Origin of the sequence: Gelidibacter mesophilus DSM 14095, assembly GCF_000423005.1 — a bacterium.
GTDB classification, from domain to species: domain Bacteria; phylum Bacteroidota; class Bacteroidia; order Flavobacteriales; family Flavobacteriaceae; genus Gelidibacter; species Gelidibacter mesophilus.
Window position 1 is genome coordinate 288358 of the sequence record NZ_AUHD01000005.1, and the last position, 57671, is coordinate 346028.

A 57671-nucleotide genomic window follows, 5' to 3' on the forward strand; every position below is an offset into this window, starting at 1 on the left:
TTCCATACTTATTGGATCTCTATGACTTACAAATGTCAGCAAAAACGCAATAAAAATCCCTATTTAGGAGTAGAATTATGTGTCGTGTAGAAATTGCATGCGTTTTTTTATAACTTTATTGTTGGTATCTTAAACTTGGAAGATGAGCTTTTATCCATGTCGAAACCTCGAGGTTATGTGTGATTGAAGTACAATTTTTTTGTGGATTTTTTATTGAGCAATCAAACCTTAAATTCTGCCCACAACGGATAATGATCAGAAATGAGCCAAGACAGACTTTGTTTGGTGAGCTTTCGATTGGCAAGCGCATAAGGTACAAAGTCATAATTGCCACCATCCAAAAACTCCATTGATAATCTTGGTCCGCTGCCTTGGCTATTAAACCAAGCAATTTGATCGTAGAATTTTGTCGATTTAAAGATGGAACGTGTAACGTCTTCACTCTGAAGTTGGGGCGGAATATATAGGCCTTCTGAAAGGAAAGTTTCTTCTAGCAAATCACCACGAGCATCGATATTAAAATCGCCCAAAGCGATAAAATCTTGATGGTATGCATTAATACTTCCTGCCCAACTTTTAAGCCATTTAGCAATACCCCGTAATTCTTCTATTCGATTATCTGCACTTTTGCCGTAAAGTATGTGTAGGGTGACCAGGATAAACGTGTGCTGGTTTGATTGAAAGCTCACGGCGTACGGAGATCTTACAAATTGTTTAGATAAGGCATGTTCTCCAATCTGATCTTCCCATTCCTCGGGTACCACCAATTCACCTGCCAAGCCTGATAAATGCACACGTCTGGTATCGAATAAATAAGCCATTCGTTCGCCATTGCCCACTTTACCTTTGTTGACATCGGTGAGAATGAAAGACCAGTTCTTACCCAATACCTTTAAAGTGTCCCTTAGGGCTCTAATATTATCCTTCACTTCTTGAATGGCAATAACGTCAAAACGACTTATAATTTGAGCAATGCATAAAATAGAATGTAAATCACGTTTGGGAGAATCACCATCAACAGAGTCCCACTTACGTGTTAAGTTTCCAAAAGCACGAATATTCCAAGTCGCAATTAACAGGTTTTTATCCAATTTTTTAGATGGGATTTTAGCGTCTAAATCTGCTTTTAACAAATTCAAATTGTTTTGCACCTCAGAAGGCGGTATGTCAGTAATGGAAATCATATTTTAAATATAGTGAATTATAGCTTTATAATTTTGAAAGCATCCATATAATGAGAGGTTTACGGGTTTGTATGAGCTTTGCAAAGTGTACTCACTTAAAAATGATTAGAGTCTGAGAAAGTTAAATAAAAGAACTTAAAAACCGCCTGAGATATTGGTATTGTTGTAAAACTCATTATCTTAGTTCACTTGTTTAAAAGTATAGAATCTTACCGCTTTAAAAGAAAAAAATAACTGTTTATGATTGGAATTGTTGGAGGCATAGGTCCCTATGCCGGGATTGATCTTTTAAAGACTATTTATGATAACACCTTGGCGAAGAAAGATCAAGACCATCTTGATACCTTGCTATTTTCTTTGCCTTCCAAAATCATGGATAGAACCGAATATCTCTTGGGCATGATAGATGAAAATCCAGGATATTCAATTGCAAAAATTATTTTGGATTTAGAAAAATCTGGCGCTACAGTTATTGGAATACCTTGTAATACAGCACATTCCTCTGAGATATTTGCTGTAGTTACAGAAGCATTATATAAGCAGGGAAGTCAAATAAAAGTGCTTCATATGATCAATGAAACGGTCGATTTCATAAAAATTAAGTTTCCTCATTTTTCGAGAATTGGGGTACTATCCACTACTGGCACCTACAAGCATAAAATTTATTCAAATGTCTTAAAAAGCAATGGTTTTACAGTAATTCAACCAACTTTGCAGATGCAAGAAGAATTTGTGCATCCTGCAATTTATCACTCAGATTATGGTATAAAATCGAATTCTAATCCATTTCATCCACAAGCAAAGGAAAACTTAGATCACGCAATGGCTTATTTGAAGGAAAAAGGTGCAGAAGCTGTTATTTTAGGTTGTACTGAAATACCATTGGTAGTTACCACTGAACAAGTTCATGGGATGATGGTCATAAATCCTACCAATGTTTTGGCTAGAAAATTAATTCAACATATAGATCCGGCGAAACTAAAACCCTAAGAACGCATGACAAAAATTATAATGGTAGTATTGCTTTTAATTGGCATTCCGTTTCACAATAGTGCTCAAGAGAGACAGAGAGCTCGAGAATTGGGTATTAAGCCTGGGATTTTGACACCTGGTAAATACAACGCTATAACTGATGTTGCAGGTGTGTCTGTGGGCCAAAAAACCTTGAACATTGGAGATTCCATTCGAACGGGAGTCACTGTTATTTTACCACATCAAGGTAATTTGTTCAGAGAGAAAGTGCCAGCGGGTATTTTTGTAGGCAATGGTTTTGGAAAGTCGATTGGAACCACCCAAATTGTGGAATTAGGAAATATTGAATCGCCGATAGCCTTAACGAACACATTAAATGCTTTCTTGGTGGCAAATTCACTGATTGACTACACCTTAAGTATTCCTGAAAATTCAAGTATAAGATCCGTCAATCCAATAGTTGGAGAAACGAATGATGGCTGGTTAAACGATATTAGAGGACGTCATGTCACCACTTCTGATGTTTTGGAGGCCATCAATACGGCTTCAACCAAAGAAGTTTTGGAAGGAAATGAGGGCGCTGGTACTGGCACGAATACACTTGGTTTTAAAGGCGGCATTGGAACATCATCACGGGTACTCCCCAAAGAAAAAGGAGGCTATACTGTAGGCGTATTGGTTCAGACAAATTTTGGAGGCATATTGAGAATCAACGGCGCTCCCGTTGGAAAAGAATTGAACAATTATTATATGGCCAATGACGTCCCGTATATTGTGGATGGCTCCTGTATGATTATTATTGCAACGGACGCTCCACTTTCCAGTAGAAACTTAGAGCGCTTGGCACGACGCTCTTTTTTAGCATTTGGTGCAGTAGGTTCGTTCTCGTCAAATGGAAGCGGGGATTACAGTATTGCCTTTAGCACCCATAAAGATACCAGAATACCCCATGATGCGAAGACCATTGAAATAAATACGCCCGAAGTTTTAAATGACTTTATGTCGCCCTTGTTCTTGGCAGCATTGGAAGCCACTGAAGAAGCCATTTACAATTCAATGTTTATGGCTGAAGATATCGTAGGACAAAAAGGAAGGGAAATGAAGGCATTACCAATAAAGGAAACATTAAAAATATTGGACAAATACAAGGCCCGGAATAAATAGTGCTGACAATCGTAAAGCACAATTGTTTTCATGACGTTGGCCAAAAGAGTAAAAGCAAGTTTAATACCCAGTAAAATGGATCTGTCACATAATGACAAGAGCACTTAAGTAATTATAGATAAATGACCAGATTAAAATTGAAAATGACAACCATTGCATCTTTCATCTTGATGACGATGGTAACTTTTGCACAAGATAATAGCCAACTGGAACTTTGGTATAAAACACCCGCTACCAATTGGATGACCCAAGCCCTGCCCATTGGGAATGGGTACGTGGGCGCCATGTTTTTTGGTGGCATTCAAGAAGAACAAATTCAATTTTCGGAAGGGACACTTTGGTCTGGTGGGCCTGATTCTAATCCCGATTACAATTTTGGAATCCGGGAAAACGCCAATCAATATTTACCGGAGGTAAGAACGTTGCTGAAAGACGGCAAAAAAGCCGAGGCACATAAAATAGCACAAGCTCAATTTACAGGGATTATTGACACGGGTAAACAGTACAATGCTGATTTTGGCGATTATGGTGCCCAACAAACCATGGGCGTTATCTTCATCAAAGTAGGACATTCAGAAGACGTGACCAATTACAAACGCAGCCTGAATATTACTAATGCTTTGGGTAAAGTGGCGTACACTATTGGCAAGGACAACTATAGCCGTAACTATTTTGGAAATTATCCGAGCAATACAATGGTGTACCGTTTTGAAAGTTCTAAAAAAACGGATTATGAAATTCGCTTTGAAAGCCCTCACGTACAAGTTTCTCAAGATTTTGATGACGGCGTTTTTACGTTCGATGGTAAAGTTGCAGATAACGGAATGCCATTTGAAACCTTACTATCGCTGAAATTATCAGACGGAGTAATTACCTACAAGAATGGCGTTATTTATATAAAAGGTGCCAAAGATATGGTTATCTTAAATACGTCTGCTACGGGCTACACACTAGAATCTCCAACCTATAAAGGGAATGATTATAAGGCAGCTACCAACGCTATTTTGAAAAAGTGGACGAATACTAGCTTCGATCAATTAAGGAAAGAACATATTTCAGATTATTCAAATTTATTTGATCGAGTCAGTTTGAGTTTGGGAGAACGTCCTACTTTAGATATCCCAACCAACGAACGCTTGAAAGCCTATGCCAATGGCTCTGATGATAACGCTTTAGAAAGTCTCTACTTTCAGTATGCCCGCTATTTAATGATTTCGGCAAGCCGACCAAATACGATGTCTATGCACTTGCAGGGCAAGTGGAATAATTCTACCAACCCGCCATGGGCGGCTGATTATCATAGCAATATTAATTTGGAAATGATCTATTGGCCCGCTGAAATGACCAATCTCTCGGAATGTCACGTTCCATTTTTAGATTATATTGAAAGCTTGGTAGCCCCTGGCAAATTGGCTGCAAAAGAATATTTTGATACCCGTGGTTGGATGGTCAACACCATGACCAATGCTTTTGGTTACACGTCGCCGGGTTGGGGGGTTGATTGGGGGTTCTTTCCTACGGGCGCCGCTTGGTTCTCACAACACTTATGGGACCATTACGACTTTACACAGGATAAAACGTATCTAAAAGAAAAGGCCTATCCAATTATGAAGGAATCGGCGCTATTTTGGATTGATTATTTGACGAAGGATGAAAATGGTAAATTAGTGTCAACGCCATCCTATTCTCCAGAACATGGGGGGATCTCAGAAGGGGCTTCCATGGACCATCAAATTGCTTGGGATATATTAAATAACTGCATTAAAGCAGCTGCCATTTTAGGGATATATGATGAATTTACAACAACAGCCAAAGCAACAAGGGATAACATTTTATTACCAAAAATTGGCTCTTGGGGACAGTTGCAAGAATGGACAGAAGATGTGGATGACCCAAAGAGCGACCATCGTCATGTCTCCCATCTATTCGCTTTGCATCCAGGAAATCAAATCTCAACAGCGCAAACTCCAAAATTGGCAGAAGCTGCGAGAGTTACCTTAAATGCCCGTGGCGATAGCGGAACAGGTTGGTCTAGAGCATGGAAGATGAATTTTTGGGCACGTTTGAACGATGGCAATCGCACTCATAAAATGTTAAAAAGTTTATTAAAACCAGTATCTGATACGAGCGTTGAGATGTCCACCGCGGGTGGCACGTATTCCAATTTGTTGTGTGCACATCCACCATTTCAATTGGATGGGAATATGGGAGGCGCCTCCGGAATGGTGGAAATGTTGCTCCAATCACAATCAGGAATGATCGAATTATTACCTGCTTTACCCGATGCATGGCAATCAGGAGAAGTAAAAGGATTAAAAGCTCGTGGAGGTTTTGAATTGGATATCCGTTGGAAAAATGCTCGTGTTGAAGCGGCTAACATCATGGGAAAACCTGATCAATCTGGTCAAATGACAGTCAATGAGGAGGTGATTGCATTTCAGTTGGATGCAAATGGCAATTATGAGTATTCAGCTAAAAATTAAATGTACAAGCTTAACGAAAATTTTTTATCAGATTTGTTCATTAACTAATGAATAGCAATTATAAGATCAAAATTCTAAAAGTTCAATAGCCATATTTTTTACCACAATGGTCGGAAAGGATTACGTCAAGGGGCAATGCATTCCAAGTATGTATTCTTGAGTTTTTATTCCTCAAAATTGTTTTTTAATAGTTGTGCCTTTCCTCTTTCGTAAAATGTTTTCCGTTGGAGTTCAGGAACGAGAAGACCACCCGTTGCCCATGCCACATGTGTCGCATTTTTCATGCTGAGATGATGTATTTTGGCATATCCTATTTTTGAACACGTTGAGGTCCTATCAATCCTGCGGTTGCTGAAGGTTCTAGAAAGATATTTTCGGAATCTTTCAATTGTGCCAAAAGTTGAAACAATTGTTCATCTTCAATAGTGAAAACACCACTGACCAAATGTTGGCTAATTTTTGTTGCGAAATGGGAAGGTCGTCCAACGGCCAAACCGTCTGCGTCCGTGATATTGTCAAGTCCAATATCCTGTACGCTAATATGGCTCATTTCACCAGTAACCAGTCCGGTCAACACTGCGGGACAATGCGTCGGTTCAATAAAAAAGCAGTGCACATGATCTCCATCAATTTGTTTTAGACCAAAGGCGGTACCTCCTGGAGATCCTCCCACACCACAAGGGGAATAGACAAATAACGGATGGTCTGCGTCCACCTTAATGTTTTGCGCTTTTAATTGTTGCGCTATGCGAAGTGCGCCAACGGTATAGCCCAAAAATAAGTCTTCGGAATCTTCATCATCTACAAAATACGCATTGGGATCTGTCTTGGTTTGTTCGCGTCCAATTAAAATAGCCTCACTAAAATCGCCATCAAACTCGATGACTGTTACGCCTTTTTCGCGCAATAAGTCTTTTTTCCACGCTTTGGCATCGGCCGACATATAGACAGTTACTTGAAAACCAAGTTTGGCACTTATTATTCCTATGCTCAGGCCCAGATTTCCGGTGGATGCAACGCCAATCTTATACGTACTGAAAAATTTTTGGAATTTAGGAGAGGTCAATCTACTATAATCGTCGTCTTGCTTTAGTAGACCTGATTGAAGGGCTAATTTTTCTGCATAGCTCATAATTTCAAAAAATCCACCACGAGCTTTAATTGAGCCGGCAATTGGAAGTTCATTATCACATTTTAAGAAGAGTCGCCCTTCAATTTCTCCATTATTTGTTTCTAAAAGAGATTTCATATTGGCAATTTCGCGGAGTGGCGATTCTAAAACACCGTGGCTTTCTTCGGTTTGTGGAAAAGCTTTTATGAAAAATGGTGCGTACCGAGCCCATAATTGCTCTGCCGCTCTCATATCGCCGATGTTTATGGGGAATTTAGGAGCATTCTGCATAGATTGAATCTCAGGATTTAACCAAGAAATAGGCTTTGCATTCATGATTTCATGAAGAATAGGATTGGTTTTTACGAAGGCATTGATTTTGTTTTGTGAGTACATGAGGAAGTTATTTACATTAGGAAATAATCACTATTTAGAATGAGTAAAAATAAGAATATATTTACGATGTTTTCAAATAGAACGATATGTTTTTCCAGTATTTTATTCTCTAATAACTAATCCAAACCATGTAATCTCAGCCTGTCCTGATCTTTTCGGGTAATACTCAAATTATTGGATATTTTTCTTCGTTTTTATCCGATATTTCGCGATGTAGACTTAATATTTGTCAATATAAAATTATGGGTTTTTAATACATAGAGGTTTATTTTAGCTGTTTGATCTTGATGTCTTTAAATTCAACACCTTGACCTTCCGCCTGTAGACCAATGTAACCATTGGTTAACCGTTTGCCATCGATTTTAATTTCTGGATTATAGCCATTAGCGACACCACCTCCAATTTCCGGTTTGGTATATTCCAAGACTTTCTTCCCGTTTACTTTATGGATCACCAAAGAATCGCCATAAACGATTAATTCTGAACTGACCCATTCATCCCAGTCGGAAGTATCAGAAGAAGAGTCTATACAATGCCTGGGATCCATTTCTCCTTGAAAATACACCTCGGTTCCTGGAGAGCACATATTTCCTGTCGGCCTAGGGACACCATCTTTTTCACGGGCCAGCATCTGATACTCAATAGAAATAGGCCAGTCCTGTTCTTTTAATATTGTTGCAGGATCCTGAGAATGGAACATCACTCCGCTGTTTCTATAAGTGTAGCCTGGTGCATCCGTCATCCATTGATATGTAAATTTGTACTTAAATTTTAAATGGTAGGATGAAAAAGGCTCCTTATAAAATAAATGGCCATAACGCTGGTCAAATTTGTCATACCCATCGTAATTGACCTGGATCACCCCATCTTTAACTCGGAAGGTATTGGCATAATTGTCACCCACTTCATGATGGTGTATTTTCACGATCCAGTCTTTTAGATCTGTTCCGTTAAAGAGGGGCTGCCATTCTTCGAGGTTATTTAAAGAGGCGATATCATTTTGTACGGGATTGTGTTTTGTGCCTTTACAGGAAGTCAATATTATCATCGATATGAGTACGGAAATAATAATTATCACCATCTTGATCAATGGTTGAAATAAATTGGTTTTTGAGGTCATGATTTTTGTAAAATATGTATGTAAGAATACTGAAAAAGATATGATTTGAAGTGTCTACATCACTTGGGTTTTTCCTGGTGTAGGGATAGGGTAAGCGCCATCTTTTCCTGGAATGGTTGCTGGCGTAGAATCCCAAGTAACGTCTTTAGGCATCAAAATCTTCTCTGAAGTCATGGCGTCATCCAAATTGATCATCTGTCCAGAATAGGTCGCCATTCTTCCCATGATGGCCGTCATGGTGCTTTTTGCCGCATTTTCACCATCACTGATCACTTCATTATTTCTGATAGAAGCAAAGAGTTTGTCATGTTCTACTTGGTAAGGATTGGGATCTCTTTTGTTTCTATAGTTGTAAATAAGGTTTCCTTGGAGATCGATAATACTGGCGGCACCGGCATCGTTCATTTCAATAGTTCCTTTGCTTCCTTGAAAATTTTCTCCCACTTTAGACCAGGTTCCGGGTTGATGACGGCACTGGCTAGAAATCACCGCACCACTCGGGTATTTAAACTCCACAAAATGATGATCAAAGATTTCGCCGTGCTCAGGACCTGTTCGCACCAAACGGCCACCCATCCCTTGTGCAGAGATTGGGTACTCGCCAATAAACCAATTTGCTACATCAATATTATGGATGTGTTGTTCCAGAATGTGGTCGCCACAAAGCCAATTGAAATAATACCAATTTCGCATTTGATATTCCATTTCACTTTGATCAGGCGTTCGAGGGTGTACCCAAACTCCGGAACTGTTCCAGTATACTTGGCCAGAAGTTATAATACCGGCTTTTCCTTCGTCTATCTTTTGTTTCATATCGAGGTAATTATTTTGGTACCGACGTTGCAGACCTACCACCACGTTCAATTTATTTGCTTTGGCAATTTTGGCCATTTCCAGCACTTTCCGAATTCCAGGAACGTCAGTAGCCACGGGTTTTTCCATGAACACGTGTTTTCCTGCATTGATGGCATACTCAAAATGATAGGGACGAAATCCTGGAGGTGTGGTAAGAATGACCACATCTGCCTGATCGATGGCTTTTTTATAGGCATCAAATCCGACATAGCAGTGCTTTGCTTGAACATTAATTTTTTTGCTTCCTTCAAATTCTTTTTGAAGACTCTGAAGGCTTCCATTTAATCGATCGTCAAAAGCGTCGGCCATAGCTACCAATTGTACATTCTCATCTGCCTTTAAGGCTTGAACCACAGCGCCAGTTCCTCGACCGCCACAGCCTACAACGGCAAGTTTTAAGGTTTTATCATTAAAAACGTTAGCCATCGCAGATAGTTCCATCGAGGGTAACATCATTCCTGCGGTAAAAATAGCGGTTGTTTTTACAAAATTTCTACGAGACGAATCCGACATAGGCTTCTGATTTTTTTTAAAATAAGTCATAATTTTCGTTTAGAAAGTTAAGGGGTTTTTGGCCCCCAATAGTTTTTATAATCGGTTGCTTTCGGTGGGTTTGGGACTCTTACAATTCTAAAGCCTACAAAAGGCGCATCTGTATGCCACCATTTACTTTTGGGGAACTGTGGATCACGCATTTTCCAATTGGCATTAGACCCTAACCGGGCTGCACTTCTAAGATATTCGGCGTCGTCATCATATGAACCGCCTCTTATTGATCGAGGGTATTCCTTAATAGGAAATTCTATTGGATTATCGGTCAATTCGGCTCTCGTACTATAGGCTTCAAGGAGATATTGATCCAAGGTCCATTCGGCCACATTGCCATACATATCATAAAGTCCCCAGGGATTTGGTTTTTTTTGACCCACTTTATGATAGGTGTTCTCACTGTTCTCATAATACCAAGCATAGTCTTTCAACAATTTTGAATCATCACCAAAATGAAAGGTTGTTGTGGTTGCTGCACGAGCTGCATATTCCCATTCCCCTTCGGTAGGTAATCGGTAAAAATAACCTGTTTTGGCGGATAGCCATTCGCAGAATTTTGAAGCTGCGTGATGCGTTACATTGCCCACTGGTAAATCTTCGCTACTTCCCATGCCCAAACTCATGTCAACATAAGGAGTGGTTGCTCCTGAAACAGCATCTACATCCATCTCAACATCAGAACCTTTTGTTGGGCTTTTTATAGCGTCGATAGCTCGGTTCACGAATAGATTATACAAGTCCCACGTAATTTCATATTTCGACATAAAAAAAGCATCAATGGCCACTTCATGTTGAGGTGCTTCATCTTTATAATGGTGGTTTTCGTTTTCTGGACTTCCCATAACAAAGGTTCCTTTTGGAATGGCCACCATGTCAATGACCAAATCAGAACCAGCGATGTCTTGGGTGTAATTTTTAAGCTCTTTTTCCTGAGTAAAAGCTGAGGTCGTTTTGAAAAGAAAGAGTGATAGAAATAAATAGTGGGTGATCTTCATTTTTTAATATTATAACGTATAGTTAATTTTTAAACGCAGAGAAAATGCCTTTCGGAGAAACGATGAAAAAGTTTGATTTCAAGACACTGTCATTGTTTGTAGAGCAATTTATAAAGGATTATAAATGGGTGAGGTCTAATTTTCTAAATTCTACTTCGGAACCTTCTGCTTGAAGAGCGATTTGACCTTTGTTTGTTGTTAAATTAAAGCCTTCGTTTACGAGGTCGCCGTTGACCCATACCTTTAAGGTGTCACCCAGGCATTCAATGACCATCGTGTTCCATTTTCCAAGAGGCGCTTCAGAGCTCTCGGTCAAGTTTTTGATTCTTCGTTCTTTACCTTCCGTGCCGCCCCAATTTTCTTTAGGACCCCGTCGGGATTCCATATTAGGCACCTCAATATCCTCTACGATGCACCAAAAATCGCCTGCATTTTCGTGCTCCATTTGGACTTCAATTGATTTTGGGAACATGCCATATAAAGCTCTTGGGGTGGAAGCGTGTACAAGAACTCCACAATTGCCCGGTTGCCCCGGAAATCTGTATTCTATTTCTAGTTTATAATTCTGATAAATACTGTCAGTAATGAGATGTCCGCGGGGATCTCCCAGACTTACGAGCATTTTATTGCGAACGATAAATGGGTTTTTGGCTTGTAAGTTTTTGTCCATCTCGGGCACATCAACATGCCATCCCGCGAGGTCTTTTCCATTGAACAGGCTATAGGTGTTTTTCTCTTTTTTATTACAGGGAACTTGCCAAGAGAGGAACAAAAAGGCAACAACAAAAAGTAGGATAAATGTCCGCATTGCGAGTTGTTTTTCAATTAACCTACAATATAAGATTAATATCTATAATCTCTATTTTGAATTCCTTTAAAAGTGAATAGAAATTGATTAAGAATTACGATTACGATTCGATTCTGTTATGAGATAGAAAATGGAAAATTTAAACCTTTAGTTAAAGTCGACAAACTTCAATTAAAACCTAAATTTGCTTTGTCCATTCCTAGAAATGAAAAGTTTTTTCGAAAGACAATGTGTTTTATAGCTATTCGTGATAAGCTGTCCATCCTATCTTTAAATAGTGCCTTCTGATTCTTTCTTCTTCTGCTTGAATAAGATCAGTTTTATGGCCGTCTTTTGTCTGAAATTCAGAACATGACTTTCGACCTTGGGTATCGGTTACTTATATTTCAATCATTTGGATCCATCCACAAGGAGAAAGAATGTTTTAAAATCATTAATGATGGGAGCGTCAATGGCGTTCTGATTATCATGACCTTAAATAATGAATGCATAATAGAAAAGCTTGAAGTTGAAAATATGGTACCTACCGTTTTGTGGAAATTAAGCCGATCAACATTTGAGGATGGTCTAATCTTGGATGAAGTCAAAATGTATTTTAACCAATTACTCGGTAAGATTTTTTAGAGTGCTTCTTTTGTTCAAAAGATTAACATTTACGCTAAGACGGTAAGATAGGAGTTGATATTCAACTGTTTGGACTTGATAAGTCTACATCGCTTTTAATTGATAGGAAAGCTCTTTATCCCATTCAATTTTTCATAAAGTACTTGAATGCCAAAAAAAGAATTGGGAGGAATTTAAATAATCTCTCACATTGTTCCATTTTCTAAATCAGGTTCTCAATTATTTTTAGAAGCAGCTCTATTTTTCTCACGTCACATGGATTTTGCTGTAAAGTTTCAGAACCTCATAAGTTTTAATCCATGGAATTTATATATTCTCACTCCAAAAATTAAACTTTCTTGATACAAAATTTTATAATCGACTTATTTCTTTTTAAATGGAGATTTTTTAATGTTATCCTCATCATCACCGTATCCTGCGGGATCGTTAGATTCTGGAACCTTATCGGGATCTTCTTTTTTAGGTTCTTTAGATTGATCCGGTCCAGATTTAGGTTCTCGTTGTTTATCCTTATCCTCTATTTTTTGCTCCTTTTTGGTTTTTGGGTCGAGCATAGGTGTCTTTTTAGCCATAATTTAAGTTTTAATGAGCATGCGCGTTTTGTTAGAAGATGAAAGTGACTTTTATCAAATAACAATCTCAATCTATGAGGTTTATGCTTGTTGCTCTTCGTTTTTTGTGTTTATTTCAACTTTTCCTGTAGTTTGCTCCTTTGGGTTCAAGTGTTCAACTCGAGCAATTCCTTTAGCCTGCGGGAGTATATTTTAACATAATTTATCTTCGAGTATGAGTGCTTAATTCTGTTTTATTTTTAATTATTCATATGCTTTTTAAGCATTTCGGTACAAGCTACTAAAACTTTGGGAATTCTTGATTTTCGCTAACAGTATTTAACAGGTGATTTATGATATGAGTTAAAAATACTTCTTAATCAGCTTAATCTGTATCGAGCGCACAAGACTTTTAATAGATAAGGAGCTTAAGCGAGCATTAGGACATACCACTTATAATCTAGCCTTCTTGTTCCAACCATTCAATCTTTAAATCTTCGCAACAAATACGTCCTATAACTCTAAATCTTCTATAGAAATTACACCCCAACCTTGCGTATAAATAAGCACCCAGATAACATCTTTTTTAATATTAAAATGGCTGATATTAAAATCTTCTATATTCCCCATAATTGAAATATTCTTTGTGGCTTTGATCTGTGATGCCAACTTGGCATTGATGCCATCAATTTTTTCCTTTAATATTGGCATTAAATCAACGCTCAAAATGTTGATGAGTTTATTATAAACAAAGGTGTTTAAAACTGATTTTAGGACGGTATTTGTAATCCAGCTTTCGCCGCTACTGTTAATTTTATAGGCTTTGACATATAGTTTTTGGGTACCGACGTCTAATCTTAAATCTGCTAGAACGGACACTTCAATATCTTTCTTGTGGAATAGAAGAGTCAAGGTTTGTAATTTGATTGTTAGCGCTAAATTATACGGTACAGATTGACTTTCAGAAAGATAAATTTCTAGAATATTAAAATAGTTAGATGCCTTTCCCTTAGCGTCGTTTTTACTGATGGTGGTACCATTGAATTTTTTTCTCACAAGTTTTTCAATAGCTGTAAAGTCTATTCTTACTGGCAATGTTATTGAAATACTTTGATCAGCTGTTGTTGGATTGGAATTCATATAAAGTAAATTGTTGGCAAACATGAAATTTAAGGTAAATTTTAAAAGGAACGTACCTCATAGCGATTTTTAACGTGCTGTATAAAGCTAATTGATATTTAATTAATGGGAATTTCGGAGGTGTTTTCTATGGTTTTTTCAGCGAGAGGTCACAAAATTCAGATAATGTTCATCAAGCCAGCAAGACAACATTTGGAAATGACCTATAAAAAATCAAACCATTGACTTCAACCCTGATTGTATAACTTCTTAAAGTTCGGAATTAAGGGGTTTAAAAGTGGATTCAGAGAGATTCGTTTCTTGCTCTGTAAGAGTTCTCATTACGTCAATGTAACTTCCTGTCCTTGCAGTCCAGACGCTTTAAAACAACAAAGTGCAATCAAGTAAACTTGTTGCACTTCTTATGTTTTAAATCACAATATGGTTGTGATTTATTGTGGAGTCGGAGACAACGACCATAATTTTAACTCCTAAGTGTTTATAAGCCCTCCCAAGTGGTCTCTTTTTGCAGGTCACCGTATTGGTCTCGATTTAACAAATTTTAACGTTTGGATTTCATTAAAGATTACAAAATAGAGCAAAAAGTAGCATATTTTAATTTTTGACTTGGAATATGACTAAAGAAATGAGTTGTTAAGAGTTTTTTAATTCTATTTTTTCAAAAGATAAAGTCCCAACTATTTTGGCCGGCGATTTAAATGCCCTACCAGAAAGTGAAACTATGCAGGTTTTTTATAGGGACTGGAAAGAATCATTTTCTGAAAATGCACCTACTTATCCGGCAAAAGAGCCTAACGTAAAAATTGATTATATTTTATTTAAACCGGCAAACAGATGGCGTGTTTTGGAATCTAAGGTTATTGAGGAAAAAACAGCTTCAGACCACAGACCGATTTTAAGTGTTTTCGAATTATTAAAGCCAAATTAGTCAGGAGAATTTATAAAAATAGAACGTACGAATTTTATATATTAATAGGCTAAGAAAAAAACGCAATAATGAAGTTGTCTTACTATAACAATCAAAAACGCCAAAAACTTCAAATTAACTTGAAATGAAAAAAAATAAAACAAAACTTAGAGGTATCATTTTTTTACTCATCGTCATGACTTGGGGCGTTTCGAAATCTCAAGAAACATATCAGCCTACTTGGGAATCATTAGATTCACGCCCAATTCCAGAATGGTTTCAAGATGCGAAGTTTGGTATATTTATCCATTGGGGACCCTATTCAGTTCCGGCGTGGTCGCCTAAAGGCACGTATTCAGAATGGTATCAATATTGGTTGCAGAGCAGGACTTTATTTGGAAACGGTGATTTCAAAGGGGATGAAGTTGCTGTTTTTCATGAGAAAACCTACGGAAAGGATTTTACCTATTACGATTTTGGCAAACAGTTTACGGCCGATTTTTTTGATGCTGAGGAGTGGGCAGGTTTAATAGAACAATCTGGAGCAAAATATACCGTGTTAACTTCAAAACATCATGATGGTTTTGCTTTATGGCCAAGTAAGGAGGCCAACGATAGGGGCTTTGCATGGAACAGTATGGATGTTGGCGCTAAGCGGGATTTGGTGGGAGAATTTTCAAACGCGATTAAAAATACCGATGTAAAATTGGGGTTTTATTATTCGTTATATGAATGGTATCATCCCTTATGGAAAAACGATAAAAAGCAATTTGTTGATGAGCATTTTTTACCACATGTCAAGGATTTGGTCACACAATACAATCCGGATGTATTGTGGGGAGATGGCGAATGGGACTTGACGGATGAAGAATGGAAATCGAAAGAATTTTTAGCATGGTTATATAATGAATCGGTAGTTAAAGATAAAATTGTGATAAATGACCGATGGGGAAAAGATATACGAAAAAATCATGGCGGTTATTTCACCACCGAATACGAGATTGAAGCACCGGAGTTTGGCCGTCCGTGGGAAGAATGCAGAGGGATGGGCTTTTCTTTTGGATACAATCAAAATGAAGATGCGGCAGATTATAATTCGCCAAAAGCATTGGTGTTGACATTGGTGAATATCGTAAGTACGGGCGGTAATTTATTACTGGACATTGGACCGGATGCCCGAGGAAATATCCCCGTAATTATGCAAGAACGTTTATTACAAATTGGGAGTTGGTTAAAAACAAATGGACAAGCTATTTACGGAACACGACCTTGGAATAATTCGTTTCAATGGTCTTTGGAAGGTGAAAAAAATTACATACCCAAACAACATTATTTAGGTGGCGATGTCATTCTGAAACAAACCATAGACCCAGAACCAGGTTATGCCGTAAAAGAATTGTTTTTTACACAAAATGATAAAGCTTATTTTGCAATTATGCCACAATGGAATTCAGAGATTGTCATAAGAGATTTCAAACCTTCAAAAGTTGCAACGATTACTTTACTGGCCACTGGTGAAATTTTAAAAGGTCAACAAAAGGGAAAAAATTTTGTTATTACAATGCCGCCATACCAACCGAATAAAATGATCGCCTGCGAAAGTTATGCATATGCCGTAAAAATCAATAAAAAATAAGGGTCATAATAATGATAAAAATAGTTCTTTATGCTGTTTTAGTATGAGCAATTGCAACATGGTCTAATTAAGAAAAGACATTGGATGTTTTAAACTTACAAATGTTATAAACGTTCTAACCTCAAAAACGTGCTCTTTTCATGAAGTGATGGGGTAAGTTTTGTTAGAATGAAATCTAAAACCATTGCTTGATGTAAAAACAAGCAAGAATAGTAGAAATTGATTTTCTTGAATGAATTGTTTTAGCTAATCAAATGTAAAAAAAGAAATCCATGAATAAATGTATCTTAATTTTGTTTTCTGTTTTGATGATAGTTAGCTGTAAAAGCTCAGACCCAAAAATTTTCGATGGGTATATGTATGTCCAGAACAATAACCTTCAAAAAAAGGATTGGAAATTAGTGTGGGAAGATAATTTTGATGGTTCTACTCTAGACACAACGAAATGGACTAAAATTCCACCCAATAAAGCCGATTGGGGAAATTATATGACAAGTGATCCAAGATGCTATGCTTTTTCCGATAGCAATTTAATTTTAAAAGGAATCGTCAATCAAGATACCATTAAGGATGCTCGCCCTTTTTTAACAGGAGGAATATATTCCAAAGGTAAGTTTGCATTTCAGTACGGAAAAATCGAAATACGCGTGAAATTGGAAAGTGCACAAGGGGCTTGGCCAGCAATTTGGATGCTTTCTGAACAAGGTAAATATGGTGAATATCCTAGAAACGGAGAAATTGATATTATGGAACACCTCAATTATGATAACCTTATTTATCAGACTACCCATTCTTACTATACATTAGAATTGAAGCAAAAGGATAATCCTCCGTATTATAAGACGTCAAAGGTAGATACGAAAAAATATAATGTATATGGATTGGAATGGTATCCTGACAGATTGGTTTATACCTTAAATGGAAAGGAAACCTTTACCTATCCAAGAATCAAAGACGTGGATGCGTCCCAATGGCCTTTCGGCCAAACTTTTTATTTGTTAATAGATCAACAATTGGAAGGGGATTGGGTTGGTAAAGCCAATCCTGACGATCTTCCTGCTCGTATGATAGTGGACTGGGTTAAAGTATATCAATAAAAAAATTATTGCCCACATTAAAATGAGCGGTTATTAGCAGCGGGTTATTACTATTTACTTTTATTAATTATTAAAAAGGAGATACTAAAATTTAGTATATGCCGACAAATATAGTATCAAGTGAAGTCATTTTAATTCAAAAGTTAATTAGTGGTGTAGCCGATTAAATGCGTTTACAGGTTTACTTCTTTTTAATGTTGTTTATTTGTTTTTTGACACTTCATAGTCGCTTGGTGATACTCCGAATTCATTTTTAAAACATCTGGAAAAGTAAGAGGCATTATTGAATCCTGACATAAAAACGACTTCACCTATGGTGTATTTTTTTTGTGCTAGCAAATCTGCAGCAAATTTCAGTCTTATCAATCTAATAAAGTGATTGGTTGATAGACCAGTAAGCGCTTTGATTTTTCTGTAAAGCTGGTCGGTGGTTATATGATGTTTTTCAGCCAAACTATGGATGGAAAAATCGGGTTCGGATATTTTATCGTGAATATAGGTCACTATATTTTCAATAAAGAGATCATCAACGCTTTTGGAAGCGGTTTCGTCGCGAACAGAAGTGGAGATTAAAAACTTTTTCTTAAGTGTTTCTCTATGCTGAATTAACTTTTTCACCATCGTTAATAAAAGTTTGCTATTAAAAGGTTTTTCCAAATAAAGGTCGGCACCTTTTTCATAACCTTCAATTTTCGATTCGGTTGAGTTTTTTGCAGTCAATAAAATCACTGGGATATGGGACGTATTTATGTTAGTTTTTATATTCTCACAGAGTTCTATCCCATTCATCCCTTCCATCATGATATCGCTGATAACAATATTCGGTGTTTTTTTATTAACAATTGCTTGACCGTCATTACCATTAGTGGCGCTCAAAACGCGATAATCGGTCTCTAAGATTTCTTTTAAATATTCTAAAATGTCAGGGTTGTCGTCAACAATTAGCACACTCAATTTTTTCTGAACTATTTCGGCGGTATCTATTGCGATCGGATTTATGATCTCAAGATTTAAAGAGGGTTCAAAAGCTTCAAAATCAACTGATTTCTGATGTATTGGAAACTGGATTGTAAATACAGATCCTATGTTTTCTGTACTTTTAACTGTAATGGTGCCTTGATGCAGCTCTACATATTTTTTTACTAATGCCATTCCTATTCCTGTGCCTTGTATACCAGTGCTGCTTTTAGATTGATAAAAACGTGTAAAAATGCTGTCCAGTTCACTTTGTTGTATTCCAATACCGCTATCTTCCACTTGTATCGTAATGAATTCGTCAGTTGCCGCAACGAGAATCATGACATGTCGGTACCTTGGCGTGAATTTTAAAGCATTTGATAATAAGTTAAATAAGATTGATTCTAATTTATAAGGATCTGCAATAAGAATAATATCTTCTTCTGGAATTGATATGTCGAAGTCAATTTCTTTATTATTTGCTGATTCTTTAAATTGATAGTAAATATTTTGAATAAACGAATTAAGTTGTATTTGCTTGATTTTCATATCAATATGACCTGTTTCTGCCTTTCTGAAGTCCAAAATCTGGTTGACTAAATTTAATAACATCCGCGCATTTTTTAACATGCGCTGAAGTTTAACTTCTACTTCTTTTTCTACAGCATGATTACTCAATATTTCCTCAATGGGTCCTAAAATTAGTGTTAACGGCGTCCTGATATCATGAGAAATATTGGTAAAAAATGAGATTTTTTGTTGGTAAAGGTCGTAATCTCGTTCATGTTTGATTTTTTCTAATTTCAGTTCCTGCTTTGTCTTATAGCGGTCCTTCACCTCTTTTGCTACCCAATAGAATACACATAATAAAGACAAGGTGTAGATGGCGTAGGCTAGATTAGTAAACCACCACGCTTTTTTCTTTATAATGGTCAAATTTCGAATGTTTTGACTCCATTCATTACTGGTATTTAAGGTTTGCACCTCCAAATCATAAGTTCCAGGCGGCACATTGGTATAAGATACTACAGTAGCAAGATTATTAGAAAGATTCCAAGAATTTTCAAAGTTTTTAAGACGGTAACGAAACGGTTCCTTAGCATTTTCCCCAAAATATATGGCGTTTATCCCTAAGGAAAAGGTTTGCGCAAAATGAGGTAATACGATGGTGTCAGAATAATTCAGCTTCTTTTTTAATACAATATGATCCTCGATTGATTCATGCGGAGAAATTTTGCGATCCATTATTTTTAAATCGGAGAATATTAGCTTTGGAAGTGTTTTTTCTTTTTCTTCGATATGGGTGGGCGACAGTAATAATCCGTGGTTAGAAGCGAGTAGGAGCATGTTTTTCTCAGGATTATAGAGCACACTTGAATAGGTGTCATTTTGAATCAGGGAAGTGATTTCTTGAGTGTCTCGCTTTAAAAGTGAGATACCTTTGTAGGTACTTATCCAAAAATTTTTAGCGCTGTCTTCGGCCATTCCAGTTATTACGATATCTTTTAAAATAGGCGACTTTTGTGGTCCGTCAGTTTTATCGAAATGCCCCATGCCATCTCTACAAAGAATCCATAATTTGTGGTCGGAATCCATAAAAAGATTCTGGACACTAATTTTTTCATTAGAATTTGAAAAAGTAGAAAAATGATCAATTTTAGGTGCAGCGTTGTTTTTGAAAAATTGTATTCGAAAAAGACCGTGGTTTATTGAGCCAACCCAAAGTTGATTTTTCTCATAATCCATAAGTAAACTGCGTATGTCCAATGTGCTCGAAAAAGTATCATCCGTTAGAGAGAACCTCTCAAGTTCATTCCTGTTTTTAGAGTATTTGAACAGCCCTTCGGAGAAACTTCCGAACCACAAGTTGTCATCATTTCCTCTAACTATGGAGTATATACGGCTTTCATCTAAAAATTGAAGATCGAATTTGTTATTAACAAGTTTTTGTTTTATAGGATCGTATATTTTAACGCCTTGACCCCAAGTGCCTAAATAAAGAAGTTGCGTTTGTTTATCATAGTATAAGGAAGAAATGGATTTTAAATCCTTATCAGTTGATATAGATTTAAAATTTTTATCGGGAAGGGAATAGCTGCATAAGCCTTTGCCATGAGTCCCTAAGTAGTAGTCGTTATTGGGGCCTTCAGTAATAGTCCAAATAATATTTGAAAATAAATTAACTTCACTCTCAGAGTCGTAGACTGACTGAATGCTTTTTTTATGCAGCGATAATAGATTAATTCCGCCATACCAAGTTCCTACCCATAAATTCTCGTTACTATCTATTAATGTGCAAAGTGCGTAATTAGAGTTTAAAGCATTGCGTTTATTATCAGAATAAAAATAATGTTCTAATTCTTCCCCAAACTCCGAGAATTTAAACAGTCCATCGCCTTCAGTGCCAATCCATAGGTCCTTATTATGTACGGATAAGCTTCTGACAATCGTGTTTGATAATCGCCAAGGCATCTTTAAAGAAAGGTTCTGTTGGAGGTTTTGTAAATGATCCACCTTATAAAGTCCTTTATCAGTTCCAATAAACAAGGCCTTATTAATCACTTTCATATCGTAAACTTGGTGGCAATTAATTAAATCCAGCGGCTGGTCGATAATATAGTTTTTGGAGTCTTTTTTTATTCTAGTAATTCGTGAGCCATTTCCAGCAGAGAAAATAAAGCCATCCAATTCTGCAAATGATTTTATCGTATTTGCAGTATTGGTAACTTCAATACTATTTATGTCGGAAATAGTATTGTCCTGCGTTATATCCGAACGATTAAAGGTTATGATGCTACCATTTCCTAAGCCAAGCCAAACCATGTGTTTACTGTCCATAAACATACTTGTGATTGAGGTGGAGCTTGTCGAACTTGAGGAAGATAACTTTAAAGGTAGGATACGTTGGTTGTACTTATCCATAAGAAAAAGACCTCTGTCCATCGTGCCTATCAGTACAAAGCCTTGTTTTATAGGGAGCGTACACGATATTTTAAGGCTAAATCCTTCGGTATTATTCGGATTGTAAATTTTAAAATCTGTTCCATTAAAAACATTCAGTCCATCAAATGTTGCAACGTAAATTAAACCTTCATCATCTTCGCTGATATGCTCTACATTGTTGAATGACAGGCCATCCTTGGAAGTGTAATTGGTAAATTGTGGATAAGCTTTAGTGCCTAACAGAAGAAAGGTCAAAGCCATTACAATTAGCAAATTTGAGGTTTTCATTCTTTCCTTATAATGTTAAGAGTAAATCTAAGGTTTTGAAATGTATAATTTGCGCTAAACCCGAAAATGTGTTACAGATTTCCGGATCAGTATTAATATTCCGAAAATGTGATAGAATATGAGGAGTATGTTCTAAGAAAATGAATTTAATTAAGATACTATTGTGACTTGATAACGAAAATTTAATCAAGTATGGAAAAAATATGTTTATTGTTCTTTAGTGTTTTCTTCGGTGCAACTGCCTTTGTTAATGCGCAAAATATTACAGTGACAGGAACAGTCACTTATGACGGATCTGAACCCATTTTAGGGGTCAATATTATTGAGAAAAACACCTCTAATGGTGTAGTGTCTGATTTTGATGGCAAATTTACGATTTCAGTGAACAATCCCAATGCAACTTTAGTGTTTTCTTTTGTAGGATTAAAATCTAAAGAATTAACACTTGAAGGACAAACTCAGGTTGATGTCATTTTGGAAGAAGATGCTTCCCGACTTGATGAAATTGTTGTCATAGGATATGGGACTTCTACGAGGAGAGATCTTACAGGTTCTGTGGGAAGTATCAATATAGAAAACAGTCCCATTGCCAATATAGCAAATGTCAACGCTTTAGATGCAATGAAGGGCAAAGTGGCGGGCTTGAACATTGGAAATGTTACTTCTGCGGGAGGACAGCCCAGTATTCAAATAAGAGGTCAAAATTCACTTTCTGCTGGTAATTCTCCTTTGCTCGTTGTAGATGGACTTATTTATGATGGCGGTTTTTCTACTATCAATCCCAATGATATTTCCACCATTGATGTCTTAAAGGACGCTAGTGCTGCTGCGGTTTATGGGTCAAGATCGGCAAATGGCGTGGTCATTATAACTACTAAAAGAGGAAAGTCTGGTAAGCCTCAAATCAATGTAAGTACTTATAGTGGGATTCAAAATTGGACGAACAAACCAGATATGATGAATGCTGAGCAGGCATTGCAGTTTAGGCAGGATGTTTACAGGTCTGGAGGCACTACAGGCAGTGATTTGGACTTTTCGAGAATCTTGGGACAAAAGGAATATCAGGCCTATCAAGAAGGCCATTCTGTAGACTGGTTTGACGAGGTCACAAGAGCAGCGTCTATACAGAGCTTACAATTAAGTGTATCGGGCGCAGGAGATAATGTGAACTATTATGTTTCTGGAAACCTTCTCGATCAAACAGGTATTGTAAAGGGAGATGATTTTAGCAAAAGATCGGTATTGATGAAATTGGATACAGATGTTTCTAAGTGGTTAAAAATAGGAACCTCTCTAAATGCTGATATTCGGGATTATTCTGGAAACTCTGCAGATCTTTATACCGCTACCTATATGAGTCCATTTGGCTATAAAAATGTTCAGGAACTTGGATTTGAGAATTGGATGGAAAAATATCCAGGAGGTATTACAACTTGGAGCAATCCATTGTCGGCAACACAAAATTATAATTTGGATAAGCGCTATACCTACAGAGGTACTGTTTTTGCAGAAGTGAAAATTCCTTGGATAGATGGCCTGAAATATCGTTTTAATTACTCTGCCAACCGCTACCATGGGGAGTCCGAAGGATTTACGGACGAAAAATATTATGTTAACACCCTTAAAATAGAAGAATTAAATAATCCTGGTAAATATTTAAAAAACGCAAATGGTTATAAGAATAATTCAACTGAGGACAGTTATTTATTCAATAATATTCTATCCTATAACAAAACTTTATTTAATGATCACAACATAAATGCTACTTTAATGTCTGAAAGACAAGAACGAGTTAGCAAATATTCCAACCTTTCAGCTTCTGATTTTGAGGAAGTAGGAAGTACGGCTTTGGGTGTCAATTCACTTGAATTGGGAAATAGTGAAAAAAGGAATGTTAATACTGGTTATTCTAAATTAACCCAACTGGCTTATCTCTTTAGATTAAATTACAATTATAAAAACAAATACTACGGAACGTTCAGTTATAGAAGAGATGGATATTCTGGTTTTGCCCCAGGAAATAAATTTGGAGATTTTAAGGCTTTTGGTCTGGCTTGGACGTTAAGTGAAGAATCATTTATAAAAGATAACATTAAGTTTATAGATAATTTAAAATTGAGATTGTCTTATGGTGAAAATGGTAATCCGTCAATTGGGAGCTACGGTACCTTGCCAAATGTGGGCAACTCTTCCTACGTTTTTGGGGATCAGACGGTTAACACGGCTTATCAATCAAACTTGTCCAATCAAAATTTAAAATGGGAGCAGACCAATGCTACAAATCTTGGACTGGACTTCTCAATATTGAAAGATCGAATTTCGGGATCTGTTGAAGTATATGACTCTAAAACTACAAACCTATTAATGACTCGCAGATTGCCTATCATGACTGGATATGGCAGTATTTTGGCCAACATTGGAGAAATTAACAATAAAGGACTGGAGATAAGCCTTACAACAGTTAATATTAAAAATCAGGATTTTACTTGGGAAACAAACTTCACCTACTGGAAAAATAAAAACAAAATAGTTAGTCTTTATGGTATCGATGCCGATGGTGATGGTGTGGAAGATGATGATTTAAGTAATGGATGGTTTATAGGAAAGTCCTTGGGAGCCATCTATGATTATACATTCGATGGTATTGTTCAAACCGAAGATACAGAATATCAACAGACTTATAGTGCACGACCAGGAGATGTGAAATTTAAGGACATCAGCGGTCCAGATGGGGTTCCTGACGGAAGGATAACTTCAGATGATAGATCGATCATCGGGTATTCTAAACCTAATTTCTCGCTTAACATGGCAAACACCTTTACTTACAAAAATCTGAATCTCTATTTTAATTTTAATTATGTGGATGGGGGAAATAATCATTATTTGGCAGGAAACACCAAAGGATTAATGGGCGCACTGGTTCCAAACGCCTCAAAATGGTTAAATCTACCTTATTGGACTCCAGAACGTCAGGGAAATACGTATCCGAGACCTGATTACAGCAATACTTATGGTTACGGATTCTATCAGTCCCACTCTTTTTTAAGACTTCAAGATGTCACACTAGGATATACATTCGATAAAGATTGGATTGAAAAATCCAATATAGGAAATTTAAAGGTTTATATCAGTGGAAAAAACCTGCTTACGATCTCAGATTGGATAGGATGGGATCCAGAAAGCGCTACACAAATTGGTGAATATTCTTTACCTGGTCTTAGTTCTTTAACCCTTGGAATTGATCTTACTTTTTAACTTTATAAATTTATAAATAATGAAAATATTAAAAATAATACTAGGAATTCTTCTAATCGCTTCGTTTAATGTGAGCTGTAGTGATGAGGCCTTTTTAGAAGAGGATCTGAGAGACCGCTTCACAACTGAAAATGCATTTTTAAACGTAGCCCAGTTTCAAACGGGACTCAATCAAATGTATAGACAAACAAGAGCTTACTTTAATAGTGCCGATGGTGCGCGAGATTTTATAAAAAATGGCTACGGTGTGGATGTCATGGCGAGTAATACCAGACTGGAAAAATCAGAGAGTTTTTGGAATAATCTTGGCTCACACAGTCAATTTCCCAATGATTGGTATAGCAGAAATTATCAAATGATTAAAAACTGTAACGAGCTTTTATTACAGACTGAAAATACGAACATTGAATGGAAAAATGAAAATCAAAAGTTGGAGATCCAGGCAGAGATTAGGTTTTTTAGAGGCTTTTCATACCGTAATCTGGCCACATTATTTGGTGGTGTGCCAATTGTGCTTGAACCAGTAACTGCGCCTAAATTGGATTTTGAACGGGCTACCCGAATAGAGACTTATCAAGTAGCGTTGGAAGATTTGATTTTTGCAAGTCAATATATGCCAAAAACAACGGACCAACCGGGCAGAGCTGTTCGCGCTGCAGCCGATCATTTTCTGAGCGAAGTGTATATCAGTCTTGGCGACGAGACAGGTGATAAAACGCTGTACCAAAATGCCATTGACGCTGCATCACGAGTTATAGAGGGTTCAGATGGTGATTATTCGTTGATGCAAAATAGGTTTGGTACTCGTAGTAATGAATCTGGAAAAGATGCCTATTGGGATTTGTTCAGAATGGGTAATCAAAACTATCACGATGGGAATAAGGAGTCGATTTGGACCATACAATTCGAAAAAAATGTTGCAGGTGGTACGAATATTTATGATAGGCCTTTATTTGAGAGAACGTTTTGGCCTCTCTATTATCGCGCAAATAAATTTGGTTTCACATCAGGGCCGGCTAAAGATTGGGAGGGTAAAGGAAATGCTTGGATAAAGCCAAATAATTACTATAAATATGATGTTTGGAAAAACTCCGAAACCGATACACGTAATGCGGAATACAATATTCTACGGAACTATAGAGCCCCAAAAGTTGCTGTAAATGGACAGCAAACAGATCGGGATACAACTTATGTCACTAAAGTAACGCTGGCCAATGGTAGTGAGATTACAGTGAATTTGAAACCAGGGGATATTATCAAAAAAGAATGGTTGACTACTAGAGATGATACCTTAAGTTACTTCTTTCCACGAATGTTTAAAATGGGTACCGATAAGCATATCGATGCTATTCCTGACAATGGTTATGTACGTGATGCCTATGTGATTCGATTACCAGAAACTTACTTATTGAGAGCTGAGGCTTATATGAAAAGTGAAAATCGTGCGGCAGCAGCGGAAGATATTAATACAGTGAGAAAGCGCTCAAGTGCATCTCCAATAACAGCGGGAGAAGTTAATATTAACTATATTCTTGACGAAAGAGCGAGAGAGCTTTGGGGTGAGGAATGGCGCATATTCACTTTGGCGAGACTTGGTTTGATTTATGAGCGCACCAAGGAGTTTGGATGGCCATCAGATAAAGAGGCCGTAGAAATGCATCATAATTTATTTCCTATTCCACAAAGTGCTATTGATGCGAACTTAGAAGGCACGATAGAACAAAACCCTGGATATTAAAAAATTTGAGTTAGTCTAGTTTTTAGGTGCCATTGTCTGAGGGCAGTGGTACTTTTTTTATACTGAAATTAAAATAATTATGATGGTCAAAAAACATAAAATATTTATCGCAGTTTGTATTTCAATCTTTGGTGTTTTGTCAAGTTTAGAAAAACTTAACGCCCAAAATACAGATTTTTTCGCGGAAATTGGGAACAAAAGCCAAAATGAGCGCATGGATCTTTTGGAAGAGAAATTACCACCAAAACTTCCAGAAATAACAATCCCACTTCATAAAGGAAAAAAGGATGCTTTTAAAGAGGTTAGGGAAATCAGCACGAAAAAAGAACTTTATAAAGAGCTAGAGGTTTTAAAGAAACAATTTCTTCCTTTTATGGAAAATAAAGCGCCGGAAATTAAAAATACCAGAGAGCGCATTTATTTGAAAGAATTTCAATGGCGATTAGAAACATCCGATGATAAAACCGATTTTATTGCCACCATGAAAGGGAAGGGCGATTGGAAAAACGTTCAGGTACCACATTTTGACGCTCCTTATGGAAGAGCCACAACGTACTATTTCAAGAAAATAGCTGTGTCTCCGGAAATGCTGAATGACCGGGCTCTTTTTATTCATTTTAAGGCTGTTGATTATAAGGCACATGTCTTTTTAAATGGATCATACATAGGGTCACATGAAGGTTTTTTTGCCCCCTTCGAATTCAATATTAGCAAATTTGCCAAAGAAGGAGAAAACGAGTTATTGGTAAAAGTGGAGAATGATTACACTACAACAGGGTTTGTGGCAGCTGGTAAGGAACGATTTTTTGGTGATAAAATTTATGGAGTTACCGGTCTTGGCTATGATAATTTTCACGATGGTGGGCATCAAGGAGCCGCAGGAATGGGAATATATCAAGATTGTTATTTGGAATCAAGAGATCCCATTCATATCAACGATATTTTTGTAAGACCAATGTACGATGCGGGAATGGCTGAAGTAAGAATAGAAGTGAACAACTATAATGAAGACCGCAGACCTATTAGTTTTGATCTTTCAATATTTGGACAAAATTTTGAAGCTGTAGTTGTTAAAGATTCTGTGATAGTACCCTCAGCATTGCATGTACCCGGAATTGGGGATTTACAAAAACCAACAGATTGGAAGCAGACTAAAACTACGTTAGGCTATGGTCCAAATTATTTTACTTATCATGTGAAAATCCCTGATTTTCGTTCATGGAGCAATGATACGCCATGGTTATATCAGGCGCAAATTAAAGTTTTGAATGACGATAATTCCGTTGTGGATGTTCAAAAACAGACTTTTGGCATGCGTTCTTTTACCATGGATACGGTATCGATTCCTAAAGGACGCCTGTATTTCAACAATAAGAAGATCAGATTGAGAGGCGCTAACACCATGGGTTTTTTGCAACAAGATGTATTCAAAAAAGATTGGGATCAATTAATAGATGACATTTTATTAGCTAAACTTACCAATATGAATTTTTTAAGGATGACCCAACGTCCCGTACAACCAGAGATCTATGAATACGCTGACATGTTAGGGCTGATGCTTCAAACGGATTTTCCGACCTTTGGTGGGATTCGTTATAACCAATGGGAGGAAGCCGTAAGGCAGGTTGCTGAAATGGAGCGTTTAATTCGCAATCACCCAAGTAATGTCATTGTAACCTATATCAATGAGCGTTTCCCAAACGGAGAAGGACACCCCCATCGAAATATGGCAAGTCCAGAACAGTATTTCTCACTGTTCAGAGCTATGGATGAAGCCGTGCTTAAAGAAAATCCAGACCGCGTTATTAAAAAATCCGATGGTGATTATGATCCACCTACCCCAGGTTTACCAGATAACCATTGCTACAATACTTGGTATAACGGACAAGGATTAGGAATTGGTAAGTTGTATAAAGGCTATTGGCAATGGGTAAAACCCGATTGGTATTATGGCTGTGGGGAATTTGGCGCAGAGGCCTTAGACCCTGTTGAGCTCATGGAAAAATACTATCCTAAAGAATGGTTGCCTGCTAATAAGGGAGACGAAAAAAACTGGACAGCCAATCGCATTTATGCAGCACAAACTCAAAAGTTCCACTACATGTGGTACAATACCCAAAATTCTTTACAAGGTTGGGTAGATGCGAGTCAGAATCATCAAGATTGGGCCTTGGAAACGGTTACTGAAGCATTTAGAAGAGATTCTAGTATGGTGACTTTTGCTGCGCATTTATTTATAGATGCATGGCCTGCAGGTTGGATGAAAACTATTATGGACGTGGATAGAAATCCAAAGAAAGGATATTTTGCGTATAGAAATGCCTTAAAACCTACCATAGTAAGTATTCGTAGTGACAGAAAACACTTTTACGAAGGCGAAGATATCGCTGTGGAATCCTGGATTGCCCATGACCCCAACAGCAGTCCTGAAGATTATTATATCCAATACCAATTGGAGCAGAATGGTAAAATTGTCTATTCAGGAAAAAATGCAGCAGAAGTGCCACATAACAGTTCTAAATTTCAAGGTTTCATAGCGTTTAAAGCGCCAACGGTAAAGCAGCGTACGGCCTTTGTTTTAAGGGCAGGAGTGTTTGATGGTCAGGGCAAAAGTGTTGATCAGACCATTATGGATATTGATGTCTTTCCAACGCGGTTGAATTCTAACCAAAGTAAGCTTGGTTTTTTGGGGAGCCCTACTGACGCCAATGATTATTTAAAGAATCATTTCGAGAAAAATGCAGTTTCAAATTGGAAGGAAGCCGATATCATTTGGGTAGAGAATTATGCAGATTATGAAACTCATAAAGAGACATTAGAAGCCCTGGCCAATGCAGGCAAAAGAATTATCTTGTACAATGTACCGGTAGGGGAACATAACATTGGCAATACCGATGTTAAAATTCAGAACACCTCTATGGGAAGCTATTATTTCACATCCCCTCAAACAGGCCATAGGTTTACTAAAGAAAACAAGCCCTTTGATTTTAAAATGTGGTTTGATGAAGCAGCAGATTATATAACTCCGTTTTTGGACAAGATCATCCTGGCAGAGAACTGGGCGCCCATATTGTCTACCGGAAATACAAATTGGACGGATGATCATGGGGCAGCAATGGCAGCGGGAGAGTTAAAAGTAGGGAAAGGTTCGATTATTATCTGTGAGTTGGATGTTGATAACCGATTGAAAAGCAATCCGGTAGCCCACGATTTTGTGAGTAAACTGATTTTTAATTAAACTGAATATTTAGATTTTGTCAATCACAACAAAAAATAGATTAAATATGAAATATAGGACTAGAATATTTTCTTGGAGATTAATAAAGTAAAAAACGATTCAAGTCTAAGGTTGGGCGAACACATTTGAACAAAAAAAATCAAATTGAAATTAGATATTAGGAAATTATGAAGATTAAAAACTTAGGATTTTTGTTAATTTTTATTTCAACATTAAGTTACTCCGAATCAGGAAGTAAGGGCAAATTAGACGCAGGGTTAGTCAGTGCAAGAAACGTAATAGAGCGTTTAATCGGTAAACGAATTAGGGATTGTGAGTTTATAATAAAGGAAAATTCTGAAAAAGGAGATTTCTATGAATACTCTGTTACAGAAGGGGTTTTAACGGTAACAGGTAATAGTGGGGTGTCAATATGTAAAGGAGCTTATGATTACCTTCAAAGTATAGGAAGTGTTCAGGCGGCTTGGCAACAAAACGTGGTAAAATTGCCAAAAACATTCAGTAATTGTAAACTTACAAGGGTAGATTCTCCAAATGAATTACGTCTATTTTTAAATGTTTGCCAATATGGTTATACTTCACCTTGGTGGCAGTGGGAAGATTGGGAAAAAATGCTCGATTGGATTGTTTTACACGGCTATAATAGTATGCCTGCCATGGTTGGTCAAGAAATTATATGGCACGAGCTTTTTACCGAAATGGGAGTGTCTGAAAAAGAAATGGGAGTATATTTTGCTGGAGCCGCATACCTACCTTGGCAGCGTATGGGTAATGTAGCAGGAGTAAGCGGGCCTCTTCCAAAAAGTTATCTTATCAAACAAAAGGAAATCCAAAAAAAAATCATAAAACGCATGTTGGATTTAGGAATGACTCCTATCGTGCCTGGTTTTTCTGGTTTTGTACCTAATGGAATTAAAAAACTAAACCCTGAAGTCAAAATTAAAGAGATAGGGTGGAAACATGAACAAAAATGGACTTATCTTCTTGATATTCAGGATGATATTTTTATGAAGATTGGCGCTGATTTTGTAAAGCGTTATAGAGAAACTTATGGGGATGTACATTATTTTCTTTGCGATACTTTTAACGAAAATGAAGTGAATGTTAGTTCAGATCCTGAGACACGTTATGAGGAATTAGCTAATTATGGAAACACTATTTATCAAAGTTTAAAAGTTGCCGATGATAAAGCTGTATGGGTAACGCAGGCTTGGATGTTTATTGCGGATAGTGATTTTTGGAATGCAAAAAATGCCTCCGCATTATTTTCAAAAATTCCTAATGATAAAATGTTAATTGTAGATTATGGAAATGATCGAGAGGTAATTTGGGATAGATTAGGTGCTTATGATGGAAAGCGTTGGGTGTATGGATATGTTCATAATTATGGAGGTGTAACTCCACTTCAAGGTAATCTTTCATTAATAGCCACCGAACAAGCTCTTCTTCACAAACGTGACGATGTCAAAGGTCTTAGTGGATTTGCTTTGTGTCCCGAGGGAAGTCATACCAACTATGTTGTTTATGCAATGGCGGCAGATGCATCATGGAGTAAAGAACCTATAAATGTAGAAAAATGGTTAAAAAGTTATAGTGAGAATCGTTATGGAATTAAGTCAGCCAACCTCAAGAAAGCATGGAATATATTAGAAAAAAATATTTATAATGTAAAATATTAGCATGCTCGTGGAGGAGAACAAGGATGGGGGTCTTTTTTTTATTGTAAACCACCCTCAAATAATATTAATTATGATTTGACAGGAAATTATAAAATGATTGCTCCTGCATTAGATTTGTTTTTTATAGAAAAGGATGAGTTAAAAGATCAGCCTCTTTATCGTAGAGATGCGCTTGATTTTACAAGACATTTTTTAGAAAGTCGTATTGACCATTATGTTAAGGAAGCTATAATTGCCCTTGAAACAGATAATGTTGCAGCTCAGGATTTAGCGATCGTTAAGGTTAAAAATATTATGACCGATTTGGATGATTTATTGTCGGCCTCACCTGAGCATAGTTTAAGTGACTGGTTGATAAAAGCGAAGAAATACGGAGTTAATAAAGATGAAGAAAATCAACATATTAAAACAGCAAGACAAATAGTTACTATTTGGGGAGAAGGTTTAAATGGCTATGCAATTAAAGGATGGCATGGTATGATTAAGGATTTTTACTTACAAAGATGGTTGCTTCATTTTGATAATGTTCGTAGCGGAAACGCCAAAAAGAATGATATTTCTCTTTTTGAAACCCAATGGGTTAATTCGGCTTCTATACCCAAAATTAAAAAGAATATAAATGTTGTTGCAGAATGTTATCGTCTTTTTGAAAAATATTCAAGAGGTAATTAAGGCGAAATGGAGAATAACTATTAATGCCTTTGTTTCAAAAGAAAATAAAGAGCATTAATATGCCAAGAGACCCTATGAACTCGGATTCATCATACAAATAATTAAAAATTACTTTAGGTAATGGCATTACTTCAATTTAAGATACAAATACCAAACAGGAATTCCTTTTTGCATTTCAATGCAACAAGCGCTGTACAATTAAACCTAAATAAAATATAATGGGAAAATTTAATGTGAAAACCTTTCAATTTATGCTATATTTTCTGCTCTCAATCTTTGCTCCAAGCTTATTTTATGGTCAAAATTCCACAACCGTGGCACATGCTCCGCGGATGGACAAGTACAATGTGTTGTGGAATAGCCCAAGCGATAATTCCTTGGGCTCGATGCCTGCCGGAAATGGTGATATTGGTATAAATGTTTGGGCAGAAAAGGATGGGGATTTAATCTTTTACGTATCCAAAACAGATGCTTGGAGCGAAAATGCCCGTGTGCTAAAATTAGGGAAGGTGAGGGTGTCGCTTACACCTAACCCTTTTGAAGACGGTATTCCTTTTCAACAGGAATTGATTTTGAAAGATGGGACTCTCCGTATTGAAACAGGTGATAAAACGAATAAGGTAATAATAGATATTTGGGTGGATGCCAACCATCCAGTAGTTGAAGTTGATGTAAAAAGCAAAAAATCGGTGTTGTCTAAAGTAGTTTTGGAGCCGTGGAGAACTGAACGTCGACTTATAGAAAATGGCACCGAGCAACATTCTGCTTACGGCATGCATGGCGAGGGTGCTCCCGATATTTTTGTGGAGAAAGATACTATTTTAAACCTTCAAGGTAATCAGTTTGTATGGGCGCATCGGAACGAAAGATCTATATGGCAAGATAATTTGAAATTGCAGGGTCTGGACGAGTATATTGTGAACAACAAAGACCCTTTGTTAAATAGAACCTTTGGAGCATCCATAAGTTCCAAAGAATTGGAAAAAAAATCCTCTACGGTGCTTTCATCTCAAAAGCCGATAAAGTCATTTTCAGTATCGGTATATGCCCATACGTCACAAACCGAAAATTTGGAGGACTGGCTAAAGCAATTAAAGGATGTCTCTGAAGACATCAGCTCAATATCTCGTGACAAACGTTTTAATGCCCATCGCAATTGGTGGCGTTTATTTTGGGAGCAAAGCTATATTGAAATAACGAGTCGAAATACTAGCGAAAAAAAGGAAGTTTATAATATTAATCAAGGCTATGCACTTCAAAGGTATATGTTGGCTTGCTCGGGACGTGGCAATTCACCGATAAAATTTAACGGTTCTATATTTACGGTAGATACCAAACATCTTAAAGGCGAATTTGAAGGTTTTGATGCAGATTATCGCCGATGGGGAGGTCCTTATTGGTGGCAAAATACAAGATTGCCGTATTGGGCCATGCTCGAATCTGGCGATTTTGAGATGATGAAGCCACTTTTTAAAATGTATCGCGATGCACTGCCTATCAGAAAATTGGCTACAAAAACCTATTATAATCACGATGGTGCATTTTTTCCGGAAACCATTTATTTCTGGGGCACCTATGTGGACGGCAACTATGGGCGGAAGCGCGATGATTTACCTTTAGGCATGACCGAAAATGCATATATCAGGCATTATTGGCAAAGTGGGCTCGAAATTTCGTTGATGATGCTCGATTATTATGCCTTTACTAAGGATAAGGTTTTTCTGAAAGAAACTTTGTTACCAGTTGTTTCTGAAATCATGACATTTTACGACCAACATTGGGATAGGGATGGGAATGGCAAAATTCGTTTTGATCCTGCCATGTCTTTGGAGACCTATAGTATGGCAGTGAATCCATTGCCAGAAATTGTAGGGATTAATAAGGTATGTCACGAATTATTGAAATTGTCAGATCCTGAAATAAGCCAGGTTCAAAAAGAACAATGGAACAGGCTGAAGAATGAATTACCAGAAATACCGACCCGTGAAGTAGATGGGACTACATTATTGGCACCTGCACAATCTTATAGCGGGAAACAGAATTCTGAGAACCCCGAACTGTATGCCATCTTTCCTTATCGCATCTATGGTATTGGAAAACCTGACTTGGAGATGGCTCGAAATACTTTTGAAAATAGGGCATTTAAACAAACAGGTGGATGGCAACAAAATGCTATAAAAGCGGCGTATTTGGGGCTGACCGATGAGGCAGCAAAATTGATGATGTCAAATTTTAATACCAGTAATCAGGCTTATCGATTTCCTGCCATGTGGGGCCCAAATTATGATTGGACTCCCGATCAGGATCATGGATCAGTCGCCATGATAGCTCTTCAGCGCATGTTGTTACAATATGATGATGACAAAATTTATATACTTCCTGCTTGGCCTAAGGATTGGGATGTAAATTTTAAATTACATGCTCAAGAGCGTTCAATAATTTCCGTTGTGGTTGAAAACGGAAAAGTGATTCAAAAAGAAATGACGCTTGGTAAAGAAGATTTGAAAATTGTAATGCCATCTGAGTTTTGAAATTACACCATAATTATCAGGATTAAAATCAGAAGAATTCTGATGAGAGATCCTTGGATAAATAAAATAACATTGTTTAAAATGAAATAGTTATGATTAAGTTTTTAAATTTCACACTCTTGCTTTTGTTTGCGAACATTGCCGTATCACAAACAATATACGTGTCTACCTCAGGAAATGATTCAGCAAAAGGCACGATCAAATCGCCGTACAACAGTCTCGAGAAGGGATTGCAGAGGGCTCTTGAAATAAAGGGTACAGACTCCCGGAAAAAGGTGGCCATCCGTCTTAGGGAAGGTCAGTACAACATACATAACTCCATCCATTTAAACGCCAAATATTCAAATGTGACCATTGAAGCTTATCAAAATGAAGCGGTTATTTTATCAGGAGGACAAACCATCCCAATTGAAAGTTTAAAGATAAGTGACCTAGAAATTCCTTCCAATGATCAGTCCTTGCAAATATTTAAAATTGATCTCAAAAAAGAAGGGATCTCAAATTTTGGAGCATTACGAAATGTGGGATTCTCGCGTCCTTATGGACCGGCGTGGGGTGAGTTGTTCGTAAATGAAAAAGCCATGCACTTAGCCCGTTGGCCAAATGCCGACATGGTACCAATGGGGAAGGTGCTGGAGAAAGGCTCCGTGCCCCGTGAAGATGATTTTGCAAATCAAGGTGGGATTATCCAATACGATTCTGTTCGTATAAATAATTGGGCCAAGGAAAAAAATGTATGGATATCGGGCTACTTTAATCATGGCTATGCTGATGATATGGTAAAAATCTCAAAAATAGATACGCTTGAAAAAACGTTTACCACCGCATCGGCGACACTTTATGGGTATGGTAATGGAAAACCGTGGCAAAAATGGTATGGCATCAATATTTTAGCAGAACTTGACGCTCCTGGTGAATATTATATAGATGACGAAAAGGGGGTGCTTTACTTTATTTCTGATACAAAGAACATATCTAGTTTAGAGTTTTCTATTCTTGAGGACCCGTTTTTTCAAATTGAAGATGCAGAAGGTATTCAAATCAAAGGTATTTCATTCCAGAATTCCCGTGGTATGGGCATCTCTATGGTCAATACTAAAAATGTGACTATTGACGCGTGTACATTTAAAAATCTTGGTAGTCTGGGAATTACTGTCGGCAAGGGTGTAGAACCATTTTCAGAATATAGACATGAAGGTTCGGGCATCCCTAAAAATGGAATTGTGGGTAGCCTACTTCAGCATCTTTATAGTAATACAACTTTTAATCGGGAAGGCGGCGTAAATAATAAGATCATTAATTGCACATTTTCTCAGCTTGGAGCTGGTGGCGTTTCACTGGGAGGGGGCGACCGATTAACTTTAGAAGCGGGAAACAACCTTGTGGAAAACTGTCTATTTTTTGATATCAATAGAATAGAAAAGTCATACCGACCAGCAGTACACCTCACTGGGGTTGGCAATAAAGTTATCCATTGTGAAATGTACGATTTGCCTAGTGTTGCCATTTTAATGCATGGAAATAACCACACTATAGAATATAATTATATTCATGATGTGTGTTTGGAGGTAGAAGATATGGGCGCTATTTATTACGGGAGAGATCCTTCTGAAAGAGGGACAGTGATACGCTATAATTATATTGCCAACATTCCTGATGAATATAATACTAGTGCGGTCTATCATGATGATGCCGCTTGCGGTTTAATTGTCACAGACAACGTTTTCTATAAAGCAGGAAAGCTCAACGTTTTGATTGGCGGAGGATCGAATAATATTTACGAAAACAATTTCTTTATAGAAAGTAAAGTAGGTGTACGAACGGGCAACAGACTACAGACGTGGGCCAAGTGGGTTTTGGATGATGGCGGACTTTTCCAAACACGTATGGAAGCCGTTAACTATAATGAATCACCGTATGTTGATCAGTATCCAACGCTGAAAACCTATTTTGAAAAAGCAGAGCTTCCAACAGGAAATGTGGTGGCTGAGAATGTTTTTATCAATGTGAAAGAGGTATATATAGGTAAAAAAGAATGGTTAGGATTTGAAGACTCTAACCTCATGGAGACTATGAACTTGCCAAATGTCACTTCTAAAAAAGAATTTATAAGCCGAATGGTGGATAAAATACCCGCTCTTAAAAAGATACCACTAGAGGAGATAGGATTAAAAAATAAAAAGAGATAAAGATGGACTTTTTAGAAAAAACGTTCAGATGGTTCGGGCCAAGCTTTGGAGTGAGCCTAGAGGATATTTCTCAAACAGGAGCGACTGGGATTGTAACGGCATTACACCATATCGAAACAGGTAAGGTTTGGCCCTTAAAAGAAATCAAAAAGCGCAAGGATGAAATTGAAAAGGCAGGTTTGCGTTGGTCGGTGGTAGAAAGCGTCAATGTTCACGAAAGCATTAAACAAGGACATCCGGATAAAGATCAATTTATTCAGAATTATATTGAAACGCTTAAAAATTTAGCGGCCCAGGATGTAAAAGTTGTCTGCTATAATTTTATGCCTGTTGTCGATTGGACGCGAACTGATTTAGACTTTAGAATTCATGGTAATGCTTCTGCTTTGCGATATGACCATAGTGCTCTTGCGGCTTTTGATTTGTTTATTCTGAAAAGGAACGGCGCCAAAGCTGATTATTCATCTGAAATCCAAGAACAGGCAAAATCGTATTTTGAAGGCTTGGATAATGGAAAAAAGGACATTTTAAGAGATAAAATTCTTGCAGGGCTTCCAGGAACTCGCGATGTGCTTACAATTGCTGATTTTCAAAAGCATTTGGATAATTATGCTTTTATTGATAAAAAAATTCTGAAGGGAAATCTTGCTTATTTCTTGCGAAAAATAATCCCCATTGCAGAACAGTTAGGGATATTGATGTGTATTCATCCAGATGACCCTCCTTTTTCAATTTTGGGCTTACCAAGGATTGTTTCCAATTATGAAGACTTGAAGTTTCTGTTAGAAAGCTATAAAAGCCCTTCCAACGGACTCACATTTTGTTCTGGTTCTTTGGGGGCGTTAGCTACCAATGATATGATTAAAATAATAAACGATTTTGGAGATAGCATCCATTTTTTGCATTTAAGAAATGTAAAACTGCAAGAAAATCAGTCTTTCTACGAATCTAATTTATTTGAAGGTACGGGTAGTATGATCGATATAATGGAAGCCATCATACGACAACAAAAAAAACGCGTAAAAAACAAATCAGGAACTGTGGGCATACCTATGCGTCCAGATCATGGGCACGTTTTATTGGACGATTTAAAAAGGATAAAGGAGTTTTATCCTGGATATTCGACCTTAGGAAGAATGAAAAGTCTAGCAGAACTAACAGGTTTAGAATTAGGGGTCAGACGGCTGGTATTAGACGAGTAAACTTTTACGTAGAATAAAAAAATGGTCATATGCTTAAGATTACTTTCTTTAAAATGGAATTCGTAGGTTTTAAGATTCGTTGTAAGTTTTTATTTGAAGAGGTCGGAAGTATTCACAACATTATAGGACGTAATATATTTAAAAAGTAACATTCAGGATGATGAACACCAGTTTTATAAATGATAATTTTTTATTACAAACAAAATCTGCACAACAGTTGTATCATGACTATGTCGCTAATCTACCAATTATTGATTATCACAATCATCTTGATCCGGAAGAAATTGCTCAGAATAAAAGTTTTAGTTCCATAACGGAATGTTGGCTGAAAGGTGATCATTACAAATGGCGAGCAATGCGGGCAAATGCCATTCCTGAGAAATATATTACAGGCAATGCCCCAGATCAGGAACGGTTTCAAAAATGGGCTGAAACGGTTCCGTATACCATGTGTAATCCACTGTATCATTGGACGCATTTGGAACTCAAACGCTATTTTGGAATAGATGAAATACTCAACAAGGCTTCGGGAAACGCAATTTATGATAAGGTCAATGCTCAATTGCAAACAGAAGATTTTTTAGTTCAGAATTTGTTAAAGAAAATGAAAGTGGAACTTTTGTGTATTACTGATGCACCTACTGATAATTTGAAGTATCATTATCAATTACGCAACCATCCATCTATAAAGATGTTACCAACATTTCGTCCCGATACATTTTTAAATGTCAGACATGAAGACTTCTTGAGTGCTCTCAGAAAGCTGGAAGAAGTTACAGATAATGACATTGATAGTTTTGAAGCCTTGGTAGCGGCTCTTGAAAACAGGATTGATTTTTTCCATACTTCTGGCGGACGGTTGGCCGATCATGGGTTGTCACAACTATACGCAGTAACTTATTCCACATCAGATCTCAATAGGATTTTAACTAAACGATTTTCTAAAAAAGAACTTTCTGATCACGAAAGACAACAGTTCCAAACCGCCTTGATGTTTCGTTTGGCTAAAAAATATAACGAAAAAAACTGGACGATGCAATTGCATTTGGGTGCAATACGAGATAATAATCAACGATTGGTAAATTTGATAGGTAAGGATGTGGGGTGTGATTCCATTGGCGATTGGCCTCAAGCTTCAGGGCTATCTCATCTGATGAACAATTTGGATGTTGGAAACAATTTACCAAAAACAATTATATATAATTTAAATCCTGCCGATAATGAGGTATTTGCAACCATGGCGGGGAATTTTAATGAGAGTAGTATTGGAGGAAAGGTACAATGGGGTTCGGCTTGGTGGTTTTTGGATCAAAAGGATAGCATGGAAAAGCAAATCAATACTTTGTCTAATATGGGACTTCTCAGCAAGTTTGTCGGCATGCTTACAGATTCTCGTAGCTTTCTCTCGTTTCCAAGGCATGAATATTTCCGTCGCATATTGTGCAATTTACTTGGCGAACAAATTGAAAAAGGACTGTTGCCAAATGATTTGAATTGGATTGGTAACATGGCGGCTGATATCAGCTATTACAACGCCAAGAACTATTTTAAATTTTAATCCAGATTTCTATTTTACGTTTTGAAATCGATCCTGATTTATAGCTCACAACGATTATAATATAATTTAATATCGTCTTTTGATTCAGAAAAAAACGACATGGCATTCAATTAAAAGTTTTGTCCTACACAGGAGGATGTTCGATCTTTTATCTAAACAAACCTTTATGCTGAACTTATTGTTAGATTCAAATAAAGTCAATGTCCATAGATCTATCTCAAATTTAGCACATTAAAAAGAAGATACTTATTTTTTATATGATGATGCGGCATTGGGTAGTAGGGATGAAAAGTAAACTCAATTATAGCTTTTTATAAAGAAACAGTGATTGTATAGTTGAAGGGTAATGATAAGAATATAGACGACATTTAAAAAATAGATTTATGAAAAAATGGCAATTTATTGGCATAATTGTATTGAATTTGTCATTTTGGAGCTGTATAAAAACAACTGATAGCAAAGCAGTTAAACTAGCACATGGTTTAGATGTCAATCATTCTGTCCATAAAGCCATGTTGCATATGGCGGAAGATTTACAACAGATTTCAGGAGGAAAGATGACACTTAAAATTTATCCAAATCAACAATTGGGTTCTGAGCGTGAATGTTTGGAGTTGCTTCAAATTGGAAGTTTGGAAATGACCAAAGTTTCAGTGGGCACCTTAGAGAATTTTGCTCCTAAGATGAAAATCTTTGGACTTCCATTTCTCTTTAAAAACAAACAGCATGCTTTTAACGTACTAGATGGTCCTATTGGCGACGAACTTTTGAATGATGCCGAGAAATATTGGCTAAAAGGGTTGTGTTATTATGATGCCGGAAGTCGTAGTTTCTATACTAAGAACAAACCAATAGAAACCCCGAAAGATTTGAAAGGTCTCAAGATACGTGTCATGGAAAGTGTAACTGCAATGAATATGGTTCAAGAATTGGGTGGTTCACCAACACCTATTTCTTGGGGTGAACTATATACGTCATTGCAACAAGGCGTTGTAGATGGTGCTGAGAATAATCCCCCTAGTTTTTACCTCTCGAAACATTATGAGGTTTGCAAGTACTATTCTTTGGATGAACATACCATGTTGCCAGATGTCCTTTTAATTGGAACTTATTTTTGGAATAGTTTAACTGAGCAAGAACAGAAATGGTTACAGAAAGCAGCGAATCAATCTGTGCCTTACCAAAGAAAACTTTGGGAAAATGCCGAAAATGAAGCGTTGGTCGCATTAAAAGAGGCAGGTGTAGCCATATCGTTTCCAAACAAGACTGCATTTATTGAAAAGGTAAGTGGTGTCCTTGAACCTTATAAAAACGATGCAATAATGTATGATTTGATTCAGAAAATAAGAAACACAAAATAAATGCGTGAATAATTCTTCTACCTTAAATGTTTTATCTCTTGGAAAGAAAAGCACTTCTAGTTTTAGTGCTGTGATGATCATCTATACTTAGAAATCAGAACCGAATATCCGAAGTAATATAGGCTTCATCGCCTATTGATTACTAATCCCATTTGGGACTGGTAGTTGGTATTTGGCCATCGTAAAATTAAAATAATTGAAAATGTTTAAAAAGTAAAGTCTTGATTTTGTTCAACCGATCTTCACAAAACGCTTAATCGTATATTATCTCAAAGTCTTAAATAATGAAATTACGATTTGTTTCTTCGATGATTATACTCCTGAAAATGCGCTGAACCCACCATCCACATGAACAACAATTCCAGTGACAAAACGTGAAGCGTCGGAACATAGCCATAGAGCTGTACTGATTAATTCTTCCGCTTCACCGAAGCGATTCATTGGTGTATTGTTGATAATGGTTTGTCCCCTTCCTGTTAAAGTGCCGTCATGGTTTAATAACAAATCCCTGTTCTGTTCGCCAATGAAAAATCCAGGTGCAATAGCATTGACTCTTACGTTAGTGGATAGTTTTATCGCCATTTCAACAGCTAACCATTTAGTGAAATTTTCAATAGCGGCTTTTGAAGCAGAATAGCCCACCACCCTTGTTAGAACTTGTTGCGCGGCAATAGATGAGATGTTTATGATACAGCCTTGTTGCTGTTTTGCAATTTCTTTTCCGAAAACCAAGGAGGGCAACACCGTGCCTTTTAAGTTCAAATTGGTTACGCAATCAAAATCGTCCATCTCCATTTCAAAAAAATCTTCATCAGGTTGTATGGTGGCACCTTTTAAATTTCCGCCTGCCGCATTGATTAAAATATCAATTTTTCCGTAGGTGGCGATAATTTCTGATTTTGCATTGTCCAATGATTTTTTGTCGAGTACATCTGCTGAAATTCCCATGGCATTACCACCAAGATTTTCTATTTCCTTCACCTTTGAATCAATTGTTTCTTGAGTTCTTCCCAAAATAACCACGTTTATGCCTTCCAATGCCATTCCGTTTGCAATAGCACCTCCTAAGGCTCCTGAGCCACCTGTAATTATAGCAACCTTACCTTTGTAATTGTGTTTGATCATAGATGGCAATATATTGAATTTTTTATGAAATAGACATGTTTTCTGTTGTATTAATAAGCTTGTTAAGGATCTAAATGTTGTTCTATGTGCTAAATAAATAATATTGTGCGGTTCTAATAATATAGAGTAGAAACCTTAACAATTCAGAATGCTTTATGAATTGATTAACGGTTGGGTGACGTAGATTACATCATTCCTATTGCCCTACGAATTCCGTATGTTTTATGACTGATTATAAGAATTAAATTAAACACAATCAAATAAAATGAAAAGCTTTAGAGGTTATTGGTTTATAGAGTTACCATTAGTATTGATAACGAAAACTGAAATCTGTGATTTTTATCATTTCTGTGTATTTACAATATTCATTTAATACTTAGAAGTTGTTGTTTTTGGTTGGGTTATAAATTTTAATTTTTGGGGAGTTTTCATTTCATAAATTTAAACCAACATAATTAAATTGAAGATGTTGATCTCTCCAGTCTAATTTTTATTAAACTGTTTCAAAATGAAGAGTTTCTTATAAAATGCCTTCCTCAGAAATGCAAAGACTTCGATTTAGATTTTATTTACTCGTCTATTCCCAATAATAGTAAAACGGTAAAACTCCTTTCACAATTTCCTTTTTGAAGTTCATTCCGGTTTAACTTCTACTTCTCAATAATAATTCGTTTTCATGATCGTTCAACCCATTCCCCTCCATTCCGCGAAACGCTCCATTACGGGAAAAGCCCTTTATTAGAAAATCTTGTACACAACTTCAAAGATTCCTATTTCCATTCCGCTTGCCCGCTTCCCGAGAAAAATGGGGAAGCGGTCAAGCTCCATTCCCTTCTATTATCTTTGAAGTCTAGTCCACTTTAAATCCTCTAAACATGAATAATCAGTTTTCATAACGCACTCAGCCCATTGCCGCTCTATTCCGCGAAAAGCTCCATTTCGGGCAAAGCGCTTCATTAAAAAGTCTTGGACCCAACTCCAAAGTTTACGATTTCCATTCCACTTGCCCGCTTCCCGAAAAGAGTCGGGAAGCGGGCAAACTCCATTACAATCTTCGACTTTGAAGTCACGTCCGCTTAACCTTGGCTGAACGAGATAAATCCGTTATCATAATAGGGAAGCACATTCCCCTGCATTCCGCGAAAAGCTTCATTCCTGGAAAAAAGCTTCCCTGTAAAAGTCTTGGACACCATCCTAAATTTCTACTTTCCATTCCGCTAACCCGATCCGCTGCACCGGAGCGGAACGCTTCATTCTCATTCCGAAATTGAGTAGAAGTCCGCCAAATCGGAATTCCATTTAATGATTTGGTACCGCTTCCTATGTCTTTATACTTCACATAAGCCTTCAGACCTACAGCCGCACCCTCACTGCCCTAACCTTTTTTTGCCAGCAAAATACCAACATTTGGAAATTGACCGGACTGCATAAACCAGGCTCGTGCCTCGCACTTTTTTATAAGTCCTCAACAATTCCAAATCTTGAAACTGTATTAGCAACAAAAAAAGGTACAGCGAGGGCGCTATGGGAAGTAAATCTAAAATGAATCTTATGAAATCTTACAAAAACATACAAAAGGAAGCGGCACCAACAAAAACAAAAAAGGAAAACGCTCCAGATATAATAAGTAAATCACTTCAAGCAAATAAATGAAAACTGTCTGAATGGTTCAGATAGCATTTTAATTAATCTTTAAATATTTTATTATGAGCACTTTAAAAAATCACGTACAGTTAATCGGAAACGTTGGGCAAGAACCAACCATTATAAACCTTGAGAGCGGTAAGAAAGTAGTCTGTTTTTCACTCGCAACAAACGAGTATTACAAGGATGCCAATGGCGAAAAACAAACGGAAACCAATTGGCATACGGTTGTAGCTTGGGGCAAGACTGCCGAAATCATCGAAAAATATGTAGGCAAAGGCAAGGAGGTGGGTGTTACGGGAAAATTGAAATCCCGAAGCTACGAGGACAAAGACGGCATCAAACGGTACGTAACCGAAATCGAGGCGAATGAAATTCTTTTACTTGGTATTAAAAATGACAAGTAAGGTTTAAAAATTAAAGAGGGCGTTCCTCTGGAAAGTTGCGCCCTCTTTTTCATTATTAACTCTTTAAATCAAATTAAAATGAAATCAAAGATTATTTCATCCGTTCGCCTTAAAGGCTCGGGTCACGAATTCCAAAACAAATATGAACCGATGAGTAAAGCACAAGTTAACGAAATCAAAGAAGGATTGCAACATTTTCACGGTACTGAAATGTTCTATCAAATCCCATTAATTAGAACACGTTTTGCGGACGGTCTAAAATATTTGGCCGATGTAGCGGATTGTTTTTGGCTCATTACGGACACTTCGGTAATTGCAAAGAGCCTGATTCCACGTAGTGAATTTATAACTATAGAATTTAAAAGACTTTCAGAAGAGAGACAAGATTTTACAGGCTACGAAGCTGAAATTATTTATACCGATGGCAATGATAATATTTTAGAAAAACACGGTTATAGGGTAATCGATTTTCCGTTTGATGAACTGCGATTGTTTTTTGTAAATGATACTCTGATGTTACCAAGCGAATACTAAATTTTAAAGTTATGGTATATCTCAATTTTACAGACTTGAGCGAAGAAGCTCAAAACCGACTTTTAGCGGATTCTAAAAAAGATGTGGAACGAAAATTTGGCGATGATATTCGCAAATACGTAAGAGAAAATTACATCTGTTTTGAAACGATGATAGAGGAAGAAGCATTGCGGAATTTGTATTCTTATACCTTTAAATTCAATATCTGATGTTTAAAATTAATTATCAAGCACCTCTAAATTTTTGGAGGTGTTTTTTTGTTTTATAATTCCAAATCAAATAAAAAAACGTATCTTTATTTCGCTGAAATTCAGTATTCAAATTTACGTAGGGTTATCCATTTTTCACTTTCGCCGATAATCTTACCCATCGAAAAATAACATATCGGAAATTTATTTCCTTAAAAGGCAATTGGCTTTTTAGCCAGATTGTATGAAATTTTTGTCCCGCCAAAGCGGGACGAAAAGGAATAGCAAGAGGGTAACACGCGATGCGATGTTTCGGATTCCTTTTCGTTTTTAAACAGCTGATAGTCAGTTGTTTAATGTAAATCTAATTTCTTGACAATCAATGATTTGCGACAAATGAGCTATAAACGCACATTTTTAGGGAAGATTTTGCGACAAATCGGCGAAATATGGACTCATTTAAAGGAATTAGATTTAAAAAGGAAACAGCCAAGCGTTTCCAAACATTCTCACGCACACATTTCAAATCGCACACCGAGGCGATGGCTACAATGCTCGATTTTTTCTTCTACAACGAGATATCCCCAAAAGAAAAATTGGGTCCTACAGGGCGAACCATCGAAGCCAAATTACTTAAAAGAATTAATGCGGTAATCGCTATAATGAGGGTTGTTGAAAAGACCCAAACCAAGCCCACGGTCGCAATGTTGTCAGCATTATTTGAACAGACTGAGCCAGTCGAGAAGAAACTGATCCTAGAGAAAAATAGGAGCGAGGAGATGGGGCAGGTCCGTTCTCGCGAAAAAGATGCAGTAATCAATAACACCCAGAAATAATGGAAAAAGTAAATTACATCACTCAACTTAACGTAGCCCTTGAGCACTTCAATAATGATCCTCGGATTAAACAGGGACACATTACCTTGTACTTGGCATTCTTTCATATTTGGAACCGGGAATTTTTCAAGAGCACAATAACCATCAATAGGGAATTAACCATGGAAAGAGCAAAGATCAAATCAAAAACAACCTATCATAATATGGTTAGAAATTTGAATGATTGGGGCTATTTAAAATATTATCCGTCCTATGATCCCAGGAGGGGTTCGGTTATCAGGATGGCCATTTTCTGTACCCAACCAGTCCAGAAATTGGCTAAGACCGTCCCGGAACCAGACCAAAATATGGTATCTTCTTATAAACAAAAAACATATACAAACAAAAACAAACTGGCAGGCCTAGCAAGGCCATTTAATATTTTGGAAGTTTTACTTTTTTTTAAAACAAATAACTGGACTGCTGATGAAGGAAAAAAATATTATGAGTATTACCAAGAGAGGGATGGGAAATTAAGTAGAGGACTACCAATTAAAGACTGGAAACTGGCCGCGCGAAATTTTGTTGAGAAAGGACGTGAATTAGAGCGGAAAAGGACCATGCCAATTTCTGGCTATGTAAATAATCTTCATATAGCAAAAGAAAAGGATTATGGTCAGCCTCTTTAAATTAGTGAAACTCAATTTTAAAAGTGGCGAAGCAATGCATTAAAAATTGATAGTTGAACTAATCCCGCTTTTCAGCGGGATCTATGGTTTTTATTCCCCGACGCTCTACGTCGAGGTAGTTCATTAAGCTTTTCCTATGACGTGTTTACAAAATACACATCTCATTATGTGGGAAATGACTTATCAGATTTGATTTTTTGAAGTTGAAAACTATTTATGATTGTAATTTCATTCATAATCCATATATTTGTTTGAAATAACAAATATTTTTAGTTTTGGGTAAGAAAAAACAGGTACTGTTTCCTAAACATATCGATATTCTCAAGCACATGGGTGAGAATATAAAATTGGCGCGTAAAAGAAGAAAGCTTACACAGCAGCAAGTATCTGAACGAGCAGATATTGTAAGAAGTACACTATACCTCATTGAGTCTGGTGCTCCAAGTGTAGCTATAGGTGCATATTTTAATGTATTACGTGTACTGGGGCTTCAGGAAGATTTTTTAAAGCTTGCAGCGGATGACGAATTTGGAAGGAAGCTCCAAGACCTTGACCTCCTTTAGCTCATAGTTGTAATTCCAATTAGGTAAGTAATCTCATGAACTAAACTGCAAATGGAGATAGGAAAAACCGATATATATATTTACGCACACTGGAAAGGGATGCAAGAACCTCAATTAATTGGGGTGCTTTCGGCATTGCATGCCAAAGGGAAAAAGGCCTTTAGTTTTGAGTACAATAAAGATTGGCTGAAATCTAAAAAACAATTGGTTCTTGATCCTGATATACAATTCTATAACGGACCACAATATCCAAACAATAAAGAGAATTTTGGGGTGTTCTTGGATAGTATGCCGGATACATGGGGAAGAACCTTGATGAAGCGTAAACGAGCACAATTGGCAAGTGAAACAGGCGAAAGAGCGCGAACACTATACGATATAGACTATTTGTTGGGTGTGTATGATGAAAGCCGAATGGGGGCATTGCGTTTCAAAACAGATCCTGATGGTCCGTTTTTGGACAACGACAATCTGACACCAACACCGCCTTGGTCATCCATCAGAGAGCTACAAGATGCAGCTCAAAACTTTGAAAATGATGGAAATAATGATGAGGTGAAAAAATGGCTGACAATTTTAATGGCCCCTGGATCCTCGTTGGGCGGGGCAAGGCCTAAAGCAAATATACTTGATGATAATGGTGACATATGGATTGCTAAGTTCCCATCTAAAAATGATACCACAGATAAGGCCGCTTGGGAATACTTGGCATACCAATTGGCATTAAAAGCTGGTGTCCACATGGCACCTTCTCAAATAGAAAAGATATCTGAACCTTTCCATACGTTTTTCACAAAACGTTTTGACCGAGAAAATGGGGAACGGATTCATTTTGCCTCGGCGATGACCATGACAGGAAACAATGAAGATACAATCAGAGACCATGCAGCAAGTTATCTGGAATTGGCAGAGTTTATCCAAACCAATGGCGCCATGGTCAACGATAATTTGGAACAATTGTGGCGTAGAGTAGTATTTAATATTGCCATTTCAAATACTGACGACCACCTTCGTAATCATGGTTTTATCTTGACAAGCCAAGGTTGGATATTGTCTCCTGCCTACGATTTAAATCCATCCATAGATAAAGATGGTTTGGCCCTCAATATCGACATGGATAACAACGCCTTGGATTATGATTTGGCATTAAGCGTTGGAGATTTTTTTCGATTGACAGATAAACAAATGAGCGGCATATTGCTTGATGTTAAACGAGCCATTGCAGATTGGGAAGAACTGGCTGATGAAATAGGCATTTCAAAAAGTGAACAGCAGTTAATGAGCAAAGCTTTTAATATATAAGAATGAAATAAATTACAAAAATATTAAGTACTGCCTAAACTAGCACAGGACGACTAATATTTTTGTTTTTCTATTGCTTAATTTTCTGTTTATCACTTTGAATTTTTAATTTCTCCTCAAGAATTTTCATATCATCACTCACTTTTCTGTCCACAATTTTAGCATAATGTTGTGTGGTTCGGAGCGATTTATGTCCCAGCATTTTACTGACGGTTTCAATAGGCACACCATTCGTTAAAGTCACAGTTGTAGCAAAGGTGTGTCGTGCCAAATGGGTGGTTAATGGTTTGGTTATCCCGCAGAGCATTGCAATCTCTTTCAGATAAGCATTGGATTTCTGATTGCTAAACACAGGAATCAATCTGTCAGTTTTAATCACTTGCGGATCGTAAGCATAGCGATTCAAAATGTCTTTAGCAATAGGTAACAACGGAATACTACTTCGGGTTTTTGTTTTAGTACGATTAATATTAATCCATTGCTTTCCATCTATACCAATGGTGATATCTGATTTTGAAAGCTTTTCAACATCCGAATAGGCGAGACCTGTGTAGCAAGAAAAAACAAACATGTCGCGAACCACTTTGAGCCTGTCAAAGTGTAATTCTTTATTGTAAAGGATATCAATTTCTTCGGCATTTAGATATTCTCGCTCAACAGCTTCAAATTGAACTTTGTAATTATAGAAGGGGTCTCTTTCCATCCATTGATTGGCTAAGGCAATTCGGATGATTTTTTTAAAATTATTGATGTATTTCAATGCGGAGTTATGATTACAATTTCTGACGGTCTTTAAGAACAATTCAAACTTCTTAATAAATTCGTAATCAATATCTTGAAATCTATAATCATCTTCCTTAAAGACTTCATCTATAAATTGTTTTATGTGGCTGTAGCAAGTCCAATACCGTTTAGCTGTACTTTTGGAAATATCCCTACCAATTAGTAGGTCAACCCCGACATTGTGTTTTTTGAATTCTTTTAACATCAATTTAGTTTGTTTTCCACCCGAGTTAAATTCCTGCATGATTCTCGAAGAAGTAATGTATTCTTCATCATCTTTTAATCTTTGATGTATCTTATTGAGTTTGGAAGTTATCATATCCATATACCTGTTAACCATGTCGGCATCATGATTTCGTCCCATCACTCGTGAAGACCTTTTGTTCCATTGGTTATGATCAATCTTTCTATTGATACTCATGTCAGAGCGCTTACCATTAGCTGTGATTCTTAAATAGATATCACATTTATTGCTCTTTTTACTTCTGCTTTTTCTAATGAAAAAATTACTGCTAAACCGGTCTTCCATAACGACACTATTAAATTGCACACTAAATGTACACTATTAACGAATAATATGCAAATCCTTAAAGGTTTCAAATATCTGAAAAACAGTCAATTATAATGAATTAGTGTGCAATTTTTAAGAGAGACCTATGGACACCGAATTGCTCACTTTTTAGATGATTTAGTGTGCAATTATATGATGTCATATAAAATTAAAAACCCTGTAAATCATACGATTACAGGGTTTTTAGTGGGTTTTGATACCCGAAAAGTGGAGTCGGAGAGAATCGAACTCTCGTCCAAACAAGTTACCAAAAGGCCTTCTACACGTTTATTCTTTTCTTGGGTTTTCGATTGCAGGCTGGTTAAAGACAACCCACCTACAACTTAGCTTCTTTAGTTTCAGGAGCAAATCAAAGCGCTTTGTTCCCTATGTCAACTTTTACGATGTCTCTAGGCTGACCGCCGCTGACCAGGGCTTTCAAGAGACATTTAGCCTTCCTACCTAGTAGGAATAAGCGCAATCTTACTGTGATTCAGATTATGCAGCTAAAGCGTAGTTATTCTCGCCGTTTAAAAGTTTGAAATAGTCTTTTACGTGTTTCAATTTCATTACACGACGTGCTTACCATCTAATAAATCTCGCTGTCAAAACCAGTCGACCCCATAATTCCTGCGGAAGCAGGAATCTTATTATTAAAAAGATAATTTTTATTCTTATCGCGTTCCCTTTCAGGTCAGGCCTTCGCAACTCTCTTTTTTTTGATGAAAAATCAAAAAAAGAGCTCAAACAGATTGCCTCTGATGTGAAATATTCACGAGTTCCTAATTTATTAAAATAAAAACACATGAGTAATCGCTAACGCAGCTTGCAAAGTTATCAAAAAATTCCGTCTAATCTTGCATGTCAGTGTTACTTATTTCAAAAAGTATGCCAGTTTGATAGTGTTGCCAAAGGATTTCAAAAGTCTTATAATAGTTGAAGTGTTTAATTGTCAGGGCTGTCAGTGACATCTGATTACAATTTAATGTATGTCCTTAACTTCAATTATATAATCGTTCTCTTTCGTATCATTAGGGAGTTTCCTACTTACTTTAATTCTGTCAAAAACTGATCAATAAAAATAATTTGTACGTATAATGCTAATTTAAGTCCAATATGTCGTGAAAAAACAAAATGAAGTAGACTATATTTAATTGGTAAAGTAATCTTAAGTGTTTGTTTTTGCCTTGCCTGTAATTAGTAATCCAATGCCAGTACCTATAATTATTCCAGTTATAAAATAAGAGATATCCTCTGCTAATGTAAAATGGATTACTATTCCTATAAGTAATATACCCAATCCAATTTGTCTGGTTTTGTTCATAGTCCCAATCTCATACTTTAATGAAAGTGTGAATTTATTGTGTTTTCGAAAGTCTTCCTTTTAATAACAAGTATCCTGAAATATTCAACATAAATCCTAATGCAATTAGACCTCCAGCGATCATATTCATTCTTCCGGATTCTGGGAATTACATTGCCAAATAGATGGCTACAGCTATAACTATTAAGCTTAATGGGTAAATTGCATTTTTCATTTCGTTTTATTTTTAGAATTGTTAGTTGAATAGTTGTTCATGGCTATTTCTTGTACAATTTTCAAATATATGAAACTTAGCTTTGTAATTTACATTTGTGATTACGCCTTTATATGTACTCTTAATTATCGTTTGTATATTTTCCGAGAAACATCTGGAATTATAATTATTCAATAAAACTATACAATATTATTTGAATATCAGAATCTTATCACAGAGCTCAGTAATTTATCACAAAACAGGTTAGCGTCACCCTGTAAATCCCTGTGGAACCCAACCTCACCTGCATGCTGATTTGCGAAGCCGGTCTTATTTAATAAATCAAAAATTCCTCTTACCTTTGCAGTCTTAAATTGAAAACACATGCAATACGCAGAAAATATACTTGAAACCATTGGTAACACACCTTTGGTAAAACTCAACAAATTGACGAAGGATTTACCTTGTTTGGTCTTGGCTAAATATGAAACTTTTAATCCGGGCAATTCCGTTAAAGATCGTATGGCGGTTAAAATGATCGAAGATGCTGAAGCTGATGGCCGATTGAAGCCTGGAGGCACCATTATTGAAGGAACTTCAGGAAATACTGGAATGGGATTGGCATTGGTTGCGATCGTAAAAGGTTACAAATGTATTTTTGTGATGAGCGATAAGCAATCTAAAGAAAAAATGGATATCCTGCGTGCGGTTGGCGCTGAGGTTATTGTTTGTCCTACTGATGTTGCCCCAACGGATCCGAGAAGTTATTATTCAGTTGCCAAACGTTTGAGCGAAGAGACACCGAATTCTTGGTACGTGAATCAATATGATAATTTAAGCAACACAAAGGCACATTATGAAAGTACAGGCCCTGAAATCTGGAAGCAGACGGGTGGTAAGATTACGCATTTTGTGGTTGGAGTAGGCACCGGGGGTACTGTTTCTGGTGTTGGAAAATACCTGAAAGAACAAAATCCAGATATTAAAGTTTGGGGAATTGATACTTATGGAAGTGTCTTCAAAAAATATCATGAAACTGGTATTTTTGATGAAAATGAAATTTATCCATACGTAACCGAAGGGATTGGTGAAGATATTCTTCCAAAAAACGTCGATTTTGATATCATCGATGGTTTTGAAAAAGTAACGGATAAAGATGCCGCTGTTTACACGCAATTATTGGCAAAGGAGGAGGGCATGTTTTTGGGAAATTCCGCCGGAGCAGCCATTAAAGGCTTGTTGCAATTAAAAGAACATTTCACAAAAGATGATGTGGTTGTGGTTTTATTTCATGATCATGGCAGCCGTTATGTGGGCAAAATGTTCAATAATGAGTGGATGAAGGAAATGGGGTATATTGATTGAATTTCAATAGAATCAAGACGTGCTTGAATGCGTCGAAATAATGATTGAAAAAAGGGTCAGGATTACTTAAATTCCTGACCCTTTTCTTTTAATAACCGACCACTTATTTCACCTTCACTCGAATTCCTTTGGATGGGCAGGCCAAAATCAAGTTTGTCAATGGCTGAATCGCTTTTGTAGGACTAAGCTAAACTTCTTCACCTTTGAAAGGAGGAGTGGAATTTGCTTCAGAAAAGAAGCAAAAGACGAGGTGGTAGGAATTTGATTAAGACATTTTCAATATCTCATTCCTGAATCTTTAGCTTAATTCACTTTTATTATAGACTTTGACAGTTTTAAAAATAAACCCTTCCGACTTTAAGCTCTTCCCCGAGCTGAAAGCCACCTTCCCTTGAAGAAAGAGAATGAATTCTTTAGTCTGGACTTGTTTTGAATTGAGGGATAAACCTAAATCCCCCTCATTTTGAGTACTTCGTGCTTTCCTCTTCCAACTTATTTGAGTTCTCACTGTTTCTATTTAAATTTACACTACCCACTACCCACTACCCACTACCCACTACTTCACCTTCACTCTTATCCCTTCGCTATGACTCGTGAATTCTGGGGCGTACATGCTTTGAATGGTCGTAATGCCATTGCTCATATTCCCGCTATTATTCACACGTAAGTCGTATTCAAAAACATAGATCCCTTTTGGTAAATAGTCGAAAAAGAAGTTTGTGGCCGCATCTTTTGTGCTTTCATAATAGCCCAATCCATCTTGGTATTTATAAGAAGACAATACATTAGTCGGTTCAAAACCTGCCGCGCGCATGTCTTTCATGTGTAGGAATTCCATATCTCTATCGCTTCTTAATTCGATCCGTACCCTTACCAAATCGCCAACTTTTAAATCGGTTTGAGGAGTGATTTCTGAAATTTGTTCGCCTTTATCCGTGTTGGACTTTAGAAACAACTTTTTCTTCAATTGCAATGGCGTTTCAGCAAAAGTAATTTTGTCCAAATCTTCGAAATATTGCCAGTATAAACTTCCCCAAGCAATACTTTCACCTTTTTTAGTTAGGGTGACCTTGGCCATTTCTGGTTTTATTTCAGAGCCATTCCAAGAGGTTTTGTAGTAACCCGTTCCGGCTTCTACTTTAACGTTTTCTAATTTTGATGGCTCTATTTTTTCGCCACCAACAAGAACATCAACCATATCCGTCACACTCAACCAATCGCTGCCTTGTAACAACAATGCATAAACGGCTTCTGTGGTAGCTTTGGTGGTTTTCCAGCTATTGGTCTGTTTGTTTTTGAGCAACCAAATTTTTAAATTATCAATGGTTTTAACGTCATTTTGAATTTCTGAAAAAGCTTCAATCATTAAAGCTTGGGTTTCAATTGGCGCCTGGTACCAAAACCAAGAGGCTTTATTATCTTTCCAATACATGCCCAATTCGTCAGAGGTAATACTGTTTTCCTCTAGGGACTTTAATATTTTTCCAGCGGTCTTTGAATCATTAGTACGATGTGACACCATCGCCATTAAGCCTTTGGCGTATAACGAACGACCGGTCCAATAATTCTGGATTTGCGTTTGGTAATAGTTGGTGATGGTCTGTACTTCTTTGCTTTTTTCGATTTTAGGAAAAAAGCTGCGCATATATAAATAATGCAATTGAGTGTAGCTCAGGTGGTCTTTGCTCAAATCAGCATCTTTATTGTATTTGCGAAGGTCATTGTATTCTTGAACAAATTCCGAGTCTAAATAAGTGATGGCCTTTTTTATCATCTCGTTTGAAGATCCTTCAACTGCGCTCATGTTGACATCTAGTTGTTTTAAATGTCCAAAACCACTAATAATTTGCTGCGTAATGAATCGATTAGGTCGTCCGCCTTCAAACCAAGCCCAAGCGCCGTTGCCCATTTGATTGTTTTGAAGCTTACGTTGTGCCGATTGCAATTCATTACTCATTTTATTCATATCGAATAATAAAGCGATGCGTTTCTTTTGTTCGGTTTCAGATTGTGCGTCGCGCAACCATGGCGTTTCTTGAATTAAAATACTTTTCAGCTCCTCATTCTTTTCGAGATTGCTGATCAAGGCATCCTGTGAAGCCCATTGATCAAAGACTTCCTTAATCCTCGGATTGCTGTTGGCAATGTGACTTGCCAAAGCATTGGCGTAATATCTACTAAAGATTTGCTCGTTACAGTCATAAGGATATTCCATTAAATACGGCAAAGCCTGAACGGCATACCAGGCCGGATTGGAAGTCATCTCTAAAGTGAGTTTGTGATTCTTTAAGGTTTTAGAACTGTTGGCGCCGCTTGTCGAAGCCAATTTATCCAAAGTAAAAGTCCGTGTTTCGTTCGAGCGGATCCACATTGGTAGAGTTTCTGTCACCAACATTCGGTTTGAAAGAACCGGAAGTAAGTTTTGTTCCCCATCACTAAAAGCGCCCGACTTTGCAATTACTTTATATTGAACAGCATCTACGTCATCTGGAATTGTAAGACTCCAAGTGATTTGGGTGTTTCCTTTGGCATCCACAATAAAGGATTTTCTGTTGTCAGAATTCTTAAGTTTGACGTCAATGGTATTTCCTGTCATAGCATCAAAAAGTTGCAGAATCGCTTCGCCAAACAATGAGTTTTCGGTCAGGTTGGCAATTTTAGTGCTGATGGAAATTTCATCGCCATGACGTAAAAAACGAGGCGCATTCGGGATGACCATCAATTCTTTTTGGGTGACCGTTTCCAAAGTGGTTGTTACACTTTCTAAAGATTTGGTATGCGCCAATAATTGTAATTTCCATTTGGTCAATGCTTCAGGAGTCGTAAAACTAAATGTCACATTGCCGTCGGCATCCGTTTGCAATTGTGGAAAAAAGAAAGCGGTTTCCTGAAGGTTTTTACGGATGGCAACAGATTGCAAATCTTCTTTAGGTTCAGGTGGCATTGGCGCAATTGGTGGATTGGCCAATTGTTCCTGAGTTCCATAACCTGTTACGACCATTTCATCCAAACTTACTTCAGCTTCTTCAGCCCTTGCGTTTGAAGGATTCATTTGGACGGCACTGGCTTGTCCTCTGATCATTATAGATTGCCTTCCATTACCAAAATACAACCCAAACCAATTCCATGTATCATAACTTTTATAGGGATAGCTTAAATCAAAGTTCGGTAAATAGACATAAAAGGCACTGTTTCCAAAACTTTTAATGGCACGTCTTGGATTGTAACTATAGTAAAATGATTGATTTAACGGACTGAATTGCCATTGGTGAGGTTCAAACTGATCTAAAGATAGGTCATACATGCTGGCCAATAGTTCAGCACTCACTTTATCACCTTGTGGCCCTTTGATATTGAAACTCCAAGTTTCATCGGTTCCTGGTTGTAATTTATCTCTAAACGTTTTGGTTTCAATAGTCAATTCCGATTTCGGATAAGGCACCGAAATGTTTTGTGTTCCAGATTGAAAACTGTTAAAGGCTGCAAAACTATAATGTATTGAAAACCCGCCCAGGTCAGTCTCATTTACCGGAATAGCAATTGTTTTTTTATTATTACTTAATGGTACGATATAGGTGTTGATAATCTTTTGTCCCTTTTCAACATCTATGATAACCACCATATTTTCTGCAGCACTACCAAAAGTAAGGATCACATTTTGGCCCACTTTATAGGAGGATTGATCGGTGCTAATACTAAACAATTGATGATCAGGAAGGATTTTATCTTCAGGGCTGAACACAAAAGTTTGTGCTTGGTCTTTAACCACCTGTCCAAATTTGTCTTTACTCTCTAAAATAATGATGTAATTTCCAGAGTTCCATTTTTCAAGATGATCTAATTTGATTTCTTTCGATTCTGAAGTGTCAAAGCTAGTTTCAAAAACAAGCTTGCCTTTGTCCCAAGTCTCTGGCTTATGCTCTTCTTGATAGGCTTCGTGAGGAAATAATTTTTTGAATTCTTCTCGAGATAATGCTTGATAATCTGGCGCATTCCAAGGGCGCGGTCGTAAAACTTCCTTTGGAGCTTCAAGTTTGTGAATTTTTATAGTGCCTTGCGCTGCGGCAAATTCGCCGTTTAAATTTTTTGTACTGAGCGTCAGGAGATGCTCTTTTTTAGTTTTATTCAACTGTTCTGCAATGGATATATTTGCTAAAAGTGCATGATAGCCCATATTTACAATGGCGGTTGCACTGCGAGTTTCGCCATTGAGATCGGTGACATCTGCAGTAATTTCATAATTAAAAACTGGCAATCCGCTTTTATCCACACTTTCGTCAGGAATCGCTTTAAATTTTATTTCAAAATTGCCGTCTTTATCGGTGCTGCTTTCGCCATGTGCAATTTCCTGCGGTTCACTGCTAAACCAAGGTCTGTGCCAATAATACCAACGCGGATACTGAACTTTTCGGTGAACGCGATACACGACTTTGGCATCCGTAATCGTGCTTCCGGCGTAGGCTAAAGCATTCCCTTTTATTACTACAGAATCATTGACTTTAAAGGTTTCAGTGACTGGCAGGAATTTAGTTTCAAATTTTGGACGTTTATATTCCTCAACCGAAATGTTAGCATAGCCGTAGTTTCCAGCGTGGATGCTAATGCTAAAAAGACCTGTCAGTCCAGTATTGGGCAAGATAAACTCTCCAGAAACCGAACCATAATCGTTGGTTTTAAGTTCTAGCTCTTTAACCACTTCACCATTGACGTTTTTAAGAGTCACTTTTACTGATTTATTGGCATAAACCGTTGTTTTCTTATTTTCTCTTCTAGTGGCAATGCCTTTAAAGTAAACCACCTGTCCTGGTCTGTAAATGCTTCGGTCTGTAAATAAAAAAGGCGTATAAGTTACGAGTTCCTGATCGTCATCATTGTTATAATCACCGCTGCTATAATGATTTTTAAAGTATACCGTGTCTTCATTATATATGGCTGTAATATCCATATTATAATAGCTATTTTTCGAATTTATAAGACTGAATTCCC

At 37.0% G+C, this 57671-nt stretch carries 38 protein-coding genes and 1 other RNA gene (2 of these 39 only partly in view); 25 read left to right on the forward strand and 14 right to left on the reverse strand.

Features of this window, described 5'->3' with window-relative positions; all coding sequences use genetic code 11:
- Positions 1-6, reverse strand: partial view of a 2-hydroxyacid dehydrogenase gene (locus tag G525_RS0106560; protein ID WP_035479177.1) — the beginning only. 939 nt of this gene lie to the left of the window's left edge; the window shows 6 of its 945 coding nt (coding positions 1-6); its start codon is at positions 4-6; the stop codon falls past the left edge of the window.
- Between the two features lie 215 nt (positions 7-221).
- Positions 222-1184, reverse strand: a complete 963-nt coding sequence (locus tag G525_RS0106565) for an endonuclease/exonuclease/phosphatase family protein (RefSeq protein WP_027125448.1) — start codon at positions 1182-1184, stop codon at positions 222-224.
- Positions 1185-1424: 240 nt separating this feature from the next.
- Between G525_RS0106565 and G525_RS0106570 the strand changes: the two genes are divergently transcribed.
- The 3 genes from G525_RS0106570 (at position 1425) to G525_RS20460 (ending at position 5803) form a co-directional block, all read left to right on the forward strand.
- A complete protein-coding gene (locus G525_RS0106570) occupies positions 1425-2174 on the forward strand; it encodes an aspartate/glutamate racemase family protein (protein ID WP_027125449.1) in 750 nt (249 codons plus the stop codon).
- A gap of 6 nt (positions 2175-2180) precedes the next feature.
- Positions 2181-3320, forward strand: a complete 1140-nt coding sequence (locus G525_RS0106575) for a DmpA family aminopeptidase (RefSeq protein WP_027125450.1) — start codon at positions 2181-2183, stop codon at positions 3318-3320.
- Between the two features lie 143 nt (positions 3321-3463).
- On the forward strand, positions 3464-5803 hold the full coding sequence (locus G525_RS20460; protein WP_211222918.1) for a glycoside hydrolase family 95 protein: 2340 nt from the start codon (positions 3464-3466) through the stop codon (positions 5801-5803).
- A gap of 310 nt (positions 5804-6113) precedes the next feature.
- Here G525_RS20460 and G525_RS20465 read toward each other — a convergent pair whose 3' ends face one another.
- The 5 genes from G525_RS20465 to G525_RS0106605 all read right to left on the reverse strand — a co-directional run bounded on the left by G525_RS20465 (position 6114) and on the right by G525_RS0106605 (position 11637).
- The gene (locus G525_RS20465) at positions 6114-7310 is read right to left on the reverse strand and encodes a D-serine ammonia-lyase (RefSeq protein ID WP_245577740.1); all 1197 of its coding nucleotides are present in this window, start codon (positions 7308-7310) and stop codon (positions 6114-6116) included.
- Between the two features lie 265 nt (positions 7311-7575).
- Complete coding sequence (locus G525_RS0106590) at positions 7576-8430, reverse strand: 3-keto-disaccharide hydrolase (protein WP_245577741.1); 855 nt, start codon at positions 8428-8430, stop codon at positions 7576-7578.
- 54 nt (positions 8431-8484) lie between these two features.
- Positions 8485-9828 (reverse strand): Gfo/Idh/MocA family protein, encoded by a 1344-nt coding sequence (locus G525_RS0106595; RefSeq protein WP_051209833.1) that lies wholly within the window; start codon positions 9826-9828, stop codon positions 8485-8487.
- A gap of 17 nt (positions 9829-9845) precedes the next feature.
- Complete coding sequence (locus tag G525_RS0106600; RefSeq protein ID WP_027125453.1) at positions 9846-10829, reverse strand: formylglycine-generating enzyme family protein; 984 nt, start codon at positions 10827-10829, stop codon at positions 9846-9848.
- 118 nt (positions 10830-10947) lie between these two features.
- Positions 10948-11637, reverse strand: a complete 690-nt coding sequence (locus tag G525_RS0106605; protein WP_027125454.1) for a 3-keto-disaccharide hydrolase — start codon at positions 11635-11637, stop codon at positions 10948-10950.
- A gap of 351 nt (positions 11638-11988) precedes the next feature.
- On the opposite strand from G525_RS0106605, the gene G525_RS20470 reads away from it, so the two are divergent.
- The gene (locus G525_RS20470; RefSeq protein WP_027125455.1) at positions 11989-12261 is read left to right on the forward strand and encodes a type 1 periplasmic-binding domain-containing protein; all 273 of its coding nucleotides are present in this window, start codon (positions 11989-11991) and stop codon (positions 12259-12261) included.
- A gap of 362 nt (positions 12262-12623) precedes the next feature.
- Here the strand turns inward: G525_RS20470 and G525_RS0106615 are convergent, their stop codons facing one another.
- Both G525_RS0106615 and G525_RS0106620 read right to left on the reverse strand, forming a co-directional pair.
- Complete coding sequence (locus G525_RS0106615) at positions 12624-12833, reverse strand: hypothetical protein (RefSeq protein WP_027125456.1); 210 nt, start codon at positions 12831-12833, stop codon at positions 12624-12626.
- Between the two features lie 492 nt (positions 12834-13325).
- Entirely contained in the window at positions 13326-13976 is a 651-nt protein-coding gene (locus G525_RS0106620; RefSeq protein ID WP_027125457.1) for a DUF4403 family protein, read from the reverse strand.
- Between the two features lie 655 nt (positions 13977-14631).
- Here G525_RS0106620 and G525_RS0106630 point away from each other — a divergent pair.
- The 3 genes from G525_RS0106630 (at position 14632) to G525_RS0106640 (ending at position 17592) form a co-directional block, all read left to right on the forward strand.
- Complete coding sequence (locus G525_RS0106630; RefSeq protein ID WP_281170387.1) at positions 14632-14880, forward strand: endonuclease/exonuclease/phosphatase family protein; 249 nt, start codon at positions 14632-14634, stop codon at positions 14878-14880.
- 124 nt (positions 14881-15004) lie between these two features.
- On the forward strand, positions 15005-16495 hold the full coding sequence (locus G525_RS0106635) for an alpha-L-fucosidase (protein WP_027125459.1): 1491 nt from the start codon (positions 15005-15007) through the stop codon (positions 16493-16495).
- Positions 16496-16767: 272 nt separating this feature from the next.
- A complete protein-coding gene (locus tag G525_RS0106640; RefSeq protein ID WP_027125460.1) occupies positions 16768-17592 on the forward strand; it encodes a glycoside hydrolase family 16 protein in 825 nt (274 codons plus the stop codon).
- A 201-nt stretch (positions 17593-17793) separates the two neighbouring features.
- Here the strand turns inward: G525_RS0106640 and G525_RS0106645 are convergent, their stop codons facing one another.
- Positions 17794-21780, reverse strand: a complete 3987-nt coding sequence (locus G525_RS0106645) for a hybrid sensor histidine kinase/response regulator transcription factor (protein ID WP_027125461.1) — start codon at positions 21778-21780, stop codon at positions 17794-17796.
- A 192-nt stretch (positions 21781-21972) separates the two neighbouring features.
- Here G525_RS0106645 and G525_RS20475 point away from each other — a divergent pair, with 192 nt between their 5' ends.
- The 10 genes from G525_RS20475 (at position 21973) to G525_RS0106695 (ending at position 41203) form a co-directional block, all read left to right on the forward strand.
- Positions 21973-25035, forward strand: a complete 3063-nt coding sequence (locus tag G525_RS20475) for a SusC/RagA family TonB-linked outer membrane protein (protein ID WP_051209834.1) — start codon at positions 21973-21975, stop codon at positions 25033-25035.
- 19 nt (positions 25036-25054) lie between these two features.
- Positions 25055-26773, forward strand: a complete 1719-nt coding sequence (locus G525_RS0106655) for a RagB/SusD family nutrient uptake outer membrane protein (RefSeq protein WP_027125462.1) — start codon at positions 25055-25057, stop codon at positions 26771-26773.
- 79 nt (positions 26774-26852) lie between these two features.
- The gene (locus G525_RS20480; RefSeq protein WP_051209835.1) at positions 26853-30011 is read left to right on the forward strand and encodes a glycoside hydrolase family 2 protein; all 3159 of its coding nucleotides are present in this window, start codon (positions 26853-26855) and stop codon (positions 30009-30011) included.
- Between the two features lie 167 nt (positions 30012-30178).
- Positions 30179-31690 carry an alpha-N-acetylglucosaminidase gene (locus G525_RS0106665; protein WP_027125463.1) on the forward strand — a complete coding sequence of 504 codons (1512 nt, stop codon included), beginning with the start codon at positions 30179-30181 and terminating at the stop codon, positions 31688-31690.
- A 75-nt stretch (positions 31691-31765) separates the two neighbouring features.
- Positions 31766-32362, forward strand: a complete 597-nt coding sequence (locus G525_RS0106670) for an alpha-N-acetylglucosaminidase C-terminal domain-containing protein (RefSeq protein ID WP_035479178.1) — start codon at positions 31766-31768, stop codon at positions 32360-32362.
- A gap of 251 nt (positions 32363-32613) precedes the next feature.
- Positions 32614-34893: a DUF5703 domain-containing protein gene (locus G525_RS0106675; RefSeq protein WP_157491897.1), complete on the forward strand. Its 2280-nt coding sequence runs from the start codon at positions 32614-32616 to the stop codon at positions 34891-34893.
- Between the two features lie 92 nt (positions 34894-34985).
- A complete protein-coding gene (locus G525_RS20485; protein ID WP_051209836.1) occupies positions 34986-37082 on the forward strand; it encodes a right-handed parallel beta-helix repeat-containing protein in 2097 nt (698 codons plus the stop codon).
- 2 nt (positions 37083-37084) lie between these two features.
- Positions 37085-38284: a mannonate dehydratase gene (gene uxuA / locus G525_RS0106685; protein WP_027125466.1), complete on the forward strand. Its 1200-nt coding sequence runs from the start codon at positions 37085-37087 to the stop codon at positions 38282-38284.
- 157 nt (positions 38285-38441) lie between these two features.
- Positions 38442-39842, forward strand: coding sequence for a glucuronate isomerase (uxaC, locus tag G525_RS0106690; protein WP_245577742.1), 1401 nt, complete (start codon positions 38442-38444; stop codon positions 39840-39842).
- Between the two features lie 383 nt (positions 39843-40225).
- Positions 40226-41203: a TRAP transporter substrate-binding protein gene (locus tag G525_RS0106695; RefSeq protein ID WP_027125468.1), complete on the forward strand. Its 978-nt coding sequence runs from the start codon at positions 40226-40228 to the stop codon at positions 41201-41203.
- 312 nt (positions 41204-41515) lie between these two features.
- On the opposite strand, the gene G525_RS0106700 is transcribed toward G525_RS0106695, so the two are convergent.
- A complete protein-coding gene (locus tag G525_RS0106700) occupies positions 41516-42328 on the reverse strand; it encodes an SDR family oxidoreductase (protein WP_027125469.1) in 813 nt (270 codons plus the stop codon).
- 1706 nt (positions 42329-44034) lie between these two features.
- On the opposite strand from G525_RS0106700, the gene G525_RS0106710 reads away from it, so the two are divergent.
- The 7 genes from G525_RS0106710 to G525_RS0106740 all read left to right on the forward strand — a co-directional run bounded on the left by G525_RS0106710 (position 44035) and on the right by G525_RS0106740 (position 48470).
- On the forward strand, positions 44035-44379 hold the full coding sequence (locus tag G525_RS0106710; RefSeq protein ID WP_027125470.1) for a single-stranded DNA-binding protein: 345 nt from the start codon (positions 44035-44037) through the stop codon (positions 44377-44379).
- A gap of 150 nt (positions 44380-44529) precedes the next feature.
- Positions 44530-44913: a DUF6876 family protein gene (locus G525_RS0106715; RefSeq protein WP_027125471.1), complete on the forward strand. Its 384-nt coding sequence runs from the start codon at positions 44530-44532 to the stop codon at positions 44911-44913.
- Positions 44914-44924: 11 nt separating this feature from the next.
- Entirely contained in the window at positions 44925-45122 is a 198-nt protein-coding gene (locus G525_RS0106720) for a hypothetical protein (protein WP_027125472.1), read from the forward strand.
- A 428-nt stretch (positions 45123-45550) separates the two neighbouring features.
- The gene (locus tag G525_RS0106725; RefSeq protein ID WP_027125473.1) at positions 45551-45937 is read left to right on the forward strand and encodes a BfmA/BtgA family mobilization protein; all 387 of its coding nucleotides are present in this window, start codon (positions 45551-45553) and stop codon (positions 45935-45937) included.
- Entirely contained in the window at positions 45937-46605 is a 669-nt protein-coding gene (locus G525_RS0106730) for a hypothetical protein (RefSeq protein WP_027125474.1), read from the forward strand. The genes G525_RS0106725 and G525_RS0106730 overlap by 1 nt, the downstream gene beginning before the upstream one ends.
- Before the next feature lie 275 nt (positions 46606-46880).
- Positions 46881-47168 carry a helix-turn-helix domain-containing protein gene (locus G525_RS0106735; protein WP_035479179.1) on the forward strand — a complete coding sequence of 96 codons (288 nt, stop codon included), beginning with the start codon at positions 46881-46883 and terminating at the stop codon, positions 47166-47168.
- A gap of 51 nt (positions 47169-47219) precedes the next feature.
- On the forward strand, positions 47220-48470 hold the full coding sequence (locus G525_RS0106740; protein ID WP_027125476.1) for a type II toxin-antitoxin system HipA family toxin: 1251 nt from the start codon (positions 47220-47222) through the stop codon (positions 48468-48470).
- A gap of 70 nt (positions 48471-48540) precedes the next feature.
- On the opposite strand, the gene G525_RS0106745 is transcribed toward G525_RS0106740, so the two are convergent.
- Together G525_RS0106745 and ssrA are read right to left on the reverse strand one after the other, a co-directional pair.
- Positions 48541-49782, reverse strand: a complete 1242-nt coding sequence (locus G525_RS0106745) for a site-specific integrase (RefSeq protein WP_027125477.1) — start codon at positions 49780-49782, stop codon at positions 48541-48543.
- Between the two features lie 247 nt (positions 49783-50029).
- Positions 50030-50426: a transfer-messenger RNA gene (ssrA, locus tag G525_RS22035) on the reverse strand.
- Positions 50427-51704: 1278 nt separating this feature from the next.
- On the opposite strand from ssrA, the gene G525_RS0106760 reads away from it, so the two are divergent.
- Complete coding sequence (locus tag G525_RS0106760) at positions 51705-52685, forward strand: PLP-dependent cysteine synthase family protein (RefSeq protein WP_027125478.1); 981 nt, start codon at positions 51705-51707, stop codon at positions 52683-52685.
- 556 nt (positions 52686-53241) lie between these two features.
- Here G525_RS0106760 and G525_RS0106770 read toward each other — a convergent pair.
- Positions 53242-57671, reverse strand: partial view of an alpha-2-macroglobulin family protein gene (locus tag G525_RS0106770; RefSeq protein ID WP_027125480.1) — the 3' portion only. 1612 nt of this gene lie beyond the right edge of the window; only the last 4430 of its 6042 coding nucleotides appear in the window; its start codon lies beyond the right edge, outside the window — the gene reads right to left on this strand; the stop codon is at positions 53242-53244.

Excerpts from the sequence above, each read along its gene's own strand:
- G525_RS0106710 (WP_027125470.1), top strand. The coding sequence starts at position 44,035 with ATGAGCACTTTAAAAAATCACGTACAGTTAATCGGAAACGTTGGGCAA.
- G525_RS20475 (WP_051209834.1), top strand. The coding sequence starts at position 21,973 with ATGGAAAAAATATGTTTATTGTTCTTTAGTGTTTTCTTCGGTGCAACT.
- G525_RS20465 (WP_245577740.1), bottom strand. The coding sequence starts at position 7,310 with ATGTACTCACAAAACAAAATCAATGCCTTCGTAAAAACCAATCCTATT.
- G525_RS0106620 (WP_027125457.1), bottom strand. The coding sequence starts at position 13,976 with ATGTTTGCCAACAATTTACTTTATATGAATTCCAATCCAACAACAGCT.
- G525_RS0106740 (WP_027125476.1), top strand. The coding sequence starts at position 47,220 with ATGGAGATAGGAAAAACCGATATATATATTTACGCACACTGGAAAGGG.
- G525_RS0106745 (WP_027125477.1), bottom strand. The coding sequence starts at position 49,782 with ATGGAAGACCGGTTTAGCAGTAATTTTTTCATTAGAAAAAGCAGAAGT.
- G525_RS0106725 (WP_027125473.1), top strand. The coding sequence starts at position 45,551 with ATGGACTCATTTAAAGGAATTAGATTTAAAAAGGAAACAGCCAAGCGT.
- G525_RS0106605 (WP_027125454.1), bottom strand. The coding sequence starts at position 11,637 with ATGCGGACATTTATCCTACTTTTTGTTGTTGCCTTTTTGTTCCTCTCT.
- G525_RS0106590 (WP_245577741.1), bottom strand. The coding sequence starts at position 8,430 with ATGACCTCAAAAACCAATTTATTTCAACCATTGATCAAGATGGTGATA.
- G525_RS0106665 (WP_027125463.1), top strand. The coding sequence starts at position 30,179 with ATGAAGATTAAAAACTTAGGATTTTTGTTAATTTTTATTTCAACATTA.
- G525_RS0106595 (WP_051209833.1), bottom strand. The coding sequence starts at position 9,828 with ATGACTTATTTTAAAAAAAATCAGAAGCCTATGTCGGATTCGTCTCGT.
- G525_RS0106645 (WP_027125461.1), bottom strand. The coding sequence starts at position 21,780 with ATGAAAACCTCAAATTTGCTAATTGTAATGGCTTTGACCTTTCTTCTG.
- G525_RS0106565 (WP_027125448.1), bottom strand. The coding sequence starts at position 1,184 with ATGATTTCCATTACTGACATACCGCCTTCTGAGGTGCAAAACAATTTG.
- G525_RS0106600 (WP_027125453.1), bottom strand. The coding sequence starts at position 10,829 with ATGAAGATCACCCACTATTTATTTCTATCACTCTTTCTTTTCAAAACG.
- G525_RS0106575 (WP_027125450.1), top strand. The coding sequence starts at position 2,181 with ATGACAAAAATTATAATGGTAGTATTGCTTTTAATTGGCATTCCGTTT.
- G525_RS0106640 (WP_027125460.1), top strand. The coding sequence starts at position 16,768 with ATGAATAAATGTATCTTAATTTTGTTTTCTGTTTTGATGATAGTTAGC.
- G525_RS0106635 (WP_027125459.1), top strand. The coding sequence starts at position 15,005 with ATGAAAAAAAATAAAACAAAACTTAGAGGTATCATTTTTTTACTCATC.
- G525_RS20460 (WP_211222918.1), top strand. The coding sequence starts at position 3,464 with ATGACAACCATTGCATCTTTCATCTTGATGACGATGGTAACTTTTGCA.
- G525_RS0106700 (WP_027125469.1), bottom strand. The coding sequence starts at position 42,328 with ATGATCAAACACAATTACAAAGGTAAGGTTGCTATAATTACAGGTGGC.
- uxuA (WP_027125466.1), top strand. The coding sequence starts at position 37,085 with ATGGACTTTTTAGAAAAAACGTTCAGATGGTTCGGGCCAAGCTTTGGA.
- G525_RS0106730 (WP_027125474.1), top strand. The coding sequence starts at position 45,937 with ATGGAAAAAGTAAATTACATCACTCAACTTAACGTAGCCCTTGAGCAC.
- G525_RS0106695 (WP_027125468.1), top strand. The coding sequence starts at position 40,226 with ATGAAAAAATGGCAATTTATTGGCATAATTGTATTGAATTTGTCATTT.
- G525_RS0106715 (WP_027125471.1), top strand. The coding sequence starts at position 44,530 with ATGAGTAAAGCACAAGTTAACGAAATCAAAGAAGGATTGCAACATTTT.
- G525_RS20480 (WP_051209835.1), top strand. The coding sequence starts at position 26,853 with ATGATGGTCAAAAAACATAAAATATTTATCGCAGTTTGTATTTCAATC.
- uxaC (WP_245577742.1), top strand. The coding sequence starts at position 38,442 with ATGATGAACACCAGTTTTATAAATGATAATTTTTTATTACAAACAAAA.
- G525_RS0106720 (WP_027125472.1), top strand. The coding sequence starts at position 44,925 with ATGGTATATCTCAATTTTACAGACTTGAGCGAAGAAGCTCAAAACCGA.
- G525_RS20470 (WP_027125455.1), top strand. The coding sequence starts at position 11,989 with ATGACTTTCGACCTTGGGTATCGGTTACTTATATTTCAATCATTTGGA.
- G525_RS0106675 (WP_157491897.1), top strand. The coding sequence starts at position 32,614 with ATGCTATATTTTCTGCTCTCAATCTTTGCTCCAAGCTTATTTTATGGT.
- G525_RS0106760 (WP_027125478.1), top strand. The coding sequence starts at position 51,705 with ATGCAATACGCAGAAAATATACTTGAAACCATTGGTAACACACCTTTG.
- G525_RS0106655 (WP_027125462.1), top strand. The coding sequence starts at position 25,055 with ATGAAAATATTAAAAATAATACTAGGAATTCTTCTAATCGCTTCGTTT.
- G525_RS0106570 (WP_027125449.1), top strand. The coding sequence starts at position 1,425 with ATGATTGGAATTGTTGGAGGCATAGGTCCCTATGCCGGGATTGATCTT.
- G525_RS0106615 (WP_027125456.1), bottom strand. The coding sequence starts at position 12,833 with ATGGCTAAAAAGACACCTATGCTCGACCCAAAAACCAAAAAGGAGCAA.
- G525_RS20485 (WP_051209836.1), top strand. The coding sequence starts at position 34,986 with ATGATTAAGTTTTTAAATTTCACACTCTTGCTTTTGTTTGCGAACATT.